The sequence below is a fragment of the Chryseobacterium sp. 14P4.3.2 genome (assembly GCF_057799275.1).
In genome coordinates this window covers 57,672-115,342 of sequence record NZ_JBYOKO010000001.1, presented here as the reverse complement: position 1 = coordinate 115,342, position 57,671 = coordinate 57,672, and the positions used below count along the sequence as shown (strand labels likewise).

Genomic DNA, 57,671 nt, shown 5'->3' with positions numbered 1-57,671 from the left:
TAGAATCTCTTCAGAAAGCTTTGGAGCTGGATCCGTCTTTGGTTAAAGATATGCAGAAAAAATATCCATTCATTAAAGATGAGGTGAAAAAAGTGAAAGCCAGTAAGGTGAAGAAAAAGAGCTAGATTAATCTAAAATAAATAAAAACCTGCAGAGATGCAGGTTTTTTTAATATATAACGTGCTTTTATTTCTTTGGATTTGTTCGTAAAAATATCAATCCGGCAATGATAATTCCTGCCCCTATAAACTGAAGATAGGTCAGCTTTTCACCGTCAATAATTCCCCAGATAATTGCTACAATAGGCATCACCAAAGTGACGGTTGAAGCAAAAAGGGGAGTGGAAACCTTCAGCAGACGATAATTCATCATCATAGCCAGGCCTGTCCCGAAAATAGATAGCAGACTGACAAACATTAGTCCAGTCATATTATCTTTTGAAAAGCTGAATTCAGAAAAAAATCCAGTACTTGTCAAGGCCAGAAGAGAGGGTAAAAATAAAATAAAAGAGAAAACAAAAGCAGATAAAACAGAGGAGGAAACGGTCATCAATTTTGATTTTACAGTCGTTGTACTTAGTGCATAGCATAACGTTGCCAATAGTAAAAGTAAAATAGGAATCAATTTGAATTCTCCGCTGCCACTACCGCCGAATGCAAGAATACATACTCCGGCAAAGCTTATTATCGTTCCTGTAATTTGTTTTTTTGTAGTTTCGAATTTCCAGACTAATGCTCCTACAATAATGACAAAAATAGGCATCATAGAATTGATAATCCCCGCAATACTGCTGCTTATCTCAGTTTCAGCAATTGGAAAAAGAAACATAGGGATAAAATTTCCCGTAAAAGCAGCCAGAATAAGCCATTTCAAATGCTTTTTCGGAAACAGTTTGTAGTTGGAAATGGCAATAGGAAGTAAAATAATCCCGGCAATAAGAACCCTTAAAGATCCTACCTGAAACGGATTAAAATGTTCCAGTGATTTCTTGATTAAAATAAATGAGGAGCCCCAAATAATACTCAGGACCGCCAGAAGAACCCACTTTTCTTTATCTGCGTTCATTATTTTCGTGTAAGATTTTTAGAAATTCTTTTTTAGAAATCATTTTCGCTCCTAAGCTTTCAAGATGATCAGTATGAGACTGGCAATCAATTAATTCAATATTATTTTTATTACGTTCTACAAATTGAATGAAACCTGCTTTTGAGGCATTACTTACCTTTGCAAACATACTTTCGCCACAGAAGACATTTCCAATTTGAAGTCCATAAAAACCACCCACCAATTCACCATTCTGCCATACTTCAATACTTTTGGCTAAACCATATTGATGCAGCTTGATAAAGGAATTCATCAGTTCATCAGAAAGCCAGGTTCCTGTCTGCCCCTTTCTGTTTGCCTGCTGGCAGTTTTTGATTACTTCCCTGAAATTCTGATTCTCGGAGAAAGTAAATACATCTTTGTTTAATATCTTTCTCATAGATTTTGAAACTTTTATCTCTTCAGGGTACAGAACAAATCTCGGATCCGGGCACCACCACAGAATTTCTTCATCAGGATTATACCAGGGGAAAATCCCTAATTGATAGGCGAACCAGATGCGCTCTACGGACAGATCACCACCAAAGGCAATCAATCCCTCGTGACCATCATAAAGCTCAGGGTCGGGGAATGAAATCTCGTTTTCGTCTAGTCGGACCATTTTTTAGAAAAAAAATCCTACTTTAAAAAGCAGGATTTATATTTGATCTTTATTCTTTAATTAAAAAGGTAAATCATCATCGTCATCTCCGGCAAACGGATTCTCATTAGAAGCTGGAGAAGCTGAATGCTGAGGCATAGCCTGAGTAGGCTCTGATGAAATATCAGAAACTTTCTCTACTCTCCAACCTGTAATAGAGTTGAAGTATTTGGTTTCACCTTGAGGAGAAACCCATTCTCTTCCTCTGATGTTGATTCCAACCTTTACATTCTCTCCTTCTTTAAGGTTATCTAATAAATTGATTTTATCAGATAAAAATTCTATGTTTATCGGCTGTGGATACTGTTCCTGGGTCAAAATAACCATTTCTCTTTTTTGAAACCCGCTCGCAAATGTTTGAGCATCAAAAAGTTTCTTTACCGTTCCTTGTAATTCCATATCGTAAATATTAACGATGTAAAAATAAGAAAATGAAATGTAATAAAAGGTGCCGTGAAAAAAAAATGTAGAAATTTTAATTTTTTTTCTGGAAAAGTTTGGAGATAAAGGAAAATGTCCTATATTTGCACTCACAAAAACGAAGCAAGCTCTTTAAAACTTACAATATAAAAAAACCAGCGGATGTGGTGTAATTGGTAGCCATGCCAGACTTAGGATCTGGTGCCGTGAGGCGTGGGGGTTCGAGTCCCTTCATCCGCACTATGCGAAAATAGCTCAGCTGGTAGAGCACAACCTTGCCAAGGTTGGGGTCGCGGGTTCGAATCCCGTTTTTCGCTCCACACCTGCCCTGGTGGTGGAACTGGTAGACACGCAGGACTTAAAATCCTGTACCTTTGGGTGTGCGGGTTCAAGTCCCGCCTGGGGTACAAAGCCTTCTGTACAGCTTACGGAGGGCTTTTTGTTTTAATAGAGGCTGTTATTTAAATAAAAAGTCTTATATTTGTAAGAAATAGAGTTGTATTTGCAAAAGCAAATCAGCAAAGTTAGCGGATGTGGTGTAATTGGTAGCCATGCCAGACTTAGGATCTGGTGCCGTGAGGCGTGGGGGTTCGAGTCCCTTCATCCGCACTAAGCGAAAAAAGCATATCTTGTCGGGATATCTTTTATAAGATTGGTACTTCGGTTCGAATCTTTTTTTTCGCCATACACCCGCCCTGGTGGTGGAACTGGTAGACACGCAGGACTTAAAATCCTGTACCTTTGGGTGTGCGGGTTCAAGTCCCGCCTGGGGTACAAAGCCCTCTGTAATTTGATTACGGAGGGCTTTTTTTGTGATATCGATTTAATTTTACAATTTAATGAAGTAAAAGATGTGACTTGACAGGTCTTTTGGTAAATTTGTCTTTATAAAACAAAACCATGAAACTATTCAACCTCATTTTAGTAGTCAGTGCGATTACAGCTTCCAATCATTTATTCTCTCAGGAATCGAGCCAAATAAAAGCCCATGATATTATAGAAAAAGCTATTCAGGCTACTGGCGGAAAAAAGCTTTTGAACAGTATAAAAACTCTTTATTCTAAGTCCGAGACAGTGATGGACGGGAGAAATGTGAATTGGATCACCAAGGAAATGGCACCCAATAAAGGCAGTTTTGAAATTGAATATCAGGGAAGAATTGTTTATAAATCCTGGTTTGACGGGAAAACGGGGTATGAATTGGTAAATGGAGAAAGAAAACTGGCAGATCAGGCAGAGTTTAAGGATAAAGTCAATAGAAAGTACATCATAAATGAATTGGCTTATATAGATCCTGCACTGTATACGATTGAGCTTGTAGAGACTAATACTGAAAAAGCTTATTATAAAATAAAGGCCACTTATGTCGCGGGCAAAGTAGCTTACCTTTATTATGATCTAAAAACTTATTTACTAAACAAGGAAGAAACTGTCGAGAACAGTAATAAAAGTGCATTTTCAACCATTTTGATGAGCGATTATAAAAAATTCGGCGATCTTTTGTATGCTACAAAATCTACATTTGTATCCGAAGACGGAGACCAGATAGCCATTCTTGTAGATTTATATTACAATAAAGAGATTAAGGATAAAGATTTTAAATAATGAAAAATAATAACCTTAAAGGTTGTCTACTGACAGAAAGCCCTGTGTAATTCAATTACACAGGGCTTTTTTTGTTTATAATACTTATTACCGTGGGTATTTTTATGCTTAAGGTTTATTGTCTTCCATTTGTCAGTTTTTTTGTCAGTTCTGTCAGGTATAAACAAAATAAATTTACCATGCCATATTAGAACAGATACCGTTTAACAATAAAAAAATAATTTATGAATTTAACCAAAGACGAAGAAATTTTACAGTCTGTTGTAAAAAAAGCCTGGAAAGATCCTGTATTTAAAAACAGTTTAATCCAGAATCCGGTAGCTACTATGGAGAATTTTTTGGGAAGTCCTATTAATCTGCCTGCAGGGAAAAATCTGGCGTTCGTAGATCAAACTGACTCTACTACCATCTTTGTAAACATTCCGGCAGAGCTGGATATGGATGATATGGAATTAGATGAGGAACAGCTGGACGTGATATCTGGAGGAAATGATGGAGACCCACCTATCTACATAAAACCAGTTAACTCTGAGGGCCGCATTTTTGGCGGAAAGTAGATGTAGAAAATTCTATGAATCGTATATAATTCCTGATTTTAAGAATTATATGCGATTTTTTATTAAAAAAGTATGAATGATAAAACGGTCTTTAAGGCTCATTTTATATATTTTATACTATTTAATTAATATGCAACGCAATAAAAGCCTTTTCGTTATGATAAATTATAAATACATATTGTTTTTTTGTTTTTTATATATCGGAAATTATCCTGGAACGTTTTCTCAAACCAATAAAAAAATAGAGAGCCAGTCAATGGGTTCTAAAAGCACTGCAGACAGCCTGCTGAATATTGGTATAAAGCAGCAGGAGTCGGGAAATTTTGCAGAATCTGTGCTGTACTTTAATAAAAGCTTAGTAAGCTATTATGAACATAAAGATTTTAAAAAAGCAGGAGACTGCTATAGCTATCTGGCTATTTCTTACTCTCTTCAGGGAAACTATATTCAATCTCTTTCTTATTTTGAAAAAAGTATTTCTGAATACAAAAAGGTGAGATACAAATTAGGAATCTCATCAGTAACCAACAATATGGGGGGAACCTACTACTATTTAGGTAAATTTTCTCAGGCTCTCAGCTGTTATCAAAAAGTTTTAGAAATTCAAACAGAAATTAAGGATCCTAAAACGATCGCTATAACCACTCAAAATATCGGTGGGATCTATTCTAAGCTGGAAGATTATACAAGTGCCTTAAAGTATTATAGAAAAGCATACAATGTATATACAAAGCTGAATGATGTAAAGGCAATCGCTCAGAATTTAAATTCTACAGGGTCTATACAGGTAAGGCTGAAAGACTTTGATCTTGCCTATGAAAATCTGAGCAAAGCGCTTCAGGTTGCTAATGAACAGAATGATAAGCAGATTAGAATTGAAGTCCTGAATAACTTAGGAACGCTGTTTTATGAACAATCAGATTATTCTAAGGCCTTAGGATATTTTAATAATACATTGCAGCTCGCAAAAGAAATGAATAGCCAGCAGTACATTGGAGATTCTCAGATTGCTATAGGGAACATCTATGCAGGGCAGGGTAAAAACAAGGAAGCGGTAAAAAAATGCAGCGAAGGATTTACCATTGCTCAAAAAATAGGATCTCTAAGTTTGAAAAAAGATGCTTGCGACTGTCTTTATCATTCATATAAAACACTTGGAGATGATAAGAAAGCTCTTACCTACTATGAGAAATCAAACATTTTTGAAGATAGCTTAAACTCCAAAGAGACATCTAACAGGATGATGAACATGGAGTTCCAGAAACAGCAGCTGACGGACAGTATTGCCTATGTAAAGAAAGAACATACTATTCAGATCAAACATAAAGAAGAGGTACAGAAAAAGGAAAAACAAAGAAATGCCATTATTATTTCTTTAGGTTTCATTCTTGTTTTAGCTGGAGGCTTATGGAACAGGCTCAACTTTGTCAAAAAGTCTAGAGAAGCACTAAGAATAGAGAAAGATCGCTCAGAAGAACTACTGCTGAATATCCTTCCGGAAGAAATTGCTGAAGAACTAAAGCAAAAAGGAAGTGTCAATGCCAGGGATTTCAATCTGGTATCCATTCTCTTTACCGATTTTAAATCCTTCACACAAACTGCTGAAAAAATGTCTCCTCAGAGTTTGGTTGAAGAAATTAACGTTTGCTTTAAAGCTTTTGATCTCATCTCCGAAAAATATAAGATTGAAAAAATAAAAACAATAGGTGATTCCTATATGGCTGCAGGAGGAATTCCGAAACCTGATCAAAATTCATTGAAGAATATTGTTTTAGCCGGGCTGGAAATGCAGGATTTTATGGCGGAAAGGAAAAATGAAAATATGCAAACCAATAGACCTGCTTTTGAAATGCGGCTAGGAATTCATGCGGGGCCCATTGTCGCAGGAATTGTAGGGGTTAAAAAATTCCAGTATGATGTATGGGGAGACACTGTAAACACTGCCAGCCGAATAGAAAGCAACGGTATGGTAGGGAAAGTAAACATTAGCGAATCACTTTATCTCCTTATAAAAAATGAAGACTGTTTTAGCTTTGAATACCGTGGAAATATTCAGGCAAAAGGAAAAGGAGAGCTGAAAATGTATTTTGTAGAGGCTACTTTATGAAAAAAATGAATAAAAGCTAATAATTGGCAATTTTCAAGTATAAATTGACAATTTTATACAAAAATAGCCACATATCTTTACAATATTGAAAATGACAATTGTCCAAGAGCAGAAGAGATAAAAGATAATTAGAAAGAAAATAGGACTGACAGTTTTGAAGTAAAACTTGGCAAATCTATACAAGAAAAGCATTTTACCTTTATCTCATACAAAACAGAAGTGTTATGGAAGACAAAAAAGAACAAATTATACAAACGGTTATTTCTAAGGCATGGGAAGATGTGGATTTTAGAAAAGATTTACTGGCAAACCCTGTAGCTGCTATAGAAAGATTAACGGGAGTAGAGGTGATTTTGCCGGAAGGGAAAGAGTTGATAATTGTTGACCAGACGGATAAATCTAAAGTATATGTAAATATCCCTGCAGAACCGGAAATGGATAATATAGAACTTACGGAAGATCAACTGGAAGCTATAGCAGGAGGAGGACAAATGATATGGAAAGATTTGGCAGACGCAATGTTTCCCGCATTAAAAGATTGCATAAAAATTTAAAAACTGAACGGAGAGATTAAGAATCCTGTTGTTGATCTTTCTGATTTAGCAATCTCTCAATACATAACTAATTATAAATAAAAACATAATTATCATGGAATTTACACAAGAACAAAAATTATACGCAGAGATCATTCAAAAAGTATGGGATGATGTTGAGTTTAAAAAAGAGCTAATGGCCAATCCTGTAGAAACTATCGAAAAACTGACAGGTAAAAAGTTGAATTTACCAGAAGGTAAAACTTTGGTAGTAAGAGATCAGACTGATGATTCAAATGTCTACATCAACATTCCTGCAAGGCCAAAAATGGATATGGAACTAAATGAGGATCAACTAGAGATGGTCGCAGGAGGAGGTACTGTTAAAGATGTTGTTTCCGGTGTTCTAGATTTTTTAAGCTATATGAGTACTCCTCCAATTCTTCGTTAAATAAATATTAAATATATAATTATCATGGAATTTACACAAGAACAACAAATGTACGCAGAAATCGTACAGAAAGCATGGAATGATGCTGAGTTTAAAAAAGAACTAATGGCTAATCCCGTAGCTGTTATTGAAGAATTTACAGGAAAAAAAGTTAGCCTTCCTGAAGGAAAGACTATCGTAGTGAGAGATCAGTCTGATGAATCTACTATGTATATCAACATTCCTGCAAAAGTACAGATAGATGCAGAATTGAATGAAGAGCAGTTAGAAGCTGTTGCTGGAGGTGTTTGGGATCCTACAGGAACAGGAGGTGGTTGTACAGGAGTATTTCCATTTCCTGGATTCCCTCCAATTTTAACAACATTGTAATCAATAACAAATAACTATATAACCATGGAATTTACACAAGAAGAAAAAGTGTACGTAGAAATCGTGCAAAAAGCATGGGATGATGCTGAATTTAAAAAAGAATTAATAGCAAATCCCGTTGCAACTATTGAAAAATTTATAGGAAAAAAGCTAAACTTACCTGAAGGAAAAACATTAGTGGTAAGAGATCAGTCCGACGGATCTTCTGTATATATCAATATTCCTGCAAAAGTAGAGGTAGATGCTGAATTGAACGAAGAGCAGCTGGAAGCGGTAGCCGGAGGTGTTTGGATTGGTCCAGACGGCGGAGGTTGCATACCTACTTTTCCTCCTAAACCATTGTCTCCTGGCCCATTCTTAACAGCATTATCATAATAGCTATATAACCATGGAGTTTACACAGGACGGAAAAATATACGCAGAAATCGTACAAAAAGTATGGGATGATGCTGAGTTTAAAAAAGAATTACTAGCAGATCCTATTTCTGCTATTGAGAAGCTGACAGGTAAAAAACTAAACTTACCGGAAGGGAAAACTTTAGTAGTAAGAGATCAGACCGACGAATCTACTATATATATCAATATCCCTGCAAAAGTACAGATAGACGCTGAACTGAATGAAGAGCAGTTAGAGGCTGTTTCAGGAGGTATCATGTGGCCAACTAGTACGGGGCTTCCACCATGGATAGTACCAACTTTACCTATAGAGTACTAGCCACATTATTTAAAAAATAAAAACATATTAACATTTCACAATTAACATTATGACAACATTAGAACAACAAAAAGGAGAAGACCTAATAAAAACTTTAATTGAAAAAGCTTGGGCAAATCCAGAATTCAAAAAACAATTAGTTAATAATCCTGCTGAAACAATAGGTAGTATTGTTGGGAAAGATTTGGGAGCTACTATGCCAAATGGAAAAAAACTTGTAGTCGTAGATCAAACTGACGATAGTACGTTTTACTTAAATATTCCATCTCAGCCACAAATAGATGTGGAACTAAAAGAAGAAGAATTAGAGCAGGTATCAGGAGGGGCAGGTGGTCCATTATATGATGCAGGGGTATGGGTTGGACATCAGATTAAAGATTTCTATAACTGGGCAACGAGCTAATCAATTTTCTGAAAATTACTGTAAACATAATTACTATAGAAATTTTACCAATCAATTTTACTTTACAAAAAATTACTAACGAATAAAATATAATAACATGAAACTAGCAAACGAACAACAATTAAATATTATTAATGATTTAATCATCAAATCAACAAATGATTCTAAATTCAAAGCAGAATTTATTAACAATCCTAAAAAGGTAATTGAAGACTCTTATGAATTTAAAGTATATGACAACGTTAAATTAGTTGTTGAAGACCAATCTGACGAAAATAAGATTTTCATTAATATTCCTCGTAAGCCAGATCTTAACGAAGTGGAATTAACTGACGAAGAACTAGAGAAAGTAGCAGGTGGTGGTACTCCGGCAATAGTTGGTTTGGGTATCCTTGCTTGTGCAATTTATGACTTTGGATGTGGAGTCGTAGATGGTATTAGAAACTAATATTTCCAGCTAATAAATAAAAACATGATGTTTTTTGTCACTGTACAAAATAGACATCATGTTTTTTTATATTCATCAATTATTTAAATAAATTTCAATTAATGGATATTAAATATATACTTTATTTCACATTGGGAATTTTAATATATAAGATAGTCATTCATATATTAAGAAAAAAATAACTTTTTATAGTAAAAGCAATAATGTTATGGAAAATAATCAAGAGAAAAAAAAATACAGTACTATTCAATTAGGATTATCATTCTTTGCAGGTGTTATTTTATATCACTTAATTATAAATGTCTTTTTTAAATAACCTTTACTATTTTGGTTACCCGGTCATCATATAACAATATTCAAGATCCAGCACTCCTTTTTATAGAGGGAGTTTTGTTGTCATTTTTTGAGGACTTTAAAAAGGCTGATTTATCCCGGACATTTGATGGGTATAAGAGAGAATTAGAAGCAAGCAACCTTCAGTTGATTTTTAACAAATACCCTGTTGCAGAGAAATTATTGAATAAATACGAGTGGAAGAAAACTAATTTGTTTTCAACTATTTCAGAAGGATTCATTCGGGATATAGACACTTTATATCAACATCAACTGATTGGTAAGGACTCTTCAAAAATAGAAGATATTAAAATAGGAGTTGGTGATTTTCATAAAGGGATGTCCACTGCAATTCTTGATCTTGGGAACAATAGGAAAATTGTTTTTAAACCTACAAAAGCTAATATTACAGAAGCTTTTTTTAAATTGTTGAATTGGGTTAATCAATATTATTCATTAGGAGATTGTTTTTATCAAATAGCTGGAGATAAAGAATATCACTGGTTAGAATTCGTAAACCCGATCTCTTGCAAATCTAAGGATGAACTTCACTTATATTATGAGCGTGCAGGGTTTATGCTGGGGATTTTATATGTTTTGAATGCAGTAGATTTTCATTATGAAAATGTTATTGCCAGAGGTACAACTCCGGTTATCATTGATCATGAAACCATTATACAGCCCAAAATTCATCCGGAAAATCAAAAGTTTTTCAAAAAATTTACTACCGGTGAGATTGATGATTCTGTGTTATTGACCATGCTGTTGCCTAATCATTATGAATCGGGCACTGGTATGCCTATTGGTACTTGTGGTTATGGTTATCATAAACAAAAAAGTATCCAGAATTTAGCAAATGAAAGTGTCGATCGTTATACGGATAACTGGCGCTTTGTGATCAGGTTTGTGGAAGAAAATTTTCAAAAACAGAATATACCCACACTCAATGGAGAAGCGGTATATCCCGTATACTATCTGGAAGATTTTTTGAAGGGCTTCGAGAAAAGCTATCATTTGTTTTTGGATCATGTTGGCTTTTTACTTGAAGATCAAGCTTCTCCTTTATCTGCATTTAATAATAGTACAGTAAGATATATATGGAGAAATACTAGTTTATATACAAAAATTAACAACCAATTGAAGCTACCTAAGAGCTTAGTCAGTTTTCAACATTATGAACAGAAAATTCATGATTATTTGGCTGCAGCTTTCAAAAATGTTCCTAAAGATTCTGATTTGATGTTGATCCACAAACATGAAGTGGCTCAAATGCTAGAAGGTGATATTCCGTTTTTTGAAGTTAATACCTCTTCTAGAGATTTGGAAACTGATTTTGGAATAATAAAAGACTTTTTTGAATACAGTGCCACAGAAAATCTTCAGAGAAAATTAAAAAAACTATCCCTTAAGGATTTAGAGATCCAAAAGGATTTGATTAGAAAAAGTATATCAAATTAATTTATTAAAAAATATAACAAAAAGTTTCTATAGTCAACAATATCTTATGATATAGAATAAAAAAGGCTTGTTTGTTACTATGTTGATAATTAATTATTTAATGAGGTGTTGTTGTTATGAATAAATATAGTGGATATCTATAATTAATTGAGAATAATATTAAATTTTTGATAGACTGTTTTATAGCTATTCATTCTAAATATTTAAAAACTTATATTTACACAGGAATTTACTATTCTCGTTTTGTTTTTGAATTAAAATAAGCGAAAAATTTATGAGCGAAAAATGCTTAAATTGTAATGCAGCTACTAAAGATAATTTTTGTTCTATCTGTGGGCAAAAAAATTCTACCCATCGTTTCTCCCTGGAACATTTCATAGTGCATGATCTTATACACGGAGTATTTCATCTAGATAAAGGCTTCTTTTTTACTTTAAAAGAACTTTTTACAAGACCAGGACACAGCGTAAGAGAATACGTACAAGGTAAGAGAGTGAAATATTTCAATGCATTCACTGCAATCATCATCATTATCGGGGTAGGATACTTTCTTGGAGAATTTGCAAAGGGTAAAACTATTGACTTATCCCAAACTGATAAAGACTTTGAAGGATTTTCAAGAGTTACTAAACACTATGCAAAATTAATTGCTTTATCATGGGTTCCGTTTTATGCACTCATGAGCTACCTTCTATTTAAAAAAAGTAAGCAAAATTATTCCGAAAATTTAATACTGAATATGTATATGATTGTAGGAATTCTTGTGATAGAAGGAATATTTTCTGTTACAATACTTCCATTTGCCAGTGGAATGGTATTAAAGGGGGCTCTTGGTCTTATGACGATTGCGAAAATTTGCTATATTTTTTGGTTCTATTACCAGTACTTTTCAACAAGTTATGGGAAAGTGAATCTTCTCGTAAGGTGCATTACCATGGTCTTTATTATTTTATTAATTACAAAATTAATAGCTCAGGTTGTGAATAAAATAGGACTAGCCTATTTTCATTAAATTAATTGATAGAAAATCAACTTATATATATATATTCTTTATCCGGTATAAAGAACTTAGTAGAAGTAGACTCATAAAGACAAGAGTAGAGCAAAGAAAGCAGGAATATATTTTATATGACTTTCCAACTAGGTTTTATAAAAAAGCCTGATACCTATAAAAATACATTGGCAGTACCAATACTATCCATTAAATCAATTTATTATTTGTGGCATACGCAATAGCCTCCGTGATATTGCTCACTTCTAATTTTTCAAATAATTTTCTTCTATGAAACTTTACCGTATCTGGAGAAACAAATATAGCTTCAGCTATGTCATTAATGGTAAATCCTCGTGCACAAAGTTGTAGGATTTCTTGTTCTCTTTTAGATAAAACAGCTTTTTTCTCCGTTTCCCAGACACCCCTGTCAAGACGGTAATGATAAACTTTATTTTCTCCGTTTTGATAGATCTTAATATTTCCAGAATCTCTTTCGGAAGAAATAGAAATAATACATATTGCTTTCCATATTTTTCCGTCCTTGTTTAAAAATAAAGGGGTTAATTTTTGATTGACTAATATCTTTTTATCTTCCTTATTGATGATATGAAAATCGTAAGAGATCGTATAATCCAATCTGCTTTCCAAGGAAATGTTGTCATAAAAATCAAATCCTACAGAATTGATTTTTAGTAATAGCTCCAGATCCGTTTTAGGAACATATTTGAAATAAAAAGCATATCCCATTTCTAGTACCTGCTGGGGAGTGTTACCACAAAGGAACAAAGGATTGTCTGAAACATATTCAAATCCTTGTTTCATATAATCAATCACATATATACTGGTATAGGTAGCTCTCGCAAATGCTTTAATAGACTCAAGATAGCTGAATTGCTGCTCCTTCTCTTCCTCTGTTACACTACTAATTGTATTCCTATGATTAAAGAAAGAATTCGTTTCATTTGCATTCATTTTATCAGTTTTATACAAAAATAGCATAAAATCAATAATGTTAGTTGTTTTTTGGATTTAAATTTATTTTTTTCATATCAAAATCTGTTTCTTAATGTTTTTTTTTAAATGTATTTATCATTTTGATACAATAAAGAATTAAACTACACTTTTGTGTAGTAATTTGATAATCAGGGTAATACTACAATTTGGTGTAGTGGGATTGACATTTATGCCAAGTAGATTTGTTAAAAACATAACCACCATGAGAATCACACAAAGTTATTTAAACCAATTAGAATTGGAACAGTTGACAGAGCTGGCCAAATTTGTAGTACAGGAAAACTTTAATCATCATTCCGAAAGTACCATGCCGGCTATGGAGCTGCAGAATGATGTGAAAGAAGTATATAATGAAGAGTTAAGCTATTTTAAAAATTCTGAGATTTTTGTTGTAAAAGACACTACAGGAAATATCCAAGGTTCTATTCGGGTCATTAAATGGGACTATCAAACAAAACTTCCTATACAAAAGCTATTTAATATCAATCCTTTAGATATTAGTAATTCTCAGAATATATCATCAATATGGCATATTGGAAGATTTGCCACCCATAAAACCAACCAAGACCGAACATTATTTAAAAAGTTGATGGTATGTGCAATTACTCCCATTTGCAAAGATGAGAATAGTGTTGCTTTCGCAGAATGTGACAGCAAACTTTTAAGGGTAATGAATCTAATGGGAATAAAAACAGATGTTATAGGTGATTCAATTAACTATTTAGGTTCCGAAACGATTCCGGTATCAATGGACTATGAAGGTCTAAAAGGTTTTTATGAAGCTAATAGATATTTAGTAAGCTAATAATCAGATTCTTATTAATCAAATCCCCACTAAGATGAATACAGCAAAAAGTATAGATTGGAGTTCTCCTGATATTTTGGAACAAATTATTCAAAATATTAAAAATCCCTTGGAAAATATCATCACCGTAAGCAAGAGTACGGCTTTACACCACAAAGATAAAAAAGACGAAATAATATTTTCCAGTAGTAAAGAAATAAGTGACATCATCGAAGAGGTCATGTTGAAAACAAAAGCTAAAACATTGAATTTGACCTTTCGAAGCCGTCCGGAAATTTTTGATATATACGAATCCAACGGAAATGTTCGGGATTTGTGCTCTGAACACATAAACCCTCATAAAATTGCAAAAATTGATCAGGACTGGCTGATTAACTTAGAAAAAGAAATTTATGGCTCGCTTACTCAGAATGAGTTAAACCTTTACGAGCTTTCATATAAAATGGCGGTGAGTGAAAGACAGCTGCACAGAAAAGTGGGTAATCTAGTCTACCTGACTCCCAATAAATATATAAGAGTATTGCGCCTTCATAAAGCAAAACAGATGATAGATAATTACATACAAAAATCTATCTCACAAATTGCATATGCAGTCGGTTATAATGATGTGCATTATTTTTCAAGACTATTTGCAGATCAATATGATATTACCCCTAAAGAACTCATCAACTCTTTGGAATAATAGATATAAAATAAAAATATGAACCTAACAGAAGAACAAAAAAAAGGGCAGGAAGTATTCTTTAGAATTATCTCAGAAGCTTGGGAAAATGAGGATTTCAAAAACTATTTGCTTGAAAATCCTGAAGAAGCTTTAGAAAAATTCTTTGGAAGAAAACTGCCGATTGACAAGAAAATTAAAATAACAGATCAGTCGGATCCGGAGTATTTATACATCAATATTCCTGTAAAACCAGACAATGGGAATCAGGATTATGGTAATAAATCAGACAAAACAGCCAGCAGTAATAAAAGCGGGCGGATTATGACAGATTATAAAGGATTATATAATTCTCTGCAAAAAATAAAGAAATAAACAAGCGTCAGGAATAGCAGTTTTTTTGGCGTAATTATCAGCGTAAAACAAAATATTTTAGCATAACCTTATTAAAAAGATATAATTATGAAAAGAGTACTTTTTTTCTTAGGTCAATTAAATGACAGAGATGTAGAATGGATGATCCATAACGGAAGTAAATTAGAATTACCGGTAGGATATACCCTTATCAAAAAAGGAGAGTCTATTGACAGTTTATTCATCGTTCTATCAGGCCAGTTATCTGTATATGCAGATAACAGCCACGGAGAGAGCGTTGCCAAACTGGAGGCAGGAGAAATCGTTGGAGAGATGTCCTTTCTGGAATCAAGGCCGCCATCAGTTTCTGTGGTCGTTACAAAATCGTCAGTAGTCTATCAGATCTCCCGTGATACAATAAGTACAAGGATGGCAACAAACCCTGAATTTAGATCAAATTTCTACTATGCCTTAGCCCTGTTCCTGTCAAACAGATTGAGAAAAACAACAGATCAGCTGGGATATGGCAATCCGGAAGAAGAAGATCTTATAGACACCAATATATTAGATGGTGTAGCTCAGGCAGGTTCCCGTTTTGGGCAGATACTGCACCGGTTTTCAGAGGTTTAACTTTAAAAATAATTCATTTCCAAAATGAGGTTTTACAAATTTATCTATGTACTATTTACGGGTTTAGGGATTACAGGCCTTTATGGACAGTCTAAAATAAACTGTGATCTGGTAGAAATTTCAAATATCGCATTTGAAAAGAATCCCAGCATAATAAGGAGTGGTTATACCATAAAAGATGCTGAAGGTGACTTTCAGATCCAAAGAAGCGTATTTGATGTTAACCTGTTTTCGGAGGTAGCGGTCAAACACAATAAATATACACTTTTTGACGCAGATCCTAGAAATCAGTATATGGATAAATTTCTAAAAACCAATACACTGGACTTTTCAGCAGGGCTCCAAAAGAAGCTCAGATCAGGACAGATAACAGATATAAGTCTAAAATATGGTTTTAATAATAATAACTTTCCTTATGACAGCTTTAACCAATATGTTGGGGCTTTCTGGGGAAATCATCTTGGGTCTGTCAATTTTTCATTGACACAACCCCTATTAAAGGGAAGAGGAAGAGAGGTAACAACAATTTCTGAAAGAGTTTCACAACTTTATATAGAAAATACCAGGAGCAATAATGAATTTACCAATTCATATACCATTCTACAGATAGGCCAGGCTTACTGGAGTTACTATCTGGCCTATAAAAGTTTAGAAATCTATAAAGAAAACGAAGGCCGGGTAAGGAATGTAATGGATGTTACCAAAGAACTTATAAAAGCAGATAAAAAACCTGCAGGAGACATCGCTCAGGTGAATGCAGACCTTTATAATCAGGAAAAGCTGACTGCTGTGGCACAACAGGGCTTGTATGAAGCAAGAATTAACCTGGGAAGAGTAATAGGACTCAGTAACGAGGAAAGTCTCCAGCTGGACATCCCCGTCAATGAATTTCCTGCTATCAAAGAATCGCAGTACACAACAAATCTTGACCGAAATTCTTTAATTAAAGTTGCCAAAGAAAAAAGAGGAGACCTGAAAGCCGTTGAAAAAATTTCCGATGCATTGGAAATACAGTATAAACTGGCAGAAAATAACAAAAAACCTCAATTAGATCTGACGGGTTTTGTTTTCTATGGAGGAGCAATTGCAGGAAACGGAGTAGATAAAGCATTCTCTTCATTTACCAATAACGAAGGAAGGAATTTAGGCGCAGGAGCTAAACTGACATTTACTCTCCCGGTCAATAACAATTTGGCCAAAGGGAATTATGCCAAAAGTATGATCGCTTTAAATGATCAGAAAATATCAAATGAAAATTTAGAGCGAAATATAGAACTGAATATCAGTAACGCCATCAATACTCTGGATAACAGTGTGGTCGTCTTAGAAAGAGCAAAAGAAGCTCTGGATTCCTATAAAGAAGCCTTTAATAATGAACAGGTAAAGCTTCAGGCAGGATTAACAACGATACTTAATGTAATTCTATTTCAGGAACGGCTTACCTCTTCAGAACTGCAATATCTACAGGCTTACCAACAGTTTGCCAATGCTATCATCAATTTGAGACATGAAACAGGAACACTGATTTCACAGGGAGACAAAGGATTTACTTTAAATCAGGAAGTCTTCTATACCATTCCAAACACAGCTAATTATTAAACACTAAAACTATGTCAGCAGGTTTTTTTAGAAAGTCAGCATTAGAAAAACTATCTACTCCCGAAAAATTAGATCAGTTAATAAAAGTTACAGGTCCAAAAGCCTGGATTGCCCTTGTTACCGTCTTCATCGCATTGGGAACGGGGATTTGCTGGGCAGTATTCGGTACAGTGAAAACAAAGCTGAACGCAATAGGTGTGGTACTTGGTGGAGAAGTTCACGAAGTAGTTGCCACCTCCCAGGGGCAGCTTGTAAAATTACACGTTGGCATTGGAGACCATGTGAAAAAGGGAGATGTGATCGCGACCATCCAGCAGCCCGATCTTTATCAGCAGATTGAGGATGCAAAAGCAGTTCTGTCAGACAGGAAATTTGAGATGGGAAAATTAATGGCCTATGGAAATCAGGGAAGCCATCTGGAAGGCCAGTTGATCAGCCAAAACAGAGTTAGCATTCAGGGAGAAATAGAAGCAGAAAAGAAGAAGCTTGCATTTCTTTACAATCAATTAGAATCTGAAAACAATCTATTGAATAAAGGACTCATCATCAAATCTCAGGTCGCTGGAACCAAACAGCAGATAGACGCATCAAAAAATACGATTGAAAGGCTTAAAGGGCAGATGGCAGAAACGTCAAGCCAGCAGCATAATATCGGATTTGATTTACAGCAAAAAATAACCCTTCAAAATCAGCGTATTTCCGAAGCCGAAAGAAACCTCCAGTTTTTATCAGAAAGATATGAAACCCAAAATAAAATAAAAAGTCCTTACGATGGTGAAGTAGTAGAAGTACTGACTGATGCCGGAGGAGTGGTAGGTGCGGGGACACCATTATTCAAATTAAAAAACATAGGTACAGAAAAATTGGCAACCCTGAAGGGAGTACTTTATATCCCTTCTCAGGATGGTAAAAAAATTAAAAAAGGAATGGAAGCTTTTGTGGTTCCTTCCACGGTACAGCCCCAGGAATATGGATTTATTGAAGGAAAAGTTACCTATGTCTCAGATTTCCCCATTACCCAGCAGGGAATGATGACTTCTGTGAAAAATGATCAGTTGGCCAAAGGATTATTAGCTTCAGGACCTCTGTTTGAAGTTCATGTAGAATTTGAAAAAGATCCTAATTCCTATAGTGGTTATAAATGGACTTCCGCCAAAGGGCCCAATGTTTCCATAAAAGAAGGAACTTCCTGCAATGGTAAGATTACAATAAATCAGGAACCGCCTGCTACCATTGTAGTTCCAGCATTTAAAAAATTCTTTGATCTGTACTAAAATTGAATGTAAAAGATGGGTAACAAAACAAACTTTGTGATAGAAAAACAAGCAAGACCTGTAAAAGTTCCTACAGTTTTGCAGATGGAGAGTGTAGAATGCGGAGCCGCGGCATTGAGTATTATCTTAGGCTATTTCGGTAAATTCGTTCCCTTAGAGAAGTTGAGAATTGCCTGTGGAGTTTCCAGAGATGGGTTAAAAGCAACCAATGTCATAAAAGCAGCAAAAGAATATGGGCTGGAAGCAAAAGGATATGCCAAATCTATAGAAAAAGTAATGCAGGTCAAGACTCCGGCTATTATTTTCTGGAATTTTAATCACTTTTTGGTTTTAGAAGGCTTTACAAAAAATAAAGTATATCTGAGTGATCCGGCTCAGGGAAGATATCAGGTTACCCATGAAGAATTTGATGATGCCTATACAGGTGTTGTACTTACTTTCGAGCCTGGTGAAAACTTTGAAAAAGGGAATGAAAAAAGAGGACTGATGTCTTCTTTGGCGTCAAGGGTATCCAATTCCAAGTTGAGTATCATCTATCTTATATTGGCCAGCCTTTTTTTGGTTATTCCGGGATTGGTCATTCCGTCATTCATCAAAATCTTTATAGATAAATATTTGATCAACGGCTATTCAGGTTTTGTGATGCCTTTATTGCTGATTATGGGAGCCGTTCTGATAGTTAATTCTGCTTTGGTTTATATCCAGCAGTACTATCTTCTGAAATTGGAAACAAAATTGGCACTTACAACCTCCAGTAAATTTCTCTGGCATGTATTTCATCTGCCCATTGCCTTTTTTACCCAACGGTATAGTGGTGAAATAGGAAATAGGGTTTCTCTGAATGATAAAGTTGCCAAGCTCTTAAGTGGAGATCTTGCCAATGCAGCCCTCAACATTATTGTTGTTATTTTTTATGCTATTTTAATGTTCTCCTATGACATTCCTCTGACCTTAATAGGAATATTTATGGCTGGCATTAATGTGGCCGTTTTAAGATACGTTTCCACAGCAAGAAAAGATGGTAACAGACGCTTAAGTAACGAAAATGGTAAATTGCTGGGAACCACCACATCAGGGATTAGTATGATAGAAACCCTGAAAGCTTCCGGAAGAGAAAATGATTTCTTTACCAACTGGATAGGATATCTGTCAAAAGTAATGAATGCTCAGCAGGAGTTAGGCTGGTTAACGATTAAGCTGAACGCAATCCCGCCACTTGTTACTTCCCTTACAACAACATTGATTTTAGGAGTAGGAGCATTAAGAATTATGGATGGAGAAATGACTCTTGGGGCTCTTGTAGCTTTTACCTATCTGATGAGTAACTTCATATCACCTGTTAACCAATTGATTTCTGTGGGGACCATGCTGCATGAAACTGAAAGTGATATGAACAGAATAGATGATGTAATAAACTATGAAGTAGATGATCAGTTTAAAGAAAATCAGGAAGGTGAATCCGTAGTTAGAGAAGAGATGAATAGTAAGTTGGTAGGCTATTTTGAAATGCGGGATGTTACATTTGGATACAATACTACAACGCCAGCCCTTATAGAAAATTTCAACTTAAAACTGAAGCCAGGGAGCAGAGTAGCTCTCGTGGGAGGATCGGGAAGTGGAAAGTCAACAGTCGCTAAAATAGCTTCAGGCTTATACAAACCCTGGAAAGGAGAGATCCTGCTCGACGGAAAAAATAAAGAAGAAATCCCAAGAAATGTAATTACTGAGTCATTAGCAGTGATTGATCAGGAAGTTCTTATTTTCAATGGGACCATCAAAGAAAATATATCCTTTTGGGATGCTACCATATCAGACAAAAGTATCATACAGTCTGCAAGAGATGCCGCCATTCATGATGTGATTGCCGCTAGGAATGATGCATATGACAGTACTGTTCTGGAAGGAGGGTCTAACTTTAGCGGTGGGCAGCGCCAGCGTCTGGAGATCGCAAGAGCATTGGCAACCAACCCTTCAATCTTAATAATGGATGAGGCAACCAGCGCACTAGACCCTACTGCTGAAAAGACGGTGATGGACAATGTCAAAAAAAGAGGCTGTACCTGCCTGATTGTAGCCCACAGACTAAGTACCATTATAGACTGTGATGAAATCATTGTAATGGAATACGGAAAAATAGTGGAAAGGGGAACCCATCATGAACTGATGAAACAAAATGGGGTCTACTCCAAATTAATTGAAACAAAATAAAATGCCATGCCTGTAAAAGAAAAGATATATATAAATGTTGAAAATCCTTTTACCCTGAATGATACTGACAAGTTTTGGATGGTACTTTCCGGTGAGGTAAATGTATTTTACACTAAAATAGACGAAAGCGGTAACTATTTGATTCCCTTAAAGCACTTTTATACCGTGCAGAAAGGAGAGATCTTATTTAGCTTGCTGACAGAAACCGCTACAGAAAATAACACAAGACTTATTGCGTTTTCAAATGATGCAAAACTATTGCCTATTGATAAAAGCAAACTCCTTGAGATGGATCATTTCTTTCTGAAGAATATGATGAATCAGTGGATTTCCAAAACCACTTCTGTAGTATGCAATGGCAACAGCCCAAGAGTTTATAAAGCTTTGGATGAGTATAAAGTGACCCTGTTAGAAAAAAACAGCATTGCTTTCCCTTCCAGTGGGATCAACTGGGTGCATATCCTGAAAGGAGAAGTCAATATTTATGCGGAAAGTACTAATATCAGCTATGATAAACTTCCCGGCTTTCTTACCCCTGTATCAAACAAACTATGGATAAAATCATTAAGTAATGATACCGAGATAAAAGTATTGAGTACAAGAGAGGTTCTTCAGGATGAGATCTATTTTTTACTTTCATTAACGAAGCTGGAAGAACATTTTTACACTCAGCTCAATGCGATTATAGATACTCAGAAACTGGAAGAAAGTAAGCATTTCCAGGAAAAGCGGGTAATAGAAGAAGAGAGTATTAGAAGTACTTTACAGAAAATAAGATCCATTGTAGCAGGCAATAATGAGAACACATATGCTAAAGCATCACAAATCTCCAATAGGAAGAATGTTCTTTTTTCAACCTGTCAGTTAATAGGAGAGCAGTCCGGCTTTAAAATGGACGAGCCTAAACACATAGAATCCTACGAAAATAGCGTTACCAATCAGCTTTATGCCATCGCAAAAAGTTCCAGAATACGAATTCGTAAAATAATTCTGAGAGGAACCTGGTGGAAAGAAGAAAACGGACATCTACTGGCATTCACCAAAAAAGATAAAACTCCTGTTGCTTTATTACAGGCGACCTCCAGCAGTTATATATTAAAAGACCTGTCAACCGGAATAGAAACAATCATCAATAATGAGATCGCAGAAACATTGGAACCTATAGGCTACATGTTTTTCTCAGGATTTGACGGGAAGATGACTTCCGTAAAAAAAGTAGCAAACTTTGCCATAAAGGGAGTAAAGAAAGACGCAAAAGTGCTTATACTAGCTGCTTTGGCAGGAAGTGTGATCGGTTTGCTGGTCCCTATATTGTCGGGAATGATGTATGATGACGTTATTCCTACAGCAGACAAGTCACTTCATACAGAGGTTTTTACCATTATGGTAATGATCGGTCTTGTCACAGCGGGATTACATCTCGCTCAGGGAGTATTACAATTAAGAGTAGAAACCAAGTCCAGTATCAATCTTCAGGCCGGCGTTATGGATCATATGCTGAGACTGCCAGTTACTTTCTACAAAAAATTTAGTGCAGGAGACCTTACAAACAGGGTGTTAAGCATAAATACAATACGTCAGATTGTTTCCAGCACCTTGATGACGGCAGTACTGAGTGGAGCATTTTCTTTTGTAAACCTTGGCCTTCTCTTTTATTATGACTCTAAATTGGCATGGATTGGAGTATGTTTAGGACTTATTGCTGTTGTTTTTATGATTACGATTGGCTGGCTTAAGCTGAAGTATGATAGAGAAGTATCTAAATATCAGGGAGAAATACAGGGGTTTCTGTTTGAATTTTTATCGGGGATTTCCAAAATAAGAATAACAGGAGGAGAAAGAAGAATCTTTACCCTTTGGGCTGACAAATTTTCTAAGTTAAAAAAATTAGGATTTGTCTCAGGAAGCTATCAGAACTTTGTTGAAACATTTAATGCTTCCTATCCTCTTTTGACAAGTATATTCTTTTTTTCTTTTCTTTATTATACCGTACTTAATTCCGATACAGCTACAACAATGCTGACGGTAGGAGCATTTATGGCATTCATTACGGCGTTCAACCAATTTTTGGGTGACAGTTTACGATTAAGCATGGCTTTGATTACTTCACTGAATGTGATCACTTTATATGAAAGAGTAAAACCTATTTTAGAAGAAGAAACAGAATCTGCAGACCAGAGCGTAGATCCGGGAGAACTCGCAGGAGATATCGAAATGAATTCTGTTTCATTCAGATACAACGAAGACCAGCCTTTAGTCCTGAATAATGTTACCTTTAAAATTAAGCCCGGCGAAATGGTTGCTTTTGTAGGTGCTTCCGGATCAGGGAAATCTACCATTATGAGACTGCTTTTAGGATTTGAATATCCCGAGCTGGGATCTATTTATTTCGATGGCGACTCTTTTGACTCTATGAACAAAGAATTGGTAAGAAGGCAGATAGGAGTAGTATTGCAAAACGGATCACTGATGTCAGGAAGTATTTACCAGAATATTGTAGGAAATTCAGAATTGACGTTAGATGATGCCTGGGATGCCGCCAGAATGGCAGGTATGGAAGACGATATTAAACAAATGCCTATGGAAATGCACACGGTAGTAAGTGAAGGCGCAGGAACATTTTCAGGAGGGCAGAGACAGCGTCTGATGATCGCCCGTGCCATTGTTCATAAACCAAGATTACTGTTTATGGATGAGGCAACCAGTGCATTAGATAACAGAACCCAGAATATCGTTTCAGAAAGTTTGGATAAACTGCAGGCAACCCGTATTATCATTGCTCACAGATTAAGCACCATTAAAAATGCAGACCGTATCTATGTGATGGATAAAGGAACCATCGTAGAAACAGGCACTTATGAAGAGCTGATGGAGCTGGATGGTCTTTTCTCTCAATTGGCAAAAAGACAGATTGCTTAGTGCTAATATGAAAAAGATGGACGCATTGAAACAGGACAATGAACTTGAAACGTATTTTCAAAATAAATTTTCTTCAGAAGATATCAGTACCATATCCTCTGAAGAAAATTCTTGTGTAAAGTTTTGGGAAAACTACCTGGAAACTGGAAACTTTAGCGCATTTCAGATTCTAAAAAACTTTTATCCTCAATTATGCTTTCCCATACAAACAGACATACATAAGACAGGAGACTATATCAATGCTGTTTTGAAAGGAAAAGATTCATACAGAACTCTGGAAGAAAAATTGGAACTGAACGATGCGGCTGGCTTAAAAATCAAAATACATAATAGTATTGCAGGAACAATCCCTGTAGTTTCAATAAATGACAATGACGATTTTACCACCCTCGTACAGAGTTTTCTCCATAAAAATAACCCAGCGCCAATACCCCAGTCTATGGGGGCTTTTCTGGCCAGTGGAATAAATAATTGGGCCAGAATTCATAATTTAAAAGAAAAGTGGATCGTAAATAACCCTCTGGGAAACTGGAACAGTGAATTCTCTGAAAATATTCTGCCCAATCCGGAAATGTACAAAGATAAAATCATCGTATTAAGTACAAAACCCTACAGCAATGTTCCCGCAGATCAATTAGGCCTTTTGCAGGAGAAATGGACGGCCTGTTCCTACACCATAAGACTGGAACATGAATGTACACATCTGTATACCTTAAAAAGATACGGGTCAGCTTCCAATAATCTACATGATGAGATTATAGCCGATTATATCGGAATATGCAAAGCTTTTGGAAGATACAACAAAGAATGGATGCTTGCATTCATGGGCCTGGAAAACTATCCTCACTATAGAGAAGGAGCAAGATTAGAGAATTACCTTAAAAATATACAGATACATGAAGATGATTTCCAAAAGCTGACAGACACTATTAAAAATGCCATTGAAACCATTGCCCGCTTCGATGATGAATTGGGCCCTATAAAATCAGATAAAGATCAAATTGCGAGAATAGAATCCCTTTGCGAAACAGATCTTATTGATATAGCCTCCCAAGAGGGAGGCTATATGCTGGTGACGAAGTATAATGAAAAGGTTTTAAAAAGCTGATAAACTATTTTAATCAATAGTTGTTAAATAAAATTCCGGGAACTTTCTTATAGGCTTATTGGTAGCAATATTGAACGCTATCTTTACACAGCTTGCAGCACCCAGAGAAGAAGCAATAGCCAGCTGAGGTGGCGGAAGCCGTTTATTTTCGTTGAGATACTCATCAACGATATCTTCCAGCCATTTCTGAGGATGCCCCCAGTATCTCATGTGGCTGGATACATATTGTACAACACTCACCTCATTAAAAACTTCCTCATCTTTCTTTAAAGATTCTAATCCCATGCTTTCAGAGATTACCATAACCAGTGCGCCCCAGCCCAGATTATAAGGGTGTAGAACAGGAATATTCCTTTCCTGGCATATTTTGTCGAAAATAATCGGAATATCTGTGGAGAAGTCCAGAGCATTGATAGCAATGTCATGCTCTCCAATAATCCCCGACACATTATCCTGATTGATGAATTCGCTGTGGTACTTTATATTGGCATTTGGATTAATGCTTTTCAGCCGGTGGTATAAAGTTTCTGCTTTATAAGAAGAGATATCCTGATACGTATAATTTTGCCTGTTAAGATTAGACTGTTCAATAGTATCCCCATCTATCAGTGTAATGTTCTCAAAGCCAAAACGTAAGGCGCATTCTGCAATATTACTGCCAATACCGCATCCGGCTAGTAAAATAGAAAAATTTTTAATAATATTCTGTTCTTCTTCTTTTACATACAGCCTGTTTCGGGAATATTGCTCTTCCATTATTTTTAATTTATTACAAAAATAGAAGGATGCTCCATAATTGGGACTACACAAAAGTTTAGTTTTTATGATGGAATAGCAAAATAAAAGAAAAGTAACTGCTTTTAACACTTGAAGTTTTCCTCAGGAACTAAAAAAAGGAATTCTTACAATAAATTTTTCTTACGATAATAACTAGGGCCTACTCCCATTTCGTTTTTAAAAGCGACACTAAAGGAAGATGGAGAAGCATAACCAAGATGATAGGCAATTTCTTTGATCGAAAAGTCAGCATTTTTCAGTAAATAGAGAGCTTCTTTCATTCTGAGTTTGGAAGCATAATGGAAAACACCCTCTCCGAACAATTCCTTAAATCCGGTTTTTAATTTAAACTCATTAATCCCAAATTTCAAAGAAAGCTGTTCTATTGTATAAAATGATTTCAGATTTCCTTCTACAAACTCTTTTACTTCCATCAGTTTGTGGATCTCCGTAGTACTTATAGACGTTTTGCTTTTCGGTGAGGTCGCCTCTTCTTCACTTTTTGCAAATTCGAAAATGAGTAGTAATAGGTTTAATATCCTGCTTTTGATATAATAATCCCGGTAAAAGCCCTCCAAAGTACATTTTTTTATCTCCAGCAAGATGCTCATCATCTGTGGAGTTATTGGAAGTCCTTCAGGGAAAAGGCTGGCAGATTTCTCCCGGTCTATTTTCCTGATAAAATCTTTTAATGCATCACTATTCTCTGCTAACTGATGAAAATAATCCTTGGCCACATAGATATCCAGGTTTTTATAACAGATTTCTTTTTGAAAATAAATTTCAACATCAGAATTCCCCTGGGTAAAGTAAATATAATGGTGAAACAGCTTATATTCTCCAATTCGTCCATTTACAGAATCTCTGATAACCTCTGAGCCGTCAAGAAAAAATGCGAGTTCTATATATTTTGACTCATCAGTACAGAATTTCATTGTATAGTCTTCATCATACGTAGATTTATACTCTTTTACCAGAAACTCATCTCCCTTATATAATGTAAGAGTTTCGAATGTTCCTACATCATTAGTGAAGATTTCAGGCACTCCATTTCTGTGATCTTCACCAAAGAAGTCTAAAATTTGCCTCGCTATTGCATGGTCCGGTACGATCTCTCCCAAATTCTAAAGTATTAATCCCAAGCTCAAAAGTGTTTCCTGATAACAACACTTAATTTTGCCACCGTAAATTTAATTAAACTAATTCTAAATAACAATTTATGAAGAAGAACAGGCTTCTTTTCTCAGCATTATTATTTCCAGCTGCCATGTGGGCACAAAGTACAACACAGATTACCGGGAAAGTTTTTAATTCACAAAAGCAGCCCGTAGCGTCTGTGAAAGTCATTCTGAATAACGGAGAAGCAGAAACCTATACTGATGAGAACGGGATCTACAAATTCAATAATATGCCTGCTGGAAATTATATTCTTCAGGTAGATGATCCGGATGTGGCGAAAACCTATTCTTTTACCCTGAAAGAAAATGAAAATATTAGCCATGATTTTACACAAACTACAGATACTTATCAGATTGTTGGGGTAAATGTTATTGCAAATAGAAAAACCATACCTTCTTCTACTTTAAGATTGGGAGAAAACCTGCTCGTTACACCTCAAAATATTCAGGTGATTGATCAGCGTCTACTGAATGATCAGCAGATTCTGACAACAGCAGAAGGACTTAGCCGTAATGTAAGCGGAGTCCGTACCATTACCCATCAGGAAGAAGGAAGTGTAGGGATAGCAGTTAGAGGTTTTTCGGCTTCCAATCTTCGGAACGGAATGGATGTGAGCGGAAGCTTCGGGCCGCTTCGTGAAGATATGGCCTTCGTAGACCGTGTAGAATTTGTAAAAGGTCCTGCAGGTTTTATGATGGGAAATACCCAGCCGGGAGGGTTCTATAACATTGTTACCAAGAAACCGGTAGGAAGAGAAAAAGGAAACGTTCAGCTCACATTGGGCAGCAACAGTCTTTTCCGTGCCGCAGCAGATATCGAAAAAAAACTGAGTAAAGATGGTAAATTCTGGGGAAGACTTAACGTTATGGGAACCAAGAAGGGGTCATTCCAGCAATATGTGGAGCACGAACAATATGTGATCAATCCGTCCTTTAAATACATTGCCTCAGAAAATACCAATGTGACGCTGGAATATATATTATCCCAGAATAATTTTCAGGGAGGGTTCTCCAAATATGTATATGGAATAGAGGGTTTCAAAGAATTGAAAAGATCATTTTCATTCTCAGATCCCATTATGGACCCTACCCGTTCATGGGAGCATAATATCTACGGAACGATTAATCATAACTTTAATGATAACTGGCTGATCACGGGTCAGTTTGGGTATGTTCGTTCCCAGATGCAGGGAGAATCACTATATGCAAAATACAACACTATTGCTCTGGCTGATAATCCTGTAACAGGAAGGAAAAAAGGTGATGTAGACCGTGGGATCAGCGTTAATGATGCTTTGAACACCTCCACCATAGGTCAGGTATTTACCCGTGGAAAATTTTCAACAGGAAATATCAACCATAATATCCTTGCGGGGATAGATATGGGCAAAAAATTCTATGTAGCTGACTGGTCTGCGCTTCCACAGAATGTAGGACCTGTATTTAATATTTATAATCCGGTTTACGGTAATCTGAAAAAATCTGATCTTCCTGTGTATGACCGTTCTCAATCACTTCGTGAGCGAGGGGCCAATTATATTACAGATTATTCTTATACTTCATTTCATTTGCAGGATGAAGCCCGTTTTCTGGAAGATAAACTAAGAGTCGCCGCAGGATTCCGCTATACTTCTACTTCAAAAACCAGTGCTGCTGACAAAGGAGCAGAAGTTAAAAATACAGCGGTTACACCAAGAGTAAGCATTACAGGGCTGATAACCCCAACATTTACTCTATATGGATTGTACGATGAAAGCTTTCAGGAACAAACAGGAAAACTTCTTAATGGAAGTACGGCAGATCCTTCTTTTGGGAAGAATACAGAAGTTGGAGTAAAGAAAACCTGGTTCAACGGACAGCTGATGACCAATCTTACCTTCTATCATCTTACTAAAACCAATATGCTTACCTCTGCCGGAGTTGACAATCCGGGGCTTTTTGAACAATCCGGAAAAAGCGTCTCTAAAGGAATTGAATTTGACCTGAATGGGAATATCAGCAAAAATTGGAGTATCCTGCTTAATTATGCTTATACAGATGCTAAAGTGACAGAAGATAATGACCCTAAAAAAATAGGAGGGATGCTTTATGGAACAGCAAAGCATATTACCAACGCGTGGATCAAATATACAATTGCTAAAGGAGATCTGGAGGGGCTTGGCTTCTCTTTCGGTTATGAATATCAGGCCAAAAGAGCAGCATGGCCGGTAGTGACAGATCACCCTTATCTGCCGGATGATTACTTTACCCTGGATTTGGGAGTTTCTTATAAAAGAGACAGTTATCAGATTTCATTCCTCGTGAACAACCTTACAGACCGTTATAATTATGTTGGATTTTATCCTGGAGCATGGGGATATACCCACTACGGATGGCGTGCTACCAATCCGATTAACTTCAGACTGAATCTTTCATATAATTTTTAAATGAGTACCGGAAAATCCAAACCCAAAAAGAAAAATAACCGTAGTTTGTTCTACAGAATATCGGCCTGGCTGCATTTATGGCTGGGGCTGTTTTCCGGAATTATTATTGTTATCATTTGTATTACAGGAGTTACATGGTCCTTTCGGGATGAGATCAAAGACTGGCTCAATCCTGACTTGAAAATTGAAGCTGCTCCGGGAAAACCAATGGCTAATCCTGCTGAACTTTACCTCACTGCTAAAAAACTTTACCCTGATCAGGAGATCTCGTTTATATGGCGTCCTACAGGAAAAGCAGCTATGGTAGGGTTTGGCAAAAGAAATCCCGGCTATGTCCTTCATTTGGATCCTTATACCGCCGAGGTGATCCGCAAACCAAGCTTTAAAGAAGAATTTGATTTCTTTGAATGGACTTTAAGGGGGCATCGCTTCTTGTGGCTGCCTTCCGAAATTGGCAGGCCGGTGATCAATTATTCCACCTTTATATTTTTTATCACCTTGCTGAGCGGATTAGTCTTATGGTGGCCAAAGAAATGGACAAAAGCAATGCGAAAGCAGAGCTTCTCTGTAAAATGGGACGCCAAGATCAAAAGACTGAACTACGACCTTCATAATGTTTTTGGATTTTATACCCTCATCATTCTTTTGGTAGTCTCTATGACAGGAATGTATTATGGGTTACCCTGGTTTAATAAGTTTCTTTATTTTACAACTTCTCTGGGCAAAACGGCAGATAAAGAACGTAAAGAATTAAAAAATATCACTTCCTATCAACCGGAAAAATTACCGGAATCCATATTGCTGGCCTGGGAAGATGCCATAGGAAGAGTAGAAGCAAAAGGATATTACCTTTCTGTTCCTAAAGATTCTGCAGAAACAATAGGTATTTACTTATATCCTTCACACCGTAAGTTTTACGATCTGCAGAGTTTCAGTTATGACAGAAATACGGGGGTGAGGCTTATTAATAATTCCGCATATGCCGCTCCATTTGAAAAGGCAGATTTTGCTACAAAGGTTCAGAAACTTAATTATGACCTTCATGTAGGATCAGCGCTTGGGGGAATTTGGGGAAGAATTTTATACTTTTTCATCACCATTATAGGGGCTTCTCTTCCCATTACCGGTTTTATGGTATGGTGGTTTAAGAAAAAGAAGAAAGGAACCTGACCTTATTTTAAGTTCCTGATTTAAAGCTTTTGTGAACGGTTCCTTTTCTGTTCCTTATATAGAATTGTTAATTTAGTTAAGTGTTTTTATTTCAATGGATTATGTTTTGTTAGCGTAGTCAGAACAGACAGGTTGTGAAAACAGATAACAACTATAAAAGACCTCTCAGTTATCGATAACTGAGAGGTCTTTATTCATTTATAATGATCAAAAAATCTAGTCTTTTTTGATTTTGCTCTCCAGATATTTCAGACGCTCAAAAATATCTGCAAAAATATTCTTTTCGGCCGTAGAAACATATCCTACAATTTTATAAAGATCCTTTTCATTAGCTGTCAGATTCTGAAGCTCAGAAGCATATTGCAATTGCCCTTGAATATAGACCAAAACATTATTGACAGGGTCTTTTTTCAGATCTGTTTTGTTCAGGAACAAAATATCTCCATATTGATACTGAGGCAAAAGTTTTGCTTCCGGAGTAAATTCATACACCATATCCACGGATGCTAATATTTTTTGCACAATTGCCGCGCCTGGAGTATCTTTTTCTAATTTATCTTGAGTTGCCTTGCTGTTTTGAATGGCTAATTCCGGGAACAGCATAAGCTGATCAATATCAGAAACACTTACTAACTGGTTTACCTGAAGCGTTTCAGTCAGTAACTTATCAAGATTAAGGTTGAAATGATTAGCTACCTTTAATATAGTTTCGATTTTTGGTTCGGCACGCCCTTCTTCATAAGAGCTTATTACACCTCTGTTGAGATCAAACAAGTCAGCAAATGCCTTTTGGCTCAGCCCTTTAACCTGTCTTATTTTCTTAATATTAGTTCCAAAGAAGCTCATCTTGTCTAATCGTTTTTGCAAATATAGAGAATCTGAAACAAATTATTGCTAATAATATTTGCAATTTGAGAATTTTATGCTATATTTGTGTAGAAGAAAATTGAACACAAAAACCAGCCATCATGAAAAATCAACTATTTAGAACGGTCAAAGAGTGGCTCTTAGATTATGAATTTAACATCACGTTGGAAGACGAAGCTCAGAGAATCTTAATTATTGAAAAAGAATCCAACGGGATAAAAAATATGATCCTTATCATATCAGATTCCATTCTAATCATGGAGCAGTTTCTTTTCGAAATAAAAAATCCATCCGAAAAAACATTCCTCAGACTGCTTCAGAAAAACAGAGATATTGTACACGGAGCATTTGTTTTGGATATTACCGGAAGGCGGGTTATTTTCAGAGATACCCTTCCAACCGATAATATGGCACAGAATGAGGTGATGGCATCCATCAATTCACTGGGAATTCTGGTAGGAGAGTTTACCAATGAAATGCTTGAAATGAGTAAGTAATTCACAAAAGATATTTAAAATGAACATTTTTAAAAGATTATTAACAATCGGAAAAGCAGAGGTCCATTCTGTGATAGACAACTTTGAGGACCCCATCAATTTAACAGAACAGGGAATCCGTGAAATGAAAGAACAGCTTTCAAAAAGCATTGAAGCCCTTGCTCAGCTTAAAGCATTGGCCATTCGTAAAAAGAATGAAGCCGAAACAGAAGAGCAAACCGCTGATGACTATTACAATAAGGCCATTGTAATCATTCAGAAAGCAGAAAAAGGTGAGGTAGAATCTCAGGAAGCAGACCGCCTTGCCAAAGAAGCGCTGAAAAGGCAGACGGCTTCACAGGAAAGAACCTCTGAACTGCGAAAAGAACACGAAAAACTTCATGGCGAATGTGAAAAGATGCAGGGAAACATTAATCAACTGAAATCAGGCATTACCAAATGGGAAAATGAGCTGAAAACCCTTAAGGCAAGAGTTCAGGTGAGCGAAGCAACGAAAGATATCAATCAGCAAATGACCCAGATGGATACCGGAAGCGCAGTGAGCATGCTTGAGAAACTAAAAGACAGAGTTGTACAACAGGAAGCCTTAGCGGAAGCCTATTCTGATCTTTCAAAATCAGGAAAGAGTATTGATGAAGAGATAGATGCCATTGTAAACAACAACGACTCCGCAGCTGAAGAAGCTTTAAACAGATTAAAAGAAACACTTAAAAAAGGCTAATATATGACCTTTCAGGAATTTTTGAATGTAGCATTTTCTCCGGTGAACACCATATTGAGTGTTCTTCTTGGACTCTCGGTGATCTATTGGTTATTTACCATACTTACAGGATTGGATATTGATGTGGGTATTCATTCTGATCTGGATGGCGGTGCAGATGTTCACACTCCGGAAGGGCATTTTCATGCTCCGGAACATGATCCTGCTGCATGGATGCACTTCCTGAAGTTTCTTAATCTTGACATTGTTCCGGTAACTTACTTCCTTACGTTGTCGTTACTGGTGACATGGCTGGCCTCATTTTATCTGAATTATTTCATTCCGCTTCCTACATGGGCAGGGTTATTGGCTCTGTTTCCAATGATGATTGCCGGAATGCTGATTACGAAAATGGTTTTGAAACCCCTAAATCCATTTTTTAAAGAGATTAATCATAAAGGAGAGTTGTCATATGCTTTTCTGGGAAGAGAAGGGCGATTGAAATCAAGTATCCAGGATGATAAAATAGGAATGATGGAAGTCTTTATCGGAAGCGATCCTATGACGCTGATGGTGAGAAGTAAAGACGGAACAAAACTGGAACACGGAACCCGTGTAATGATCGTAGATGAAGAACCCGAAAAGAGAATTTACTACGTTCAGCAGTCGATGAGATATTAAAAACTTTTAACCATGCTTTCTTTATTTTTAATCATGCTGAACTATATTTTGGAAATTTTTTTCCAATATTTTTAAAATAAAAAAACACATTCATATATCAATAAACTTATAAAACTATGAACTTACCATTAATTGCAGGAATTATAATTATAGCAGTAGCATCAATCGGATTGATTTTCTGGATCTTATCGATGTATAAAAAGACCGTTCAGGGAATTGTTATCTTAAGAACAGGATATGGGGGTACAAAAGTATTCTTTAATGCCGGAATTGTAATTCCCATCATTCACCGTATGGAATCTATGGATATTTCGGTGAAAAAACTGGAAATATCAAGAGAAGGAAGAGCAGGGCTGATCTGTAAAGACAATATGAGGGCTGATATTCAGGTAGCCTTCTTTATCCGTGTCAACAAATCGGTGGACGATATCATCAATGTTGCCCAGACAATCGGATGCCAGAGAGCTTCTGATGCCCAAACTTTAAGAGAACTTTTTGAAGCGAAATTTTCTGAAGCTCTTAAAACGGTAGGAAAGAAATTTGATTTCACAGAACTGTATGAAGCAAGAAGCGAATTTCGCCAGGAAATCCTTGATATCATAGGGACGGACCTGAACGGATATGTGCTGGATGACTGTGCAATAGATTACCTTGAGCAGACCTCTATTGATAAGCTGGATAAAGATAATATTCTTGATTCTGAGGGGATTAAGAAAATAACCGAACTTACTGCAACACAGAATATTAAAGCCAATCAGGTTCGTCGTGATGAAGAAAAAACGATTACGAAGCAGAACGTAGAAGCCCGTGAAGCCATTCTGGAGCTTGAAAAACAGTTAGCAGAAAAACAGGAATCTCAAAAAAGAGAAGTTGCCAATATTAAAGCACGTGAGAATGCCGAAATTTTAAAAGTAGAAGAAGAAGAGCGTCTGAGATATGAGACTGTTCGTATTGCTACAGAAGAAAAGCTACAGATTGCAGAAGAAAATAAACTCCGTCAGGTAGTCATTGCCGCTAAAAATAAAGAACGTGCTGATCTTGTAGAAACGGAAAGAGTATTAAAAGACAAAGCTCTTGAAGCTACAGAAAGAGAAAGAATTGTCTCTCTGGCACAGATTGAAAAAGAAAAGGCAATAGAGCTGGAGAAGAAAAGTATTCAGGATGCGATCCGTGAGCGCCTGACGATGGAAAAAACAGTGGTAGAAGAGCAGCAGGGAATCAAAGATCTTGAAGCTTTCAAAACAGCAGATAGAAACAAGCAGGTAGAAATTACCATAGCCACTCAGGAAGCAGAGAAAAAACTGATTGAAGAAACAAGAGCCGCAGAGTCAAGAAGATTGGCCGCTGAAAAAGATGCACAGAAATATGTGATTGAAGCACAGGCAAAAAGAGATGCTGCTGAAAAAGAAGCTGAAGCACGTAAGATTATAGCAGATGCTAAGGCGAAAGAAGAAGCTACTGTAGGATTGTCTGAAGCGCAGGTAATGCATGCTAAAGCAGATGCTGCAGAAAGACAGGGTATTGCAGAAGCAAGTGTGATTGAGAAAAAAGCTGATGCCAATAAAAAAGAAGGGATTGCCCAGGCAGAAGTAATCAAAGAAAAAGCATTGGCAGAAGCAGCCGGAATCACTGAAAAAGCCGAAGCAATGAAGAAACTGAACGAAGCCGGAAAAGACCACGAAGAATTCCGTCTTCAGCTGGCAAAAGAAAAAGATGTGGAACTTGCGCAGATCGCTATCCAGAAAGATATCGCAGAAGCCCAGTCTATGGTATTGGCTGAAGCCTTCAAAACTGCAAAAATTGATATCGTAGGAGGTGACAATACCTTCTTTGATAATGTAATACGTCAGGTTTCTGCAGGAAAAGGATTAGACAAATTTATCGGCCACAGCGAAAATGCACAGCTTGTAAAAGAAAACCTTCTGGGCAATGGTGAAAACATCATTGGAAAAGTGATGGGAATGGTAGATAAATACAAAATCTCTTCAGAAGATATCAAAAATATGAGCATCGCATCTCTGATATTTAAATTGAACGGAGTAGCCAGTCAGCAGGAAAAAGGAATTCTGGAAAAAGCTATGGATATGGCCAGACACCTGGGAGTGGAGAACAAACCGGTGAATAACAATCACGTTTAACGGGACAATACTTTGATGAGGATCAGGACTTATTTTATAATTAATAAGCAGCAGATTTATTATCAATAATATGAGAAACCTTATAGATCCTAAAAATCTGTAAGGTTTACATCACAATAACAAAAAACCATCGGACTCACTCAGGTTTTACACAAAGATCTGCTGTCATACGGCAGATAATGACAACTTAAATAAAAACGATGTCAGAACAACTTAATTCAGGAACTTACGAGATTATTCAAAATCGTCTGAATGAGCAGAAGAATGACCTTATCCAAAGACTTCAGCAGCTTAATGAAAGCCGTAAAAATATATTTGGAGGCGTAGACTTCTCTCTTATTGCCAACGAAAGAATTTCCACAGACCACAGCTGTATTGCCAAGGATATTTATTCTCTGGGTAATCAACTTATATTGGGTTCTAATGCTCACCTTGGCCTTCAGACTGAAATTAATATCTCGGATGTTTTTTCAATATATAAAATCAATAACAACAGGTTTGAACCTCAGGACTATGCATTGATTAATGATGAGGTTTTCATTGATGAATTTAAAAACCTCTACAAATATTACAGAAACACCTTCTTTGCCAGATTTACCTTTACAGAAAACTATCTGTATATGGTTTTTCAGCTTTCAGAAAGTACCACCGATATCAAGGCATTCAAATGGCTCATTAAAGAAAATCAGCTCATCTATGTAGATTCCAGAAGCGCTTCAGAAACCTCATATCCCCAGCAGCATGCCTTCGTATGGACAAGAGCTACAAGAGATATGCAGCGCTCAGGAAAACATCCCCATATTTCTCTGGCAGATAAAGTCTTTGTAGAAAGTATAGGTGGAGATATAACCATTAAAGTAGAAGATAATACCGATACAGGAAAAGGAATTTATTCCGAAGATGTTATTCATAAAGATCAGAACCTGGATGATGCGGAAATCTACTTCTGCGATCTGGATAATCTGGTCTTGTTTAAAATAAAACCTTATCAGGAAACAGAACGCTACTTCATTTATAACCATAAAGAAAAGACTGTTTCCAGAGCGGATGCACTGAAATATTCAGGATTGCTGCTGCCGGAAAGCCAGGGAGTATTATTCTCCAACGGATATGCTCTGCAGACGGGTGGCTTGAAAGTTATTTCTCAGGATCAGAACAGACTCTACTACTTAAAAACAGTTATAGAGCCGAATGGCGAGAATTTTTTATACGTTTTCTATGATGATAAAACGAATAATTATCAGCTGATTTCTTATAATATCATTACTCAGACCATAGAAACACCGATTCGGTGCAGTGGGTTTACCTTTTTGGATAATGGTAAACTGATCTACCTTCGTGAGAGTATTGAAACGACGAAAAATCACCTTGCACAGATCTGGCAGACCCCTTTTTCCAAAGAATTGCTGCCCAATGCTGAAAAAACAGACAGCTTACTTTATAAAATAGGGAACAAAGATATTGTAAGGGTGATGGCTGAAAGCCAGGAGCTTATAACGCTGTTGAGTAAAAAAGATTCCTACAGCGGGCTGTATAGTGATATTGTAAAGCTTGCCACCTTTATTCTCGATACTTATTACTTCCTGGGCGAAGAAGAAGTTGAGAAGCTGGATCAGCCATTGAAGGAGATAAGAGGGATTGCCCATTCTGCGATCAATGAATATGAAAAGGTTACTGAACAGAGAAGAAATACAGAAGAAGCCTTAGAAAAAATCAAGCATGCCTGTGAGAAAATTCTGGATGATACTAAAAGGCTTCATTATTCTCAGCTTACAGAATATATTGATGCCCTTTCGCAGATCAGAGCTTTAAGAGGAGAAGTTACAGGAGGCAGAGAGCTTAAATATGCTGATGCTGTATTGCTGGATACACTGGAAAAATCCCTTGCAGAGCGCTATACAGAACTTTCGAATGCCTGTGTAGATTTTCTTTTGCAGGATCAGGCACTGCTTCCTTATGAAGAAAGAGCAAAGAAAATATCAGAAGAGATCATTGCTTTGCAAAAAGCAGTTGATGCGAAAATCATTGAGGAGAATATTAATATATTGTCCGGGCAGCTGGAGCTGTTAGTAGATATTGTTAATAATCTTAAAATAGAGGATACTTCCCAGTCTACCCAGATCATTGAAAACATTTCCCTGATCTTTGCGAGGCTTAATCAGGAAAGACTTGAGCTTGGCAAAAGGAAAAGAGAGATCTCCGGAAAAGAACTCGCCTCAGATTTTCAGGCACAGATCACCTTATTCGATCAGTCTGTTATCAATTTCCTGGAACTTTCCCAGACCCCTGAGAAGTGTGATGAATACCTCACCAAACTTTCCATTCAGTTGGAAGAAATGGAAACAAAATTTATCGATTTCGAAGAATTTATCCAACAGATTGGGAATAAAAGAGAAGAGGTTTACGGGCATTTTCAGAATAAGAGAGTACAGCTTACAGAATCAAGAAACAAAAGAACCCAGACTCTTTTTGATGCTGCACAGAGAATCCTGAAATCCATACAGACCAAAGCAGAATCTTTTGACTCTGAAAATGAGATCAATGGCTATTTTGCATCAGATCTGATGGTAGAAAAAGTAAGAGACTTTTCAAGACAGCTTGCAGAACTTGAAGATTCTGCCAAATCTGAAGAAATTCAGACCCTTCTTAAAACCTCCCAGCAGGAAGCCGTAAGAAAACTAAAAGATAAAAAAGAGATCTATATTGATGGGGAAAACATCATTGCTTTAGGAGATTATAAATTTGCTGTCAATCAGCAGAAGCTGGATCTTACCCTTGTGCTGAGAAATGCACAGTATTACTATCATCTTACAGGAACAAGCTTCTATGAACCTTTGAACTTCAATACAGCAGACGAGTTCAAAGAAGTCTGGAATCAGGAGTTTGTTTCAGAAAACATAAAGGTGAAAAGGTTTGAATACCTCGCCTGGAATGTGTTTTCATCTCATAAAGAAAATGCTACAGAACAGCAGAACGAAAAGGCTGTACAGGAATTTACCGCAAAGCATTTTGGAGAAGGACTTGTAAAGGGAATTCATGATCAGGATGCACAGACTATTGTAACAAAGCTTCAGCAAATGTACAATGAGCTTGGACTGATGAGGTTTACAGCACAAGAAAGGTCATTGGGACAGCTTTTCTGGTTCTTTATGGAGAATGAAAGAAAAGAATATTATAACAGACAGTTTGAAGCTGCTGCTATTATTTCCCAATCGTTTGCTTCGAAAGAAGGATTTGAATATTTAAGCAGGGAATTGGCAAACGATATGAAGGCTTTTGTGTCGGCACATGCTTTTTTTACCGAAGTAGATTGTATCAATGCTGCTCTATATCTGAAACAGGAGGACAAAGAAAACTTCCTGATTTCAGAAAAAGCGGCCACTTTATATGGTTTATTTTTGAAAGAGCTGAAAGAAAAAGGTAAAGATCTTGAATTTATTACCCAGTTGCAGGCTATGTATCAATTTCCTTCTGCGTGCTATTATATTGCTGAAAGTGCATTACAGGCATTTGACGCTGAAGCTGAAAGGAATGTCATACAGGAAACTGCAGGATTCATTATTACCCAGAAGTTTGATCCCAAAAATATCAAACGAACCTCTTATGAAGTGATACTAAAAGAATTGAAATCACTTGAAAAGGACACAGAATACCATCTTAACTATTTCGAATTTGTATCAAGGCTGAGTCATTTTAATACCGTTATAGTTCCAAAATATAAACGTCTTCAGGAATTGAAATACAGCTGGGTAGACGAAAAGAAAAAAGCATTGAAGCTGGATACTTTCAAGCCGCAGATATTAAGTTCGTTTGTCCGAAACAAACTGATCAACGATGTTTACTTTCCTTTAATAGGGGCTAATCTTTCAAAACAGCTGGGAACAGCGGGTTCAGATAAAAGAACAGACAGGATGGGAATGCTTCTTCTGGTATCTCCTCCGGGATATGGAAAAACTACCTTGATGGAGTATATGGCAGAACGCATGGGGCTGGTTTTCATGAAAATCAACGGCCCTTCACTAGGGTATGATATTGTTTCCACAGATCCTTCAGAAGCTAAAAATGCAGGGGCGAAACAGGAACTTGAAAAATTGAACCTCGCACTGGAAATGGGCGACAATGTAATGCTGTACCTGGATGATATTCAGCATTGTAACCCGGAATTCCTCCAGAAATTCATATCTCTTGCCGATGGGCAGAGAAAAATAGAGGGAATTTACAATGGAGAAAGTAAAACCTATGATTTACGTTCCAAAAGATTCTGTCTGGTGATGGCTGGAAATCCTTACACAGAAAACGGAGAAAAGTTTAAAATACCGGATATGCTGGCTAACCGTTCAGATACTTATAATCTGGGAGAGATATCAGGATCAAAAACCGACCTTTTTGACCTGAGTCTTATCGAGAATGCCCTGATGTCTAATGAGTATCTGACCAGACTGACCCACCCGGGAATGGAAAATCTATATGAACTCTATGAGTGTGTTGTAACAGATAATCCGGCAGATCATCTGAAGGGGAATTTCAGTTCAAACGAAATATCAGACTTCAGAGCAGTATTGAAAAATACCATTAAAGTAAGAGATATGGTTTTGAAGGTGAATAAAGAATATATTTCTTCCGCAGCGATGTCCGATGATTATAGAAATGAACCATCATTCAAGCTGCAGGGGTCTTACCGTAATATGAATAAACTTATCACACAGATTCAGCCTATTCTGAAAAAAGATGAGGTAATACAGATTGTATTAAACCATTACCAGAATGAGTCTCAAACCCTTACAACGGGAGCCGAGGCAAATATGCTGAAGCTTAAAGAGCTCTTTGGTACACTTTCCGAAGAAGAAACAGAACGCTGGAATGAAATCAAAAAAGCATTTCTGAAAAATAAAACCTTAAAAGGTTTAGGAGAAAATGACAGAATGTCTCAGATTGTAGCTTTACTTGCACAGTTCGGTGATGGGCTGGAAGGTATTAAAGAAGCTTTAAAAAGAGTAGAATAATACTTTTAATATCATATAAATACTTTCAAACAGGCTGCTTCATACTAGAGGCAGCCTGTTTTCTATTTCAAATCATGTCTTATATCCATGGGATCGGCTGATATAAGGGATGTGGAAACAGGCTCCCCCTTATTTGATAATAAACAAATTGTATAAAATAAATTTATTGGAATACTTTACACTAAAAATTAAAAAATTATAAATAAAATAATACAAATATTTATTAATTGTTAATTTAAACAACCGTTTTTCATATATTTGATTAATATAACCATGTAAAATCATATAATCATGAGGAAAATTTATTTTTTCTTGCTGTTGCTGGGTGCCTTACAGCCTGCATATTCACAAGCTAACTATTGTGTAAAAGATATTTCTATCACTAACAGTACAATTTCAATTTTCACTACTAACGGAGAAGTTTATACCTGGGGTGTTAATGATTATGGACAGGTAGGTACAGGAAGCACGCAGCTGCAAAGTTCTCCGTATCTACGTCCTGTAACACCAAATTTTGGTTCTATTTATCATTCATTAAGCCATACATTAGGATTAACTGATAATGGGAAGATATATGGGTGGGGTAGAAATACGAGGGGGCAGGTAGGAAATGGAACAATTACAGATATTTATACCCCTGTACAGATTGGTTCTGATACAGACTGGAAAAAAATGGTAGCAGGCCTCGCCCATACTATTGCGCTAAAAAATAATGGAACGCTTTGGGGATGGGGAAATAATTCTGCCTGTGAGCTCAGTATAACCTCTCCCAATCCATATCCTAATCAGTACTTTTCTCAGCCCGTCCAGATCAGTACAGACAACAATTGGATAGATATAACCGCAGGAGGGAGCAGAACTTTTGCGATCAAAAGTAATGGGACTTTGTGGGCAAGAGGTAGAAACGTACTTAATAGTCTAGGTATTCAATATGCTGAAAATGTGTGTGTTACAAACTTGTCTCAGGTGGGAACAGATACAAACTGGAAAAAAGTGGTGACCTCTTCTTTAGGTGATTTTACCCTTGCTTTAAAAACTAATAATACTTTATGGGGATGGGGTGACAATATAGCGGGTGGAGTAGGAAGTGGTACAAGTGTGCTTGTGCAAACCCCTGTACAGATAGGCACAGATACCTGGAAGGAGATCGCAACCGGACAGACCTATTCTGTTGGTGTTAAAAGTGACGGAACCTTATGGCAATGGGGAGAAGGATGCTGGGACAGCACTATCAACGTAATAGTCCCAACCAGTTCTCTTTCTCCGGTACAAGTGGGTAATGATTTTGATTGGGAAAAAGTATATGCGGGGCATTGTGTTTCAATTGCTCAGAAATCAGATGGTTCTGTTTGGGCATGGGGCGGGTATGGATACATTTGGAATAACGGAGCAGCTACTTCATCGGCACAGCCCCTCCTTATTTTTCAGTGTCCCAGAGCTTCTACTTCAGAATCGGCATATGAGTTATCTGATATTATTTTATATCCAAACCCTGCTTTTGATCAAATTTCATGGGCACAAAATATTTCAATTGAAAAAGTTACTATTTACGATATGAGTGGAAAACTGGTGCTATCACAAAGTGTGTATGCAAAGTCTGTCAATATTTCAAGTCTTACTACCGGAACTTACCTGATCAAATTAGAGTCTAAAGAAAAACAGATTTATAATTCAAAGTTTCTTAAAAAATAATGTTCTTTTTTTATTTAATGTAAATAATATCAATATTTTAAAACACTTCAAACAGGCTGCTTCATACTAGGGAGCAGCCTGTTTTCTATTTTAATGAAAGACGAGTTGTTTCCAGCCGATCAAATAATTTCTGTAACCATAATATTGTATACTTCTGTATCTGTGTCTTAATGAGGATACTTCATAATTTTGTTTAGCTAAAGAAGAAATAATATGGAAACAGTTGCACAACATCAGGAGATTCTTCAATATTCTGAAGCCTATATTTCAGACATATTGATGCTGAAAAATATTTTCCTGCAAACTCACGATGGGAAGAAAATAAATCAGAATTTCGGACTTCCTTTTCTCTTGGCTAAAAAGGAAAATAAGACCATTGCATTTGCGAGTCTTGTCATGAATGGGAAAGGTTTGATCACTTTTAAGATTTATAACAAAATGGAAATGACGGATACAGAGATGGAAATTTTTTTTGCCCATACCGAAGTTTGTTTTAAAAAGAATAATAGCCCGAATTTCCGAAATCCGGAACAGTTGAAAAGCAGTATCAGCAGAATGGTAAGCTGGCTGAACCTTGAATAAAACAGGGATGAAAGTTGTACATTTACTTAAAACCATCATTTAATGTCTAAGGATGTCCTGTACCTTAAAATAGCAAACTCTGTCACAGAGCAGATTAAAAACGAAACATTACAGTTTGGAGACAGGCTGCCTTCACTCAGAAGCGCCCAGAAGCTGTACAATGTAAGTCTTAATACAGTAAAACAGGCCTATATGGAGCTGGAAAGCCGTTCCCTTGTAGAGTCACGTCCCAAATATGGATATTACGTAAGCCAGACCTCTCAGAGGAAACTAGCACTGCCTTCTATAGCCCAAATGAAAGTTTCAGAAGGTGAAAATACACCTGAAGACCTTATAGGAAAAGTATTTGGTACAATTGACGGAACGGATGTTACCCAATTTGCATTGGGAATTCCCGGAAAAAGCCTCCTTCCTGTGGCGAAGATGAAAAAATGTATGATTGATGTGGTGAAAAGGAAAAATGATAGCGGAACCAACTATGAGCCCGTACAGGGAAGTGAACAGCTTCGCCGCGAAATTGCCAAGTGGGCAATGGTGATGGAAGGAAAGATTACAGAAGATGACCTGGTGATTACTTCCGGGGCAATGAATGGGGTATACAATTGCCTGATGGCAGTTACCCAGCCCGGAGATTCTGTGGCGGTAGAAAGTCCCGTTTATTTCGGGATCCTTCAGGCTATCCATTTATTAGGATTGAAAGCTGTGGAAATTCCCACCCATCCTATTACGGGAGTAGATCTGGATAGTTTGAAAAAAGTGCTTCCGAAGCTTTCTGCATGTTGTTTTGTAGTGAATTATAACAATCCATTAGGGTTCCAGATGCCTGATGAAAACAAGAAAGAACTCGTGAAAATGCTTACCGAGCATAATGTCCCTCTGGTTGAAGATGATGTCTACGGAAATATTTATTTCGGTGCGGGAAGACCAAAACCTTGTAAATTTTACGACGAAGCAGGTATTGTAATGTGGGTAGGCTCAGTCTCCAAGACCCTGGCTCCCGGATTTCGTGTGGGCTGGGTGGCTGCGGGAAAGTTTAAAGAGAAAATTATCCGTCAGAAGCTGGTTCAGACGGTTTCCAGCCCGTCTTTGTTTTCAGATGTAATTGCTGACTTTCTTGCCCATGGAAGATATGATCATCATCTGAGAATGTTCAGAAAAAAGCTGTATGCCAATTATCTTCAGATTCAGAAGTCTGTAAACCTGTATTTTCCGGATAATACTAAGATTTCTGAACCAAAAGGAGGATTTATGCTTTGGCTGGAGCTGGACAAGAGAATTTGTACGGAAGACCTGTATGATGAAGCAGTAAGCCAGAAAGTAAACTTTGCACCCGGAAGAATGTTTTCACAATATAATCAGTACCAGAACTGTATGCGTCTGAACTATGCGCTGGAATGGACAGATCGTGTAGAAAGTGACTTGGAGAAACTGGGAAAAATGATAAAAAACAAAATTTAATAAACCTTAAGGACAATGAATGATATCAATAATGAAGTGAAAATTATAGCGTATGAACATCAGTATAAAGAAGCTTTCAAGACGTTAAATGAAGAATGGATCAAAACTTTTTTTGTAATGGAAGCAGGTGATTATAAATTGCTGGATCATCCTGAAGAGCAAATTTTAGAAAAAGGAGGATATATTGCTTTCGCATTATTAAATAATGAACCCGTGGGAACATGTGCATTGGTGAAGGCTGGTGATAAACCTCTTACTTTCGAACTCTCAAAGATGGCAGTAAGCCCCAAAGCGCAGGGAAAAAAAATTGGATATCTGCTGGGAAATGCATTAATAGGGAAAGCGAAAGAGCTCAATGCGCAAAAAGTATTTTTAGAAACCAATTCTATATTAGTTCCTGCAATTAAATTGTATGAAAAGTTAGGATTTAAGCATATTCCGATTACTGATGCCGGATATGATAGGGTAGATGTACAGATGCAGTTGGATTTGTAATAAGTTGAAAAAATGCTTTTTTTAAGCGCAATAATAGGATTTTAAAAGGCAGGGAATACACAAATTATTTTATTAGTGCATTCCTTGCCTTTATAATATAAGTTTTATTTCAGATAAAATATGTGTGTTAGTTTATTGATTTTCAGTTGTGTTTTTGTGTTTTCGATTCGTTAGATCGATGATTGGTTTCAAGTAGGGACTTTAAATTTTGAAAACGCGAACAATCCATTAGCCGGTTTCTTTTTTGTGGTTCTTAGCTGTCTTTTTCAGCTTTCCTCTCTCCAAGAAAAATTTTCCTATTTTTGTGAAACTCCTTATTTCATTTATGAAAAAAATTATTCTTATCGAAGATGAAACCAGTGTAGTTTCTTTTATTAAAAAGGGCCTTCAGGAAAATGGCTATGAAGTATCTGTGGCTTTTGATGGGCGTACAGGTGTACAGCTGGTACAGGCTAATGATTTCGATATGGTAATTTTGGATATTATGCTGCCGGAAATGAATGGGCTGGACGTCTGTAAAGAAATCAGGAAAACCAATGAGAGTGTTCCTATTTTATTTCTGACAGCCCTGGGATCCTCTGAGAATATTGTGCTTGGGCTGGAAAGTGGTGGTGATGATTACCTGGTAAAGCCATTCAAATTTATTGAATTGGTAGCCCGTGTAAAATCACTGTTGAGAAGAAGTCTCGGAAGTAATCCGCAGGAAATTGTAGAACCTGAACCGGATAATGAATATGTCTTTCAGTTTTCGGATCTGACAGTTAATGACTATACTAAGAAAGTAACCCGCGCCGGAGAAGATATTACGCTTACTTCTACAGAATATAAACTGCTGTTATATTTTCTCAATAATCCGGAAAAAGTAATCTCCAGAGCCGAAATTTTAGATGCTGTTTGGGGAGTAAACTATGAATTGGGAACCAATGTGGTGGATGTTTATGTCAATTATTTAAGAAAAAAACTGGATCATCAGGATGATAATAAATTGATTCATACCGTGATAGGAATGGGGTATGTTCTGAAAAAGAGTTAATGGATGTTTAATAAAGTGATTACAAATCAGACCAAAACGATGGTGCTTTTAATGTTGGTTTTCACCGCCATTATTCTCCTTTTCAGTGGGTTGGTCTATTTTTCAATCGTTAATTTCTCACATCAGAGGTTTTATGAACTTCTAAAGATCCGGACAGCAACCATTGTTCAGATCGAAAAAAGCAAAGACCATCTGGACCTTCCGGAAAACTATATTCTCAGCAGCCTGAATGATGAGGAACTTCCCATGGAAAAAGATTATGTTTTTGCCGTTCCTACAGATTCCAATTTTAAAAAAATATCCCAGGAAGTTCATATTCCCGATTATTTCTTTAAAAAGATCATCAAAGAAGGCGAATCCAATTACAATGACAAAGAATTCTATTATATAGGACAGAGTTTTAAATATGATGACAAAGACTATATAGCGATTGCTTCTGCCAAAAACCATTATGTAGTCTATTATCTGGGGTTTTTGAAAAGAACGCTCATCACCTGTATTGTGCTTTCCCTGTTCTTCAGTATGATCTTTTCTTTTTATCTCTCTAAAACATTATTTAGACCCATCTTGAAAATTACAGGAAAAGTAAAGGAGATAAGCTCAGAAAACCTTCACCTGAGATTGGAATCCCAGCCGGACAATAAAGAGCTGAATGAACTGGTGGATACTTTCAATGATATGCTAAACCGTATAGAAACCTCTTTTGAAACCCAGAATCACCTGATCGGAAATGTATCGCATGAATTGAGAACCCCGTTAACGTCCATTATGGGAGAGGCTGATGTGGCACTTTCTATCAGCAGAACTGCAGATGAATATAAAGAAACCCTGGAAATCATTCTGGATGAGGCTGAAAAGTTAGACAAAAAGATCAAGGCTTTATTAATGATTGCGCAAACCGGATTCGACGGGAAAATCCAGAAAATGGATAAAGTAAGGATTGATCAGTTACTGTGGGATGTTATTGAAACACTTAGAAAAATCGATTCCAGGAATAATATTTATCTGGATATCAGTATGCTGCCTGATAATCCTAAAAAACTGAAAGTGCAGGGTAATGAGCAGCTTCTGCATCTGGCAGTTGCCAATATCATCAGTAATGGCTGTAAATATTCTAATTTCCAGCAGGTTAAAGTTTCTCTCGGAGCTACCGATACAGATGTCTATATTATTGTAAAAGATAATGGAATCGGAATTCCGGAAGTAGAGATGAATAAAATCTACGATCCGTTCTTCAGGGCATCCAATACAAACAATTATGAAGGTTATGGAATTGGGCTTCCATTGGCAAGGAACATCGTAAGAATGCATCATGGCGAATTGATCGTGAGTTCAAACCAAAACCTCGGTACCACCGTACAGATGCGCTTCCCAAATTTCTATAGTACCCAGAGGGAGAATGTTTAATGGGTAAAAACACCGTTTTATTTAATCATTTTGGTTATTTATTTGTCTTAAATGAACACTGGCTTTTTTTTGCTTTTCCTTTATTCTCAAACAGGATACATTTCATTAATACAATAGGACTTACATAAAAATCTTATGGAGCAGATTCATCCATTTGTTCCTTTTCCTTTTTTACACATATTAAGTCCTCTTAACAATTTTCTAATCTCATTTTAATCTCTTTAATCACATTTTAATTCCATTCCAAAGATCCTCTAATCTGGTCGTTCTAGTTTTGTATCATCAAAAAAGATCAACACAATACAAAATAATAAAGAATATGGCTAAAACAATTTTAATTGCAACAGATTATTCTCTTGAGTCATTGAATATATTGAAAAAAGTGCTTAAAGGAAAAGATGCATCAGGAGATCAGAATCAATATAACATCCTTCTTACTTCAGGATATGATTCGGGAGATTCTATCAGAGATCTTTTATTCAATACCAAAACATCAGTTTTCAACAAGATCAGACCGGCAGAATTCTGTGATGCGTATGGAATTATTAAAAATAAATATCCCCACCTGATTAACAAAATCACCTGCGATGTTTTCACAGGAAGCTTTCAAAGAACATTCAATCAGTATGTAAAAGCTGAAAATATAGAAGAAGCCTATTATTCTTCATCTATTAAAAGCAAAGGAAAAGGAAAGTTTGACCTTATTCCTTATATCAAAAAAAGCAAAGAACTGCAGTCTCATGACATCACAGTAGAAGCAAGAGAAAAGCTTCCGGAAAGAGGAAGGCTGGCAGAGATCTTTGTAGAGGTCTAAAAGTGAATATAATTTAAAAAGATTAAAAATGTTAAGAAATTATAGTAACAGCAGGACACTGGGAGACAATATAAGATTGGGGACGCTGACTGCATTTACTGCAGGTACTATAAATATAGCATCCTTATTGATATTTCTCTCATTTACGTCAAATGTAACAGGACATTACGCTATTTTGGCCGCTGAGATCAGCAAAGGAAACTGGGCACAGGTTGGAGTAGTGGGAGTATGGATATTTTTATTCTTCTTCGGAAGCTTCCTGTCCAACTTTATTGTTATCAATTTTAATAAGAAAAGTAAATATTTTGCCCATTCGATGCCCCTTGTACTGGAGATCATATGTCTTCTTTTTGTAGGAGTATACGGACAGCTTTATTACCAGAAAACATTGGCAGAAACCGAGTACCTGGTAGCCCTTATGCTATTTGCAACAGGACTTCAGAATGGATTAACGGCAAGTATATCAAACTTTTCTGTAAAAACAACCCACCTTACCGGAACTACAACCGATCTGGGAATTCTGGTGTCTATGTTTACCCAGAAGAGATATAGAAAAAACGGAGAGCTGATTGGAAGAGCAAAACTATTGCTGAGCATTATGATTTCCTATGTATTAGGTGCTGTATTTTCAGGATTGACCTATTACTATCTGGAATTCAGAGTCTTTTATGTTATCAGTATCTGTCTTCTGATCGTGATCGGATATGATGCTTATAAAATTCATATACGGCACTTCAACACAAAATACAGGTACAACAGGATTTATAGAAAGCCAAACCTTTTTGCTTACCTCTATGAAAAGATCCATGGAATACCTAAAAGAGAAAAGAAAAGAAAACTTGTTTTTGATGAGTGATTAAATAAGAGTAAATCACTATAATTTTTGTATAAACTAGCTGTGAGCACCCTTATTTTATGATGGAATAGGGGTGTTTTTTTTGAAAATTAACTCCCGGATCCCTGAACTGTTATTATTTTATCTCCTTTTCAGGTAGGCAAAAAAGCCTGCCTCGGAATTAAATAAAGATTGTTGTTAAAGCCCTTCATTACAAACATTAAAAAAACCTGATGGGGATAAATAGGGTGAAATTGTTGATAATTAAATATTAAAACCCGGTTTTAATATTTTAATTCCCGTTTTCATTGACTATTTTTGTAAGTTGATTTACGTTTTTATGTCAGATATTATTCAGCTTTTACCGGATCATGTAGCTAACCAAATTGCAGCGGGAGAGGTGGTGCAGAGACCTGCATCCATCGTGAAGGAACTTTTGGAAAACGCTATAGATGCAGATGCTACAAGAATTGAATTGATCATCAGGGATTCCGGAAAAAACCTTATACAGGTGGTGGATGACGGGAAAGGGATGTCTGAAACAGATGCAAGAATGGCATTTGAAAGACATGCCACATCCAAGATTAAAGGAACGGAAGATATCTTTAAAATTGCAACAAAAGGGTTTCGCGGGGAGGCCTTGGCTTCTATTGCAGCAGTCTCTCAGGTTGAACTGAGAACGAAGCAGACAGCAGCGTCCATAGGAACCAATATTTATATCGAAGGCGGGGTTTTTCAGTTTCAGGACCCAATTCAGACAGCAGAAGGGTCAAACTTTTTGGTTAAAAATCTTTTCTACAACGTTCCTGCAAGAAGGAAGTTTTTGAAAAATAATAATGTAGAATTCAGACATGTAATTGATGAATTTCAGCGTGTTGCACTTGCGCACGAAGGACTGGAGTTTTCATTATTCCATGATGATGAGCCTGTTTTCAGACTGAGAAAAGGAAGTCAGATGCAGCGTATTGTGGATGTTTTTGGAAGAAAACTGCAGCCGCTTCTGATTCCTATCAAAGAAGATATTATCTGGTGTAAACTTCATGGCTTTGTTGCAAAACCTGAAGGAGCCAAAAAATCAAGAGGAGAGCAGTTTCTTTTCGTAAACGGAAGATATTTTAAAAGCCCATATTTCAATAAAGCAGTACAGGAAGCTTTTGAGGGGCTGCTTCAGCCCGGGTATGTGCCTTCGTTTTTTCTTTTTCTGGAACTTGATCCGGAGAAAATTGACGTTAATATTCATCCCCAGAAAACAGAAGTAAAGTTTGAAGATGAGCATCTTATTTTTGCATTGCTTCGCTCTACTATCAAAAGATCACTGGGAATCTATAATGTATCTCCAAGTCTTGATTTTGACAGAGATCCTGAATTGGACGAGATGATGAACAAGCCTATTCCTAGTAAAGGAAACGGAGGTGGAAGCGGTATTATCAAAATGCCTGAAATCATCGTAGACAAAGATTATAATCCGTTTCTGGAAGAAAAAAATGTGCGTCCTGAAGAAATTCAGAACCTTACAGAAATGTACCATCAGAATATTACAGCAGAACCTTCAAAAATTAACTTGTTTGAAGATGAAGATTTTGATGAAGATCTGATGAGACTTCCCAACGGATACTGGCTTTTCAATAAGGGTGATATGACGCTAATGCTGGATCTTGGAAGAATGCACAGATTACTGGTGGCAGAAAACAATAAATCTACCAGAAAATCAAGCACCAACAGTCATGCACTTCTTTTCTCTCTGGAGTATCATATGAATGAGATCGAAAAAAATAAATACAATTCGATCAAAAAATATCTTCCGGAGCTTGGGTTTGACATGAAAATTGCTCATGAAAGTGTATTGAGAATAGATTCGCTTCCTGAAGGATTGAAAGAAACACAGGCAATGAAGTTTCTGGAGAACCTTTTTGAGATCCTGGAATATAAAACCGAGGACGAGTTTATGCATTATTACCATAATCAATGGAATAAAATGCAGTCTAAATCAAGATTTGACTTTATTTATAAAAAAGATGCGGAACAAGTTATCAAAGACTTTACAGCATTAGGCTTTCCGGAATTTCTGCCGGATGGTAAAAGATGCTTCTATGAAGTTCCGTTTAATGATTTTAAAAACAAATTTTAAAAAATATGTTTAACAATATACCGCCGATTACACGAAATATTATCATTATTAATGTAATAGTATTCATTGTTACCTCTTTACTTGGAAATCAGGTTATTGGTTATCTTGCTGGTTTTTATCCTTTTTCACCATTCTTCCACTCATGGCAGATTATAACCCATATGTTTATGCATGGGAGTATTATGCATATTTTATTTAATATGTTGACGCTCTTCAGTTTTGGTCCTATTCTGGAACAGACATTGGGAGATAGAAAATATTTGATACTTTACTTTGCAAGTGGTTTAGGAGCCTTTTTCCTTTTCAATCTATGGAATTTTGTAGAAGTTCAGAATATTTCCAATGAATTACAACAGTTGGGTTTAAATGTGAGTGCATACCTGTCCGGTGCAAGTGTAGAGTTTTCTGGAAGTGCTGATTCTGTTCTTAGGCAAAAAGAGCTATTAGGAAACTTAAAAGATATTGTGGCAACACCTATGGTGGGGGCTTCAGGAGCTATTTTCGGAATTGTAGCAGCATTTGCAACCCTATATCCGGATTCTAAAATCGGAATTATGTTTATTCCGGTTCCTATCAAAGTAAAATATCTGTTACCCATTATTGTTGTGGTTTCCGTATACCTGGGCGTTTCCGGAAACGGAGGGGGAATTGCTCATCTCGCTCACGTAGGTGGGGCTCTGGTCGGCTGGCTGCTGGCAAGAATATGGAAAAAACACCTTTACAGATTCAATTAAGAGTATATTGTGAAGATTTTTCGGCTCATACTACTGATCCTGCATCTGGGAATTCTGTTTCTGGTACTGTGTACTTTATTGAATGCTTACATTCCACCTAAAATTTTTCCGTGGTTTAATCTGCTTTCTTTAGGCTTCCCGATTCTTATTACTCTATATATTGTCTTAACGGTATTTTGGGTGTTAAGCTGGAAAAAAAGAGCCTTTGTATTCATGTTTGTGGGTTTGTTGTTTTTAAATCCTGTAAAACGCTGGGTTAATTATTCCTCTGATATAAAAAAGAGATCAGATCTTAAAGTGTTGTCTTTCAATACCAGAACGGGAGTGTATAAGAGGCAGGAAGTTGCTGATTATCTGAAATCTCATAAAGCAGATGTTGTTCTTTTGCAGGAAGATTCCGGAAACGGATATGAGTTTGAAGGTTATGATAAAATAAGCACCCCGGTAGGTCTTACGATTCTTACAAGGCATAAAATCATCAGTAAAAAAATTATAGATCCGCAGGTGGATGGTTTAGGATCTCCTGCTTTACAGGCGGACATCCAGATAAATGGTATAGTGTATCGGTTTATTGACGTTTATCTTGAGCCGTTCCGGTTTGAAAAAGAAATGATAAAGCTTGACGGAAATACTGATGCTGATGAAGAAAAGGTAAAAGATATTGTGAAAAAGCTTATTCCTACCTTTAAAAAACATCAGGATCAGGTCACACTGATCAGACAATTGGTAGATGACTCTCCCTATCCTGTTATTTTAGCCGGTGATTTCAACTCAGTTCCGAATTCTTATGAATATTACCACTTATCCGAAGGGCTTGAAGATGCATTTCTGACTTCTGGAAAAGGAAGTGCTACCAGTTTTCATGATTATAAATTTCCAATCAGGATTGATTATGTATTTTCTTCAAAAGCATTGCGTGCTGTTTCCTATGAAGTAGACCGCTCTGTCAGTCTTTCAGACCATTATCCGGTCATTGCAAAATTTTCAATAGAGAATAAATAATCACAAAAAGAGTTAAATTTTAACTCCTTGGTAGGGTTTTTGCTTAAAAATATCCGTACCAAGACCGTTTTTTCATGAAGTCGAATCAGATATTACTATTTATACATATCGCTGTGGGTGTTTTGCTGTTGTGCACACTCGGGAATGCATGGGTTCCGCCTAACCTTTTGGGTAGCCTTAACCTGCTTTCTCTAGGCTTTCCCTATCTGATGGCGGCACACTTGATTCTTACCGTAGTTTGGATCATTAAAAGACAGAAAATAGCTATTGCTTTTGTCCTGGGGACCTTTATATTCTACAATCCAATCCGTCGATGGATCAACTTTTCTCCCAAAACAGATAATGAAAAGACAATACGAGATATAAAAGTACTTACTTTTAATGTGAAATATGGAGAATATGGCTGGGATAAAGTAAAGAACTATATCAAAGAGCAAAATGCTGATATTATCCTGGTTCAGGAAAAAGATACCAATCGTGCTTTAAAGCAGGACCTTGTAAAATATCCTTCTGTCATTCTTAAAACAAAACATAAAATTGTAAGACAGGCCCAGCTGATTGATGAGAAAGCAAGAGGGAATTCCTTCTATGCTGATGTGGATATCAATGGGAAGATTATCAGAATTGTAAATGTGTACCTGGAGCCTTTCAGGCTTCATAAATCAATGTTTACAAAACTGGACGCTTTAGGTTTTGGTAATGTTTCTACTTTGCTTTCACATATGACTCCCACTTTTCAGGCTCATGAAGAGCAGGTAAAAAGAATCAGAAAAATAGTAGACCTTTCACCTTATCCCGTTATTTTGGCCGGCGACTTCAATTCCGTTCCCAATTCTTATGAGTATTACAACCTTGGGAAAGACCTTCAGGACGCCTTTTTGGTTGCAGGAAAAGGGAGTGCAAGCAGTTTTCATGATTATAAAGTGCCGTTGAGAATTGATTATATTTTTACTTCAAAATCAATCATCCCCTTAAGCTATAAAGTAGATCATTCTGTGGAATTATCGGATCACTATCCTGTAATTGCAGAATTTCTGCTAAATTAGTTCCATGAAAAATTTACTGTCTGCGATTTTTATTTTTACAATCCTTTTTTCTGCCTGCTCAAAGAAAGAGTCACCGGGTTTTAGTGCTGAACAGGACGTCAAAATTTATTATGATACGATGGCTGTTGATTCTTTTTCTACGGGAGCTATTACGGTAGATATTGCCCGCAAGATAAGAATGTCATCACCACAATATCAGGATTCTTTAAAACAGGCTAAAAAGGTTCAGGAGGAAGAAAAAAAGCTAAAGGCAGAACTTGAAAAGGAAAATAAAGCCAAGTTGGAAGAGGAAAAGAAAAAAACAGAGGCTGAAAAGAAACAAAAGACTTCGGAAACGCCTGTTCAAAAAGAAACCAAAACAGAATAAACCAAACATTTTTAAAATATAAAATATGAAAAAGCAAATTATCGCAGCTTTAGTGATCTCTGTATTCACCGTTGCATGCACAAAATCCACAACAAAGTCAGAGCAGATAGAAAATGCTGACGGTTCGGTGACCACTACTACCACTACTGTTACGGAAACTCCTTCTAATTTGGTTGATTCTTCTAAAGTGAATAAAGCAAAAGAAGATGTTAAAACAAAAGTAGATGAAGCCGGTAACAAAATTGACGATGCGGCTCAGAAAGCGAAAGATAAGATTGATGCTACAGCAGATAAGACCAAACAGGATCTTCATAAGGCCGGGCAAGACATCAAAACAGAAGCTGACAAAGCAGGGAAAGACGCAAAGGAAGCGGCTAGGAAAGGAGCTTCAAAGATAGAAGATGCGGCTAAAAAAGTAAAAGAAGATTTAAGTAAATAAAAGAAAACCGCAGTAATTCTGCGGTTTTTGTTTTTATGTAGTGGTGGATAATCCGACATTTTGGAAATGACGGATTTTAGCCATTCTGATTTTTATATATTTCAATATCCACGGTCCCTTTATTTAATTCCAGTAAAGGATCAATATATTCTCTGTCGTTGCTTAACCTTGGAACCTTATTCTGGCCGCCAAGCTTTCCTTTGGACTCCAGCCAGTTGTAGAATAAATTCTGCCTTGCAATGTGAACAATAGGCCTTCTGAGCGTCATATTATTATATCTTTTTGCTTCGTAATCAGAATTGATGGTTTTCAGATGCTGATCAAAACAATCAACAAAGCTTTCCAGGCTATCCGGATGCTGGCTGAACTCAAAGATCCATTCATGGGCACCTCCTTCATTTTCTTTCATGAAAACCGGAGCTCCCGTAAACTCTGTAACAAGTGCACCAGTAGCTTCACAAGCCTTAGAAAGTGCAGATTCTACATTGGTGATCATCAGTTCTTCTCCGAAAGCATTAATATAATGCTTCGTTCTCCCTGTGATTTTTATTCTGAAAGGATTGGTGGAGGTAAATACTACTGTATCTCCAATGAGGTATCTCCATAATCCGCCATTGGTAGTGATCACCATAGCGTAGTTTTTTCCCGTTTCCACATCCTCAAGGCTTACCACTTTTGGATTGGAATGATGAAACTGATCCATTGGAATAAACTCATAGAATATACCGTAATCCAGCATCAGGAGCATTTCATCACTATTGGATCTGTCCTGTATACCAAAGAACCCTTCAGATGCATTGTAAATTTCGTAGTAATTGATGTTTTTTCCGATGATCTGTCTGTATTGCTCCCTGTAGGGCTTGAAACTGATTCCACCGTGAAAAAACACCTCTAAATTCGGCCATAGCTCAGAAATACTTCCTACGTTGGTTTCTTTTAAAACTCTTTGCAGAAGAACCAGCATCCAGCTTGGAACTCCAAGAATGCTTCCCACATCTTCATTCTTTACTTCTGAAGTGATGGCTTTTAGCTTACTTTCCCATTCAGACATCAGGGAAACCTTTTTACTCGGGGTGGTGGTAATTTCTACCCAGAAAGGAAGATTATCAATTAAAATGGCAGACAGATCCCCAAATTTGGTATTGAAATCTGCATACAGTTCTGAACTTCCTCCCAGGCGGAGATTTTTATTGGTGAAAAGCTGATTTTCGGGATGATTGTTGGCATAGATGGATACCATATCCTTTCCGGCTTTCATATGACAATACTCGAGGCTTTCTGCTGAAATAGGAATAAACTTACTTTTAGCATTAGTAGTTCCTGATGACTTGGCAAAATGTTTAATAAGTCCCGGCCAGCTTACATCTTTATATCCCTGCCTTGCTCTTTCAATATAAGGTTCAAAATCTTCATAAGTGACTATCGGAACTTTATTTTTAAAGTCCTGATAGCTTGAAATAGAGTTGAATCCGTACTGTTTGCCATATTCTGTGTCTTCCGCATGAAACAATTGTGAAAATAAGATTCCTTTCTGTGTTTCAATAGGATGATCCATGAAATTCTGTATCTGATCAATCCTTTGACGGATGAACCAGTTGACTACGGTATTGAAAAGTGCTTTGGTTGCCATTCCAACAAATATAATGATATTTGAATTTTCTGAGAATTTTTTCTGGGATTAAATAAAAAAACCGTTACAAAATAAGTAACGGTTTGATATCTAAGGTGTTGTTTATTAACAATACTCGTCGTAAGCAGCTTGAAGGTTTGCTGCAATAGCTCCTGCAGGGTTTCCTTCAATGTGGTGTCTTTCCAGCATGTGAACCAATTCTCCGTCTTTGAAGAGTGCCACACATGGAGAACTTGGAGGGAATGGAGCAAGGTGTTTTCTTGCTTCAACTACTGCCTCAGTATCAAATCCTGCAAAAACAGTTGTTAAATGATCAGGCTTCTTGTCTCCGGTTAAAGAATACACTACTCCCGGTCTTGCAGCTCCCGCAGCACATCCGCATACGGAGTTGATCACTAATAATGTTGTGCCAGACTGTTTTAAAGCATCTTCTACCTGAGCAGGGCTTGTTAAGTCCTGGAAACCTTTATCTGTAAGCTCTGCCTTCATTGGCATTACTAAATCTGTTGGATACATATATTTTGTTTTTTTTATCTGTACAAAGTTACACAATTCTTTACGTTTAGTCAATATATAATAACTATCAACGGTTTAGTCATATAAAATTAACCAAATGTTAATAGTTCAACAATATTCATAAAAATGTGAATTAAGATTAGGAATAATGAAATATATTTATTAAATTTGAAATGATTCTGAAAAACAAACGACCATGAAAAAAACATTTAAGGCTTTCCCTCGAGCAATCAATCACTTAAATGCTGTTTGAAAAATGAAGTAAATTTATTCTTTTTTTCAGTTTTGAATCAAACTGAATAACAAATTTTAATATCCAAAAAAAGCGAAGCCCGGAACTGAAAAGTTCCGGGCTTCTAATCAAATCGATATGCAAAGGTTGAATATCCTTAACGAATGGTATGAGATCTTTATCTTCGGGCGCAAGATTACTCCTGAGGCCCAGATCCCATTATGAAAGGAGCTTTTTAGCCATCTCGGAAATACTTTTTCCGTCAGATTTTCCGGCCAGCGCTTTTGACGCTGCTCCCATTACCTTTCCTAAATCTTTGATAGATTCAGCTCCGGTTTCAGAAATAATATTTTTAATTTCTGTTTCTAATTCTTCTGCAGAAAGCTGTTTTGGTAAAAACTTCTCAATCACTTTCATTTGTGCATCTTCTACTTCAGCAAGATCTTGTCTTCCTTGTGCAGTAAACTGCTCGAAAGAGTCCTTACGCTGCTTGATCATTCTCTGAAGAATGGCAATTTCCTGTTCTGCGGAAACTTCAGCGCCTCTGGCTTCAGTTTTTAAAAGAAGAATTTGAGATTTTACGGCACGAAGAGAATCCAGAGCTACCCTGTCTTTCTCTCTCATAGCTGTTTTTATAGCTTCACTGATTATATTTTCTAAACTCATGTTGTCTTTATTAGTATTAGCTTAAAAAAAGATTAATGTATTGATGTAAAATCATTAATACATTTTACATCAATACATTAATACACTTATTTTAGTCTACATCTTTATTTAAAAATCTGTTTTCTCTGATTTGCATGGATCCATTGTTGTCAGACAGATAAGTGTTGATATTCTGGTCTGAAGCATTGTTTCCGTCAATTGAAATATTTTTTCTTTTGAAAGCAGGAATAGATTCAAACTCACTCGTACTGTCAAAGCTCTGATAACGTGAATTGAATTCTTTTAGTTTATTTCTTCTTTCAATAACTCTGTCCTGATCAATCGTTTTGTTCACGAAAGTGAATTCTGATTCTTCAGTTTTTGGAGTCTCAATTTCTGTTCTGCTTTCAAAAGCGGGTTTTGTTTCAACTTTGGGTTCCTCCTGTTTCTGATAGAAAGTTTCAATCTTT

At 36.5% G+C, this 57,671-nt stretch carries 54 protein-coding genes and 5 tRNA genes (2 of these 59 cut by a window edge); 48 read left to right on the top strand and 11 right to left on the bottom strand.

What is annotated here, in order from left to right:
• Positions 1-125: the final stretch of a tetratricopeptide repeat protein gene (locus AC27VX_RS00525; protein WP_236856653.1), read on the top strand. It extends 1,258 nt beyond the left edge of the window; 125 of the gene's 1,383 nt are visible here — the last part of the coding sequence; its start codon lies off the left edge, out of view; the stop codon is at positions 123-125.
• A 61-nt stretch (positions 126-186) separates the two neighbouring features.
• Here AC27VX_RS00525 and AC27VX_RS00520 read toward each other — a convergent pair whose 3' ends face one another.
• The 3 genes from AC27VX_RS00520 to AC27VX_RS00510 are packed head-to-tail and all read right to left on the bottom strand — an operon-like array spanning position 187 to position 2,143.
• Complete coding sequence (locus AC27VX_RS00520; RefSeq protein ID WP_488693337.1) at positions 187-1,065, bottom strand: DMT family transporter; 879 nt, start codon at positions 1,063-1,065, stop codon at positions 187-189.
• Positions 1,052-1,705 (bottom strand): leucyl/phenylalanyl-tRNA--protein transferase, encoded by a 654-nt coding sequence (gene aat / locus AC27VX_RS00515; RefSeq protein ID WP_236856651.1) that lies wholly within the window; start codon positions 1,703-1,705, stop codon positions 1,052-1,054. Before aat ends, AC27VX_RS00520 begins: the two co-directional genes overlap by 14 nt.
• A gap of 60 nt (positions 1,706-1,765) precedes the next feature.
• Positions 1,766-2,143, bottom strand: a complete 378-nt coding sequence (locus tag AC27VX_RS00510) for a DUF3127 domain-containing protein (RefSeq protein ID WP_236856650.1) — start codon at positions 2,141-2,143, stop codon at positions 1,766-1,768.
• 179 nt (positions 2,144-2,322) lie between these two features.
• Here AC27VX_RS00510 and AC27VX_RS00505 point away from each other — a divergent pair.
• The 17 genes from AC27VX_RS00505 to AC27VX_RS00425 all read left to right on the top strand — a co-directional run bounded on the left by AC27VX_RS00505 (position 2,323) and on the right by AC27VX_RS00425 (position 12,155).
• A tRNA-Leu gene (locus AC27VX_RS00505) sits at positions 2,323-2,404 on the top strand.
• A 4-nt stretch (positions 2,405-2,408) separates the two neighbouring features.
• Positions 2,409-2,484 (top strand) — tRNA-Gly (locus tag AC27VX_RS00500).
• A 5-nt stretch (positions 2,485-2,489) separates the two neighbouring features.
• A tRNA-Leu gene (locus tag AC27VX_RS00495) sits at positions 2,490-2,571 on the top strand.
• Positions 2,572-2,691: 120 nt separating this feature from the next.
• Positions 2,692-2,773: transfer RNA gene (locus tag AC27VX_RS00490), tRNA-Leu, on the top strand.
• 83 nt (positions 2,774-2,856) lie between these two features.
• Positions 2,857-2,938: transfer RNA gene (locus AC27VX_RS00485), tRNA-Leu, on the top strand.
• A gap of 126 nt (positions 2,939-3,064) precedes the next feature.
• Entirely contained in the window at positions 3,065-3,769 is a 705-nt protein-coding gene (locus AC27VX_RS00480; RefSeq protein WP_488693335.1) for a hypothetical protein, read from the top strand.
• 224 nt (positions 3,770-3,993) lie between these two features.
• Complete coding sequence (locus AC27VX_RS00475; protein ID WP_488693333.1) at positions 3,994-4,326, top strand: hypothetical protein; 333 nt, start codon at positions 3,994-3,996, stop codon at positions 4,324-4,326.
• 256 nt (positions 4,327-4,582) lie between these two features.
• On the top strand, positions 4,583-6,433 hold the full coding sequence (locus AC27VX_RS00470; RefSeq protein ID WP_488693331.1) for an adenylate/guanylate cyclase domain-containing protein: 1,851 nt from the start codon (positions 4,583-4,585) through the stop codon (positions 6,431-6,433).
• A 224-nt stretch (positions 6,434-6,657) separates the two neighbouring features.
• Entirely contained in the window at positions 6,658-6,987 is a 330-nt protein-coding gene (locus AC27VX_RS00465; RefSeq protein ID WP_236856646.1) for an NHLP leader peptide family RiPP precursor, read from the top strand.
• A 94-nt stretch (positions 6,988-7,081) separates the two neighbouring features.
• Positions 7,082-7,417: an NHLP leader peptide family RiPP precursor gene (locus tag AC27VX_RS00460; RefSeq protein ID WP_236856645.1), complete on the top strand. Its 336-nt coding sequence runs from the start codon at positions 7,082-7,084 to the stop codon at positions 7,415-7,417.
• A 24-nt stretch (positions 7,418-7,441) separates the two neighbouring features.
• Entirely contained in the window at positions 7,442-7,786 is a 345-nt protein-coding gene (locus tag AC27VX_RS00455; RefSeq protein WP_236856644.1) for an NHLP leader peptide family RiPP precursor, read from the top strand.
• A gap of 24 nt (positions 7,787-7,810) precedes the next feature.
• On the top strand, positions 7,811-8,161 hold the full coding sequence (locus AC27VX_RS00450) for an NHLP leader peptide family RiPP precursor (protein ID WP_236856643.1): 351 nt from the start codon (positions 7,811-7,813) through the stop codon (positions 8,159-8,161).
• Positions 8,162-8,174: 13 nt separating this feature from the next.
• Positions 8,175-8,501, top strand: a complete 327-nt coding sequence (locus tag AC27VX_RS00445; RefSeq protein WP_488693328.1) for an NHLP leader peptide family RiPP precursor — start codon at positions 8,175-8,177, stop codon at positions 8,499-8,501.
• A gap of 49 nt (positions 8,502-8,550) precedes the next feature.
• Positions 8,551-8,904: an NHLP leader peptide family RiPP precursor gene (locus tag AC27VX_RS00440; RefSeq protein ID WP_236856641.1), complete on the top strand. Its 354-nt coding sequence runs from the start codon at positions 8,551-8,553 to the stop codon at positions 8,902-8,904.
• A gap of 97 nt (positions 8,905-9,001) precedes the next feature.
• Positions 9,002-9,352, top strand: a complete 351-nt coding sequence (locus AC27VX_RS00435) for a class IIb bacteriocin, lactobin A/cerein 7B family (protein ID WP_236856640.1) — start codon at positions 9,002-9,004, stop codon at positions 9,350-9,352.
• 327 nt (positions 9,353-9,679) lie between these two features.
• Complete coding sequence (gene lanM, locus AC27VX_RS00430) at positions 9,680-11,143, top strand: type 2 lanthipeptide synthetase LanM (protein ID WP_236856639.1); 1,464 nt, start codon at positions 9,680-9,682, stop codon at positions 11,141-11,143.
• A 274-nt stretch (positions 11,144-11,417) separates the two neighbouring features.
• A complete protein-coding gene (locus AC27VX_RS00425; protein WP_236856638.1) occupies positions 11,418-12,155 on the top strand; it encodes a DUF3667 domain-containing protein in 738 nt (245 codons plus the stop codon).
• Between the two features lie 189 nt (positions 12,156-12,344).
• Here AC27VX_RS00425 and AC27VX_RS00420 read toward each other — a convergent pair whose 3' ends face one another.
• Entirely contained in the window at positions 12,345-13,109 is a 765-nt protein-coding gene (locus tag AC27VX_RS00420; RefSeq protein WP_236856637.1) for a response regulator transcription factor, read from the bottom strand.
• A 244-nt stretch (positions 13,110-13,353) separates the two neighbouring features.
• Here AC27VX_RS00420 and AC27VX_RS00415 point away from each other — a divergent pair, with 244 nt between their 5' ends.
• The 9 genes from AC27VX_RS00415 to AC27VX_RS00375 all read left to right on the top strand — a co-directional run bounded on the left by AC27VX_RS00415 (position 13,354) and on the right by AC27VX_RS00375 (position 24,709).
• Complete coding sequence (locus AC27VX_RS00415; RefSeq protein ID WP_488693325.1) at positions 13,354-13,956, top strand: hypothetical protein; 603 nt, start codon at positions 13,354-13,356, stop codon at positions 13,954-13,956.
• A gap of 34 nt (positions 13,957-13,990) precedes the next feature.
• Positions 13,991-14,638, top strand: coding sequence for a helix-turn-helix transcriptional regulator (locus tag AC27VX_RS00410; protein ID WP_236856635.1), 648 nt, complete (start codon positions 13,991-13,993; stop codon positions 14,636-14,638).
• A gap of 18 nt (positions 14,639-14,656) precedes the next feature.
• On the top strand, positions 14,657-14,992 hold the full coding sequence (locus AC27VX_RS00405; RefSeq protein ID WP_236856634.1) for a hypothetical protein: 336 nt from the start codon (positions 14,657-14,659) through the stop codon (positions 14,990-14,992).
• 87 nt (positions 14,993-15,079) lie between these two features.
• The gene (locus AC27VX_RS00400; RefSeq protein ID WP_488693323.1) at positions 15,080-15,601 is read left to right on the top strand and encodes a cyclic nucleotide-binding domain-containing protein; all 522 of its coding nucleotides are present in this window, start codon (positions 15,080-15,082) and stop codon (positions 15,599-15,601) included.
• Positions 15,602-15,625: 24 nt separating this feature from the next.
• A complete protein-coding gene (locus tag AC27VX_RS00395) occupies positions 15,626-17,200 on the top strand; it encodes a TolC family protein (protein WP_488693321.1) in 1,575 nt (524 codons plus the stop codon).
• Between the two features lie 11 nt (positions 17,201-17,211).
• Positions 17,212-18,474 carry an NHLP bacteriocin system secretion protein gene (locus AC27VX_RS00390; protein WP_236856631.1) on the top strand — a complete coding sequence of 421 codons (1,263 nt, stop codon included), beginning with the start codon at positions 17,212-17,214 and terminating at the stop codon, positions 18,472-18,474.
• 15 nt (positions 18,475-18,489) lie between these two features.
• On the top strand, positions 18,490-20,682 hold the full coding sequence (locus AC27VX_RS00385; protein ID WP_236856630.1) for an NHLP family bacteriocin export ABC transporter peptidase/permease/ATPase subunit: 2,193 nt from the start codon (positions 18,490-18,492) through the stop codon (positions 20,680-20,682).
• Between the two features lie 6 nt (positions 20,683-20,688).
• Positions 20,689-23,601, top strand: coding sequence for an NHLP bacteriocin export ABC transporter permease/ATPase subunit (locus tag AC27VX_RS00380; protein WP_488693319.1), 2,913 nt, complete (start codon positions 20,689-20,691; stop codon positions 23,599-23,601).
• A gap of 16 nt (positions 23,602-23,617) precedes the next feature.
• Positions 23,618-24,709 (top strand): DUF7005 family protein, encoded by a 1,092-nt coding sequence (locus AC27VX_RS00375; protein ID WP_488693317.1) that lies wholly within the window; start codon positions 23,618-23,620, stop codon positions 24,707-24,709.
• A 9-nt stretch (positions 24,710-24,718) separates the two neighbouring features.
• On the opposite strand, the gene AC27VX_RS00370 is transcribed toward AC27VX_RS00375, so the two are convergent.
• Positions 24,719-25,465, bottom strand: a complete 747-nt coding sequence (locus tag AC27VX_RS00370; protein WP_300687765.1) for a ThiF family adenylyltransferase — start codon at positions 25,463-25,465, stop codon at positions 24,719-24,721.
• 146 nt (positions 25,466-25,611) lie between these two features.
• Positions 25,612-26,607 (bottom strand): helix-turn-helix transcriptional regulator, encoded by a 996-nt coding sequence (locus tag AC27VX_RS00365; protein WP_488693315.1) that lies wholly within the window; start codon positions 26,605-26,607, stop codon positions 25,612-25,614.
• A gap of 98 nt (positions 26,608-26,705) precedes the next feature.
• On the opposite strand from AC27VX_RS00365, the gene AC27VX_RS00360 reads away from it, so the two are divergent.
• Both AC27VX_RS00360 and AC27VX_RS00355 read left to right on the top strand, forming a co-directional pair.
• A complete protein-coding gene (locus AC27VX_RS00360) occupies positions 26,706-29,090 on the top strand; it encodes a TonB-dependent receptor (RefSeq protein ID WP_236856625.1) in 2,385 nt (794 codons plus the stop codon).
• Positions 29,091-30,260 carry a PepSY-associated TM helix domain-containing protein gene (locus AC27VX_RS00355; RefSeq protein ID WP_236856624.1) on the top strand — a complete coding sequence of 390 codons (1,170 nt, stop codon included), beginning with the start codon at positions 29,091-29,093 and terminating at the stop codon, positions 30,258-30,260.
• Positions 30,261-30,476: 216 nt separating this feature from the next.
• Here AC27VX_RS00355 and AC27VX_RS00350 read toward each other — a convergent pair whose 3' ends face one another.
• Positions 30,477-31,106, bottom strand: a complete 630-nt coding sequence (locus tag AC27VX_RS00350; RefSeq protein ID WP_488693312.1) for a helix-turn-helix domain-containing protein — start codon at positions 31,104-31,106, stop codon at positions 30,477-30,479.
• A 122-nt stretch (positions 31,107-31,228) separates the two neighbouring features.
• Between AC27VX_RS00350 and AC27VX_RS00345 the strand changes: the two genes are divergently transcribed.
• The 19 genes from AC27VX_RS00345 (at position 31,229) to AC27VX_RS00255 (ending at position 54,178) form a co-directional block, all read left to right on the top strand.
• On the top strand, positions 31,229-31,624 hold the full coding sequence (locus tag AC27VX_RS00345; RefSeq protein ID WP_236856622.1) for a type III secretion system chaperone family protein: 396 nt from the start codon (positions 31,229-31,231) through the stop codon (positions 31,622-31,624).
• A 19-nt stretch (positions 31,625-31,643) separates the two neighbouring features.
• Complete coding sequence (locus tag AC27VX_RS00340; RefSeq protein WP_236856621.1) at positions 31,644-32,345, top strand: PspA/IM30 family protein; 702 nt, start codon at positions 31,644-31,646, stop codon at positions 32,343-32,345.
• Positions 32,346-32,348: 3 nt separating this feature from the next.
• Positions 32,349-33,005 carry a hypothetical protein gene (locus tag AC27VX_RS00335; RefSeq protein WP_236856620.1) on the top strand — a complete coding sequence of 219 codons (657 nt, stop codon included), beginning with the start codon at positions 32,349-32,351 and terminating at the stop codon, positions 33,003-33,005.
• A gap of 116 nt (positions 33,006-33,121) precedes the next feature.
• The gene (locus tag AC27VX_RS00330) at positions 33,122-35,143 is read left to right on the top strand and encodes a flotillin family protein (RefSeq protein ID WP_236856619.1); all 2,022 of its coding nucleotides are present in this window, start codon (positions 33,122-33,124) and stop codon (positions 35,141-35,143) included.
• A gap of 200 nt (positions 35,144-35,343) precedes the next feature.
• Positions 35,344-40,146: a DNA repair ATPase gene (locus AC27VX_RS00325; RefSeq protein ID WP_488693309.1), complete on the top strand. Its 4,803-nt coding sequence runs from the start codon at positions 35,344-35,346 to the stop codon at positions 40,144-40,146.
• A gap of 291 nt (positions 40,147-40,437) precedes the next feature.
• The gene (locus AC27VX_RS00320; RefSeq protein WP_488693307.1) at positions 40,438-41,838 is read left to right on the top strand and encodes an RCC1 domain-containing protein; all 1,401 of its coding nucleotides are present in this window, start codon (positions 40,438-40,440) and stop codon (positions 41,836-41,838) included.
• Between the two features lie 213 nt (positions 41,839-42,051).
• A complete protein-coding gene (locus tag AC27VX_RS00315) occupies positions 42,052-42,420 on the top strand; it encodes a hypothetical protein (RefSeq protein ID WP_488693305.1) in 369 nt (122 codons plus the stop codon).
• A gap of 42 nt (positions 42,421-42,462) precedes the next feature.
• Positions 42,463-43,878, top strand: coding sequence for an aminotransferase-like domain-containing protein (locus AC27VX_RS00310; protein WP_236856615.1), 1,416 nt, complete (start codon positions 42,463-42,465; stop codon positions 43,876-43,878).
• 15 nt (positions 43,879-43,893) lie between these two features.
• On the top strand, positions 43,894-44,373 hold the full coding sequence (locus AC27VX_RS00305) for a GNAT family N-acetyltransferase (RefSeq protein WP_236856614.1): 480 nt from the start codon (positions 43,894-43,896) through the stop codon (positions 44,371-44,373).
• A gap of 325 nt (positions 44,374-44,698) precedes the next feature.
• The gene (locus AC27VX_RS00300; RefSeq protein ID WP_236856613.1) at positions 44,699-45,406 is read left to right on the top strand and encodes a response regulator transcription factor; all 708 of its coding nucleotides are present in this window, start codon (positions 44,699-44,701) and stop codon (positions 45,404-45,406) included.
• A gap of 3 nt (positions 45,407-45,409) precedes the next feature.
• Positions 45,410-46,813 carry a sensor histidine kinase gene (locus AC27VX_RS00295; protein ID WP_236856612.1) on the top strand — a complete coding sequence of 468 codons (1,404 nt, stop codon included), beginning with the start codon at positions 45,410-45,412 and terminating at the stop codon, positions 46,811-46,813.
• Between the two features lie 319 nt (positions 46,814-47,132).
• On the top strand, positions 47,133-47,627 hold the full coding sequence (locus AC27VX_RS00290) for a hypothetical protein (RefSeq protein WP_236856611.1): 495 nt from the start codon (positions 47,133-47,135) through the stop codon (positions 47,625-47,627).
• Between the two features lie 28 nt (positions 47,628-47,655).
• Positions 47,656-48,483: a YoaK family protein gene (locus AC27VX_RS00285; RefSeq protein ID WP_488693302.1), complete on the top strand. Its 828-nt coding sequence runs from the start codon at positions 47,656-47,658 to the stop codon at positions 48,481-48,483.
• Between the two features lie 319 nt (positions 48,484-48,802).
• A complete protein-coding gene (gene mutL, locus AC27VX_RS00280; protein WP_300687784.1) occupies positions 48,803-50,590 on the top strand; it encodes a DNA mismatch repair endonuclease MutL in 1,788 nt (595 codons plus the stop codon).
• Between the two features lie 5 nt (positions 50,591-50,595).
• Complete coding sequence (locus AC27VX_RS00275) at positions 50,596-51,324, top strand: rhomboid family intramembrane serine protease (protein WP_236856608.1); 729 nt, start codon at positions 50,596-50,598, stop codon at positions 51,322-51,324.
• Between the two features lie 9 nt (positions 51,325-51,333).
• On the top strand, positions 51,334-52,326 hold the full coding sequence (locus tag AC27VX_RS00270; protein ID WP_488693299.1) for an endonuclease/exonuclease/phosphatase family protein: 993 nt from the start codon (positions 51,334-51,336) through the stop codon (positions 52,324-52,326).
• Between the two features lie 74 nt (positions 52,327-52,400).
• Positions 52,401-53,372 (top strand): endonuclease/exonuclease/phosphatase family protein, encoded by a 972-nt coding sequence (locus AC27VX_RS00265; RefSeq protein ID WP_236856606.1) that lies wholly within the window; start codon positions 52,401-52,403, stop codon positions 53,370-53,372.
• A gap of 4 nt (positions 53,373-53,376) precedes the next feature.
• Positions 53,377-53,739, top strand: a complete 363-nt coding sequence (locus tag AC27VX_RS00260) for a hypothetical protein (protein ID WP_236856605.1) — start codon at positions 53,377-53,379, stop codon at positions 53,737-53,739.
• Positions 53,740-53,764: 25 nt separating this feature from the next.
• On the top strand, positions 53,765-54,178 hold the full coding sequence (locus AC27VX_RS00255; protein WP_236856604.1) for a hypothetical protein: 414 nt from the start codon (positions 53,765-53,767) through the stop codon (positions 54,176-54,178).
• 76 nt (positions 54,179-54,254) lie between these two features.
• Here AC27VX_RS00255 and AC27VX_RS00250 read toward each other — a convergent pair whose 3' ends face one another.
• The 4 genes from AC27VX_RS00250 to ftsZ form a co-directional block, all read right to left on the bottom strand.
• Positions 54,255-55,808, bottom strand: a complete 1,554-nt coding sequence (locus AC27VX_RS00250) for a GH3 auxin-responsive promoter family protein (RefSeq protein WP_236856603.1) — start codon at positions 55,806-55,808, stop codon at positions 54,255-54,257.
• A 105-nt stretch (positions 55,809-55,913) separates the two neighbouring features.
• Complete coding sequence (locus AC27VX_RS00245) at positions 55,914-56,324, bottom strand: BrxA/BrxB family bacilliredoxin (RefSeq protein ID WP_236856602.1); 411 nt, start codon at positions 56,322-56,324, stop codon at positions 55,914-55,916.
• A gap of 451 nt (positions 56,325-56,775) precedes the next feature.
• Positions 56,776-57,222, bottom strand: a complete 447-nt coding sequence (locus AC27VX_RS00240; protein WP_488693296.1) for a GatB/YqeY domain-containing protein — start codon at positions 57,220-57,222, stop codon at positions 56,776-56,778.
• A 91-nt stretch (positions 57,223-57,313) separates the two neighbouring features.
• A protein-coding gene (gene ftsZ / locus AC27VX_RS00235) for a cell division protein FtsZ (protein ID WP_488693294.1) crosses the window boundary here: on the bottom strand, positions 57,314-57,671 show its 3' portion. The gene runs 1,559 nt beyond the window's last position; only the last 358 of its 1,917 coding nucleotides appear in the window; its start codon lies beyond the right edge, outside the window — the gene reads right to left on this strand; its stop codon occupies positions 57,314-57,316.

Bases quoted from the DNA above. Each gene is read 5' to 3' on its own strand.
- AC27VX_RS00520 (WP_488693337.1), bottom strand. From the start codon at position 1,065: ATGAACGCAGATAAAGAAAAGTGGGTTCTTCTGGCGGTCCTGAGTATT.
- aat (WP_236856651.1), bottom strand. From the start codon at position 1,705: ATGGTCCGACTAGACGAAAACGAGATTTCATTCCCCGACCCTGAGCTT.
- AC27VX_RS00510 (WP_236856650.1), bottom strand. From the start codon at position 2,143: ATGGAATTACAAGGAACGGTAAAGAAACTTTTTGATGCTCAAACATTT.
- AC27VX_RS00480 (WP_488693335.1), top strand. From the start codon at position 3,065: ATGAAACTATTCAACCTCATTTTAGTAGTCAGTGCGATTACAGCTTCC.
- AC27VX_RS00475 (WP_488693333.1), top strand. From the start codon at position 3,994: ATGAATTTAACCAAAGACGAAGAAATTTTACAGTCTGTTGTAAAAAAA.
- AC27VX_RS00470 (WP_488693331.1), top strand. From the start codon at position 4,583: ATGGGTTCTAAAAGCACTGCAGACAGCCTGCTGAATATTGGTATAAAG.
- AC27VX_RS00465 (WP_236856646.1), top strand. From the start codon at position 6,658: ATGGAAGACAAAAAAGAACAAATTATACAAACGGTTATTTCTAAGGCA.
- AC27VX_RS00460 (WP_236856645.1), top strand. From the start codon at position 7,082: ATGGAATTTACACAAGAACAAAAATTATACGCAGAGATCATTCAAAAA.
- AC27VX_RS00455 (WP_236856644.1), top strand. From the start codon at position 7,442: ATGGAATTTACACAAGAACAACAAATGTACGCAGAAATCGTACAGAAA.
- AC27VX_RS00450 (WP_236856643.1), top strand. From the start codon at position 7,811: ATGGAATTTACACAAGAAGAAAAAGTGTACGTAGAAATCGTGCAAAAA.
- AC27VX_RS00445 (WP_488693328.1), top strand. From the start codon at position 8,175: ATGGAGTTTACACAGGACGGAAAAATATACGCAGAAATCGTACAAAAA.
- AC27VX_RS00440 (WP_236856641.1), top strand. From the start codon at position 8,551: ATGACAACATTAGAACAACAAAAAGGAGAAGACCTAATAAAAACTTTA.
- AC27VX_RS00435 (WP_236856640.1), top strand. From the start codon at position 9,002: ATGAAACTAGCAAACGAACAACAATTAAATATTATTAATGATTTAATC.
- AC27VX_RS00425 (WP_236856638.1), top strand. From the start codon at position 11,418: ATGAGCGAAAAATGCTTAAATTGTAATGCAGCTACTAAAGATAATTTT.
- AC27VX_RS00420 (WP_236856637.1), bottom strand. From the start codon at position 13,109: ATGAATGCAAATGAAACGAATTCTTTCTTTAATCATAGGAATACAATT.
- AC27VX_RS00415 (WP_488693325.1), top strand. From the start codon at position 13,354: ATGAGAATCACACAAAGTTATTTAAACCAATTAGAATTGGAACAGTTG.
- AC27VX_RS00410 (WP_236856635.1), top strand. From the start codon at position 13,991: ATGAATACAGCAAAAAGTATAGATTGGAGTTCTCCTGATATTTTGGAA.
- AC27VX_RS00405 (WP_236856634.1), top strand. From the start codon at position 14,657: ATGAACCTAACAGAAGAACAAAAAAAAGGGCAGGAAGTATTCTTTAGA.
- AC27VX_RS00400 (WP_488693323.1), top strand. From the start codon at position 15,080: ATGAAAAGAGTACTTTTTTTCTTAGGTCAATTAAATGACAGAGATGTA.
- AC27VX_RS00395 (WP_488693321.1), top strand. From the start codon at position 15,626: ATGAGGTTTTACAAATTTATCTATGTACTATTTACGGGTTTAGGGATT.
- AC27VX_RS00390 (WP_236856631.1), top strand. From the start codon at position 17,212: ATGTCAGCAGGTTTTTTTAGAAAGTCAGCATTAGAAAAACTATCTACT.
- AC27VX_RS00385 (WP_236856630.1), top strand. From the start codon at position 18,490: ATGGGTAACAAAACAAACTTTGTGATAGAAAAACAAGCAAGACCTGTA.
- AC27VX_RS00380 (WP_488693319.1), top strand. From the start codon at position 20,689: ATGCCTGTAAAAGAAAAGATATATATAAATGTTGAAAATCCTTTTACC.
- AC27VX_RS00375 (WP_488693317.1), top strand. From the start codon at position 23,618: ATGGACGCATTGAAACAGGACAATGAACTTGAAACGTATTTTCAAAAT.
- AC27VX_RS00370 (WP_300687765.1), bottom strand. From the start codon at position 25,465: ATGGAAGAGCAATATTCCCGAAACAGGCTGTATGTAAAAGAAGAAGAA.
- AC27VX_RS00360 (WP_236856625.1), top strand. From the start codon at position 26,706: ATGAAGAAGAACAGGCTTCTTTTCTCAGCATTATTATTTCCAGCTGCC.
- AC27VX_RS00355 (WP_236856624.1), top strand. From the start codon at position 29,091: ATGAGTACCGGAAAATCCAAACCCAAAAAGAAAAATAACCGTAGTTTG.
- AC27VX_RS00350 (WP_488693312.1), bottom strand. From the start codon at position 31,106: ATGAGCTTCTTTGGAACTAATATTAAGAAAATAAGACAGGTTAAAGGG.
- AC27VX_RS00345 (WP_236856622.1), top strand. From the start codon at position 31,229: ATGAAAAATCAACTATTTAGAACGGTCAAAGAGTGGCTCTTAGATTAT.
- AC27VX_RS00340 (WP_236856621.1), top strand. From the start codon at position 31,644: ATGAACATTTTTAAAAGATTATTAACAATCGGAAAAGCAGAGGTCCAT.
- AC27VX_RS00335 (WP_236856620.1), top strand. From the start codon at position 32,349: ATGACCTTTCAGGAATTTTTGAATGTAGCATTTTCTCCGGTGAACACC.
- AC27VX_RS00330 (WP_236856619.1), top strand. From the start codon at position 33,122: ATGAACTTACCATTAATTGCAGGAATTATAATTATAGCAGTAGCATCA.
- AC27VX_RS00325 (WP_488693309.1), top strand. From the start codon at position 35,344: ATGTCAGAACAACTTAATTCAGGAACTTACGAGATTATTCAAAATCGT.
- AC27VX_RS00320 (WP_488693307.1), top strand. From the start codon at position 40,438: ATGAGGAAAATTTATTTTTTCTTGCTGTTGCTGGGTGCCTTACAGCCT.
- AC27VX_RS00315 (WP_488693305.1), top strand. From the start codon at position 42,052: ATGGAAACAGTTGCACAACATCAGGAGATTCTTCAATATTCTGAAGCC.
- AC27VX_RS00310 (WP_236856615.1), top strand. From the start codon at position 42,463: ATGTCTAAGGATGTCCTGTACCTTAAAATAGCAAACTCTGTCACAGAG.
- AC27VX_RS00305 (WP_236856614.1), top strand. From the start codon at position 43,894: ATGAATGATATCAATAATGAAGTGAAAATTATAGCGTATGAACATCAG.
- AC27VX_RS00300 (WP_236856613.1), top strand. From the start codon at position 44,699: ATGAAAAAAATTATTCTTATCGAAGATGAAACCAGTGTAGTTTCTTTT.
- AC27VX_RS00295 (WP_236856612.1), top strand. From the start codon at position 45,410: ATGTTTAATAAAGTGATTACAAATCAGACCAAAACGATGGTGCTTTTA.
- AC27VX_RS00290 (WP_236856611.1), top strand. From the start codon at position 47,133: ATGGCTAAAACAATTTTAATTGCAACAGATTATTCTCTTGAGTCATTG.
- AC27VX_RS00285 (WP_488693302.1), top strand. From the start codon at position 47,656: ATGTTAAGAAATTATAGTAACAGCAGGACACTGGGAGACAATATAAGA.
- mutL (WP_300687784.1), top strand. From the start codon at position 48,803: ATGTCAGATATTATTCAGCTTTTACCGGATCATGTAGCTAACCAAATT.
- AC27VX_RS00275 (WP_236856608.1), top strand. From the start codon at position 50,596: ATGTTTAACAATATACCGCCGATTACACGAAATATTATCATTATTAAT.
- AC27VX_RS00265 (WP_236856606.1), top strand. From the start codon at position 52,401: ATGAAGTCGAATCAGATATTACTATTTATACATATCGCTGTGGGTGTT.
- AC27VX_RS00260 (WP_236856605.1), top strand. From the start codon at position 53,377: ATGAAAAATTTACTGTCTGCGATTTTTATTTTTACAATCCTTTTTTCT.
- AC27VX_RS00255 (WP_236856604.1), top strand. From the start codon at position 53,765: ATGAAAAAGCAAATTATCGCAGCTTTAGTGATCTCTGTATTCACCGTT.
- AC27VX_RS00250 (WP_236856603.1), bottom strand. From the start codon at position 55,808: ATGGCAACCAAAGCACTTTTCAATACCGTAGTCAACTGGTTCATCCGT.
- AC27VX_RS00245 (WP_236856602.1), bottom strand. From the start codon at position 56,324: ATGTATCCAACAGATTTAGTAATGCCAATGAAGGCAGAGCTTACAGAT.
- AC27VX_RS00240 (WP_488693296.1), bottom strand. From the start codon at position 57,222: ATGAGTTTAGAAAATATAATCAGTGAAGCTATAAAAACAGCTATGAGA.